Here is a 54102-nt window from a genome sequence, read left to right as displayed (position 1 = left end):
CCGTACCGGCTGCCGCGCTCGCCTGGCTGCGCGGCGGCGCCGGTGCCGTGCAGGCCGCGGCCAGGAGCAGCGCGAGCCCGGCGGCCGCGATCCTGACGGCGGTCATGGGCCCTCCTTCGCCGGCCTCGTGACCGGAGCGCGGTGTCTGCCGGTGACCTCGACAGGCCCGGTCATGTCAGCCGCCTCCTGATCCACCGGAAGCAGAACCACGTCAGGCCCAGAGCGAGCACGGCGTAGATGCCGGTCTCGATCCACTGCAGGGGCCAGAAGCGTTCGAGGGGCTGGTAGGTCGCCTTCTGCCGGTAGCCGAGCCGGTTGACCTCGGCCGGGCACCCGTCCGGTGATCCCGCCGCCGGCGCGCAGGGCCCCGACGTGGTGGGGACCCCCGTGATACGGCCGTCCGCGCCGCTGGCGGCGACCGTGCGTCCGGACGGATCGACCAGTTCGCTGGACAGGACCCAGGCGCCCGCGTGCCCAGGGATCGCCGAGTTCAGGCGGATGTCGAAGGTGCCGTCGCGGTTGATGCCGAAGCCGTCCACGTTCTCCCGGCCGATCTCGAAGGCCGAGGTGACCGGAGGGATCAGGTGGGGCCGGACCAGCAGCGGCATGGCGAGCTGGATCGCGAGGAAGGCGACCAGGGTGAGGGCCATGGCGGGCAGGGTGCGGCGCACCAGCATGCCCACGGTCACCCCCAGGGTGAAGGCGAAGGCCGCGTACCCCAGGGGAGCGATCCCTCGCGCGCTGAACACCAGGGGGGCCATGAGCGCGAAACCCTCCCGGGCGGACTGGTCAAGCGGGCCGGACCACCAGGTCACCGCCAGCCCGGTCACGCCTGCGGCGGCGACGGCGATCAGACCGGTGAAACCGAGTTTGACCGCCAGCCAGCGGGTCCTGGTGATGCTCTGGTTCCACACCAGCAGGTGCGTGCCCGCCTCCAGCTCCCGGGTGATCAGCGGCGCCCCCCAGAAGAGCCCGATCATGGCGGGCAGGATCAGTACGATGAGGATGCTGGCCAGGAAGGGGATCTCGTAGTCGTCGAACAACTGGTCGTAGAAGCCCAGGCAGTCATCGCCGCGCGTGCAGGCGGCGAGCCCGCCGGCGTAGTCGGCGGCCAGCTGTGAGCCGGTCGGGACCAGGACGGCGGCGAGTATCACGAGCAGGACCGCCGTCATCAGGGCGGCGCCGCGGAGCTGGCGCCAGGTCAGCCAGATCATCGCTGGACCTCCAGAAGTGCTCGCCGGTCGGCGGCGGCGGGCTTGTCCATGTAGGCCAGGACGAGGTCCTCCAGGCTGAGCCGGGTGACCGTCCAGGCGGGGTCGTGGACCGGGGCGTCGGTGCGGACCACGTAGGTGCTCTGCCGGTCGGTGTGGCGCGCGCAGACCACGTGCTGGCCGGCGGGGAGCCGGTCGGGGGCGCGGCGCGGACCGGTGAGCCGATGGTGGGTGGCCAGCAGCCTGTCGGTCTCTCCGGCGATCTGGACGCGCGATTCGACGAGGACGACCAGGTAGTCGCAGATGCGTTCCAGATCGGAGATCAGGTGGGAGGAGAGCACGACGCTGAGCTCGTGCTCGACGGTGGCTTCCATCAGACTCTGCAGGAACTCGCGGCGGGCCAGCGGGTCCAGCGAGGCCACGGGCTCGTCCAGGATCAGCAGCTCGGGCCGCTTGGCCAGGCCCAGGGTGAGGGCGAGCTGGGCGCGCTGGCCGCCCGACAGCTTGCCCGCCCGCTGGTTCGGAGCGAGACCGAGCCGCGCGATGCGCTCCCGTGCCATGGCGGCGTCCCAGCGGGGGTTGAGCCGGGCTCCCAGCCGCAGGTGCTCGGCGACGGTCAGTCCCGCGTAGGCGGGGGTGTCCTGGGCGACGAAACCGACCCTGGCGAGCTGCGCGGGACCGGCTGCGGGCCGGCCCCCCAGCACGGTGATGCCGCCGGACGTCGGTTCGAGCTGGCCGGCGGCCAGCTTCAGCAGCGTGGTCTTGCCGGCTCCGTTGGGGCCCACCAGCCCGACGACGTGTCCGGCCGGGATGTCGATGGTGCACTCGCGCAGCGCCCAGCGCTTGCCGTACCTCTTGCCCAGTTCATGGGCCTGTAAGACAGAAGTCACGCTATGTCCTCCTGAGCGGTGGTCCGAAAGGTGGTCATGAAGAGGGCCTCGATGCTCTCGTCGTCGAGCCCGGCCCGGCGGGCCTTGGACAGCCAGCGCTGCAGGTCCAGCCGGAGCGGGCCGTGCGCGGCCAGCGAGGTGTCGGTGAGCGTCTTCGTCACGAACGTCCCCACCCCCGGCCGGGCGGAGGCCAGGCCCTCGTGCTCGAGTTCCCGATAGGCCTTCAGGACGGTGTTGGGATTGATCGCCAGTTGCGCCACGACCTCCTTGACGGTCGGCAGCTGGTCACCCTCGCGCAGCAGGCCGAGCCGGAGCGCGTGCCGTACCTGCTGGACCAGCTGCAGGTACGGCGAGACGCCGGACTTCGCGTCCAGATGGAACTCGATCACCGGTCTCTCCATTTATCTAGTGTCCTAGTACTTTAGATACTTGCATATAAGGAAACGGTTAGGCAACGGGTACGCCCCGGGTCCGCGCAGCGGTGCCCGGGGCGTACCCGTTGCCGGTCACATGTCCTGACAGTGCCGATCCGCGCTCGCGATCACATCGCGGACGAACTCGCCGACCAAGCCGGGCAGCCTGCGTGGGCCGGTCGCGTACGCGTCGGCACCGACGGGCGCCGGCAGCCCGAGACGCCGGGCCAGCGCCAGACGGATCAGCGGGTGCCAGCGCGCCTCGAAGGTGTCCAGCGCGTACTGCGCCGCGGCCTCCTTCGAGATCACTTCAGTCGTCACGATCGTGTGATGCAGCCGGGGAGGGGACAGCACGGTGGACAACGCCACCCGGTGAGCCGGCAGCAGCGGCTTGCGCGGAGGTCTGCCCGACGACGCCTTGCCGGCCCAGGCGGCGAAGTGGCCGTGCAACTGCTGCAGGTTCCACTCGCGAAGCTTGTCCGGCTCCGGATCGAGGCCGAGTTCGTCCGGGGACGGGCCTCGCACCGTGACGCCCTTCTCCGCGAGCACTTTCCACACCACCGGATTCACCTCGAACCCCCGCCCCCGTTCGAGGGACGGGCCGCTGTGCGAGGCGACCGGGCGGATCTGCGTGACCGGCTCGCCCAGATCACTCGCCGCGACGAAAACACCGTTCAGCGTGCCGGGGATGGCAGGCCGGGCCCGGACCAGGGCCTGCCAGACTGCTGGCACGTTACCGGCCTTGTGCAGCAACGCCAACCGGCGCACATCCCGTTCGCCGAGGTCGCCATCCACTGCGGCGACGAAGTCGATGTCGCTGACCCCGGCTCGCCAGGCGCCCAGCGCGACCGAGCCGACGACGTAGAACCCGCGGATCCATCCCGGCAGCAACCGGTCGGCCATGGACAGATAATGGGAAATCGCGCGTGCCGCGCTGTTCGGAAGCATGGGGCAGAGGCTTCCGCAACCGACGTCACGCCGTGACGCGATCGGCTCAACCGGCTGGTCCGGAACCGGCTGACGGCGGATTCCCGGCGAAGGGCGCCGGTGGGGGATCGAGGACGCCTTCTCGGGGGCGAGGCCTTCGCCCCGCCCCCCGGATGGGGCGCTGCGCGCTCGTCCGCTGCCCAGCCCCCCGGCGGAACGTCCCGCTACGCCGGGGGTCATGGCGGAACCGGCCCGGCCCCGCCGGGCCGCCTGTGTGAACTGCCGCAGATGCCGGCGATCCTCACCCCAGCTCGTAATCGAGGTGGAAGGAGTGCCGGCCGTCGTCGTTGACGATCTGGCCGCCGCCCCGGATGCCGGTCAGCTCCCCGGTTCCGGAGGTGGGAAGGATCGTCCAGCTGAGAAAGGACTCCTCCGCGTGGGCGGTGGCCGTGTGATGGAGAACGAAGCTGCCCTTGCGGCCGTGGACGGTTCCGATGAAACGCTCAAAACCCACATAAGCCGCCGAGCTTTCCGTCTGGCCCGTCGCGGTGATGATGTCGGTGGTGCTGGTGCCCTCCAGGTCGCCCCGGAAGGTTTTGGCGAGGTGGACGCGGGTGAGCGTGGCGCCCTCACGCTCGTCGTAGGGCTCGGGCTGCCAGCTGTCGATGGTGAAGGTGCCGGTGGCGCGGGGCATGGGGGTTCCTTCCTCTCGTCGTGGAGGCTTCCAGCCTCCCCCTCATCCCTGTCACCTGATGTCAGGTACATGGGTGCAGGGTGCCGACGCCGGGCAGGCCGCCCGCCTTCAGGAGACCGGCGTCAGGAGCCCGTGAGGATGACGAGTTTCCGGGTCGCCCGGGTCATCGCGACATAGCGGTCGACCGCTCCCTCGATGCCGCCGCCGAACCTCTCCGGGTCGACGAGGACCACCAGGTCGAACTCGAGTCCCTTCGCCAGTTCCGGGGTCAGTGACCGGACGCGGGACGTCGGCCGGAACGCGGGATGACCGATGACGCAGGCGATTCCCTCGGCGTTCTCGGCGAGCCAGGCGTCGAGGACGGCGTCCAGGTCCGAAGCGGATCCGTGGACGACGGGCACGCCGCTGCTGCGGATGGAGGCCGGCACGTTGGCGTCCGGGAGCGCGGCCCGGATCACCGGTTCGGCCTCCGCCATGACCTCTTCCGGCGTCCGGTAGTTGATGCTCAGGGAGGCGAGGTCGATCCGGTCGAGTCCGATCCGTTCGAGCCGTTCCCGCCACGACTCGGTGAACCCGTGCCTGGCCTGGGCACGGTCCCCGACGATGGTGAAGCTCCGGGACGGGCAGCGCAGCAGCAGCATCTGCCACTCCGCGTCGGTGAGTTCCTGGGCCTCGTCCACGACGACGTGGGCGAACGGGCCGGCGAGCAGGTCCGGGTCGAGGGCGGGCAGCTCGGACTCGTCGACCAGATTGCGCCGCAGATCCTCCCGGCGCAGCTGCGTCACGAGGCCTTCGCCGTCGTCGTCCGCCTCGATCAGGTCGTCGACGACCTGGGCCATGCGTTCACGCTGAGCGTCGAGAGCGGCTTGCCGGCGGCGCCTGCGCCGTGCCGCCTCCGGGTCGCCGAGCCGCTGCCGTGCGGCGTCCAGGAGCGGCAGGTCGGACACCGTCCAGGCCTGGGCGTCCTCGCGCTGCAGTCTCCGTACCTCGTCGGGGCTGAGCCAGGGGGCGCACATCCGCAGGTAGGCGGGTACCGACCACAGGTCTCCGACGAGATCGGCCGCTTCGATCAGCGGCCACGCGCGGTTGAAGGCCGTGAGCAGTTCCCTGTTCCGCAGCAACGACCTGCGGAGCAGGTCGGCCGGGGCGTCGTCTTCCTGGCACTCGACAGGCTCGATCGGCCCGGAATCGAGAGCGAGCTCTCGCTCCTCTCGTTTCGACCGCCTGTGCTTGTCCACCAGAAGCGTGAGCAGCTCCTCCCAGATCTGGTCGCGCGCCTCGTTGTGCGGAGTACCGGGATCCGGTGCCTGGAACGCCTCGGCCCAGTCGTCGGCGCTCAGCCAGACGTCGTCCCAGGGGGTCGTCACCGTCATCCCCTTGGCGGGCGGGTTCTCGTAGAACCGGACGGCCGGCTCGACCGCCCGCACCAGGTCCGCGGACGCCTTCAGGCGGGCCACGTCCGGATCGGGCTCGACCGCCGCCGTAGCCCCCTCGGCGACGAGGTCCCGCAGGGTGCAGGTCTGCACGCCCTCCTCTCCGAGGCTGGGCAGGACGTCGGCGACGTAGGACAGGTAGGGCTGGTGCGGGCCGACGAACAGCACGCCGCCCCGGTGATGACCGAGGCGGGGGTCGGAGTAGAGGAGGTAGGCGGAGCGGTGCAGAGCGACGACGGTCTTGCCCGTACCCGGACCTCCGTCGACGACGAGGGCGCCGCGGGACCCCGCGCGGATGATGGCGTCCTGGTCGGCCTGGATGGTGCCGAGCACATCCCGCATCCGGGCCGACCGGTTGCCGCCCAGGCTGGCGATGAAGGCGGACTGGTCGTCGAGCGCGGCATGGCCTTCGAGCCCGTCCGGGATGAACACCTCGTCCCAGTAGTCGCTGATCCGGCCACGGGTCCAGCGGTACCGGCGACGGCTCGCCAGGCCCATCGGGCTGGCGTGGGTCGCACCGAAGAACGGCTCGGCCGCGGGGGAGCGCCAATCGAGCAGCAGGCGGCGGCCCGCGCTGTCCGTGAGGCCCAGTCGGCCCACGTACAGCGGCTCGGGGCCGTCCACACCGACCATGCGGCCCAGGCACAGGTCCAGGCCGAAACGGCGCAGAGTGCGCAGCCGGGCGGTCAGCCGGTGGATCTCCAGGTCCCGGTCCAGCGCGGCCCGGCCCGCGCCGCCCGGAGCCCTGCGCTCGGCATCCAGGCGGTCGGACAGATCGGTGATCGCCTGTTCGAGGCTCTCCGCGATGGCGGCGAAATGCTGCTCGTCACCGGCGATCAGCGCCGGGTCCGCCTTGGCGGCGAGCCGGTCGGGAAGGTCGAACACGTCGATGGTCAAAGGGCTCACGTCATCGGCTCCGATCTGAGGTGGTCGAGGCGCTCTCCCCGCTCGGCGGTCCCGCGTGGTCCACGCGGGCACCGGGGCCTTTCTCCGGGCGATCACGTCGGGCAGCGGCGTCACGGCCACCTCCGCGTCCCCCGTTTCCGCAGGCACTGGCCTCGGTTGACGATTCTGCGGCACGACCCGGGTCTTGCCGCAAGCCCCCCGGTGCGCTATAGGTTGAGAGTGGAGAGGAGTGGACGTCCTCCTTCCCGACGTGCTTCCTGACGTGCTTCCTGACGTGGTGGTTTTCGATGTCACGCCTCCGCTTCGGCGTCACACCTCCGTGAGGACCACCAGATGCGCTCGTCCGACAGGACTTCCAGCCCGCTCGTGGTCCTCTCCCTGAGCCCGGGTGCGCGGCCTCGCCGAGGATCTTCCACCATGGTCGATGCGGCGTGGTCGGTACGGCGTCTCCACACATCGCCGTCCCGTTCCCTTCCGGGCGTCGGGCACGGTCTCGGCGAGGGGGCGAAGTCGTCGTTCGTCCGGTCTGGCGTCGAACGCGCGGCATGGCACCGCTCTGACCAGCGGTGAGATCGGATGAGCCGCCTGTGGTCATCACGAAAGGAAACGGCAAACAATCCGGAAACGGGCTCCGCCATGCTGAAGCCACAGAAAACCGCAGGCCGGGCGAGACCCCTCACCGGCCTCAACGCCGGGCTGAAGGAGAGAAACCCATGCGCAAGCTCATCGAGTCGACCTTCGTGACGCTGGACGGAGTCATCGGGTCGCCGGAGAAGTGGGGCTCGCCCTACTGGGACGAGGAGCACTCCGGGTACGCCGACGCCCTGTTCTCCTCCTGCGACGCCCTTCTGCTGGGACGCGTGACGTATGAGGCGTTCGCAGGCGTGTGGCCGAAGATGGAGGCGGCCGGCGACGCGGACGCGGCCCGGATGAACGCCCTGCCCAAGTACGTCGCCTCCCGGACCCTGACGGAGACCACGTGGAACGCCACCCTCATCGAGGGCGACGTCGCCGAGGAGGTCGCCCGGATCAAGGAGCTGCCCGGCCGGAACATCCTGAAGTACGGCACCGGCGAGCTCGACCGGGTGCTGCTGGAGCACCAGCTGGTGGACGAGTACCACTTCTGGATGTTCCCCGTCGTCGCCGGGGGCGGGCAGCGCCTCTTCGACGGGATCGACACGACCCATCTGAAGCTGACGCGATCCACGCAGTTCGCCTCCGGCATCGTGGTGCTCGTCTACGAGCCGGGGCGGTAGGCCGGGCCCGCCGTTCGCATGGAGACCGCTGGGCGCACGGCGTGACGCGGTGTCTGCATTCCCGCGCCCGCGGGCGGGTTCACCGGTCGAACATGATCTCCAGGCCGGCGTCGTGGGGGAACAGCTCGATCAGCTGGGTCAGCCTCAGCAGGCGGTTCAGATAGCCGTGGACGTAGGCCAGGCGCAGAGACCCGCCGGCTGAGGCGGCCTGCCGCTGGCCGGCGATCAGGGCATGCAGGCCGCGCGAGTCGCAGAACCCCAGCCGGGCGACGTCGACGACCAGGTGGGTGCGGCCGCGGGCCAGAGCCTGGGCGATCGACTGCTGCAGGCGGTCGACTGTCAGGATGTCGAGCTCGCCGTCCAGGGTGAGCGTCGTGACAGCCGGATGATCGGTGGTGGTGATCGAAAGGAAGGTCATACGGGGGTTGCCCCCATCCCAGCGGTTATAGGCTGCGCCAACCGGCAGATCACCGGTCGGCGGTAACCGCTTCACCCCCTACGGTAGGCGCAGAGCGGCCCCCAAGGAGAATCCAACGGGATTTTGGCGGTGGAGAACCGTTCCCGGGCGCACCGTGATTCCGTCCCCGGCCCCACGCCGAAGACGTGTAGGTAGCTGATGAGCTGGTAGGAAAGGGGGATGCCTGTCCTGTTCCCCGCGCCCAGTCCGCGATGAGCGCGCGTATCGGCCCCGCCCACGGCCGCCCGTTCTCCGTCTCCCCGGTCCAGCACGGGGCCGTGACGGTCGCCCACCTCACCGGTGAGCTGGATCCCAGCACCGTGCCGACCCTGCGTGAGGCGGTGGAGCCGCTGTGGGAACGCGCGGATGTGGCCGCGGTGGTGCTGGACGCCGCCGGAGTCACCTTCTGCGACTCGACCGGCATCAGCGCCCTGATCGGCATCCGCAGGCAGAGCCAGGCCGCGGGCAAGCGGCTGGTGCTCAGCGGCGTGCACGGCACCCTGGCCCGGTTCTTGACGATCACCGGCCTGCGGCAGGCGTTCGAGATCCACGACAGCGTCCAGCAGGCGATCCGGGCCGCCTCCCCGGGCGCGTAGCCTCCCGCGAAGAGCCCGGGTGGATTCCGCCTGCAGTGCCGCCTGAGTCGTCCGGTCGAGCGGGCCGGGGACGGCGGACCGGTCGAGTGGGCCGGGGACGGCGGACCGGTCGCCGTCCCCGGGCCGGGTGGCGGTCAGTCCGCCGAGGACCGGTGTGGAGGTGCTGCCGGACCGTCCTCGTGGCGCCCACGCGGTCGCGGCGATCAGGCGGCCTCGCCGCGAGCGATGTAGACCCTCATGTCGGTGAAGTCGAGGGTGACGTTGTAGGGCTTGTAGAAGCTGTGGGAGAAGTGGGCCAGCACGTCGAATCCTTCGCGGGCCGGCGCGCCGGGCCCGCCCGCGTAGCAGTAGACGTCGTTGGCGGCGGCGTTGCCGAGCCGGACCTCCCTCGGGTAACAGGGGTAGGCGGTGAGGAACCGGCCTCCGGCCGAAGTCTCCACCGGGCGGTCGTAGTCGGTGCGGATCCGCAACCGCCTGGCCGTTTCCTCGGTCATGCCGGCGGCCATTTCGCCGGTCCCGCCGATGTTCAGTGCCACCACCCGTTCGCCGGAGCCGGCGACGCTGCCCCTGCTGAACAGCAGGTGCTCGTGGGCCAGCCACAGCGGCAGGGGCTCGGCGCCCGACCGTTCGGCGGCGGCGCGTGCCTTGCGGGCTGTTTCGGGGGTTCTGGGGCGCAGGATCAGCGACCGGCCCGCGTAGTCGATGGTGGTCAGGAAGTGGTACAGGATCCACGTACCGATCATGCCGTCCCCCGACCCCGGATCGTCCTGTGCGTCCGACCAGGCCACGGGGATGTTGCGCAGCTCGATGCCGCCGAGCTTGAAGGAGTCCAGGATCCCGGACCAGTACGTCATGGTTCTGCCCTGATATTCGAACTTGTCCACGGTCACGGCGACCAGCCCGGCTTGCTTGGCTGCTTTCTGTGACACGGCCAGCTGCCCGACGCGGGTGTAGAACGAGAGGCTGATCGGCGGTCCGCCGTTGAGTGAGGCCTCCAGCAGCGGCATCGGGTCCATCTGCTGCCATCGCACCCGCGCGATGTCGCCGTGGATCCGGTACGGCTCCCCGCGGAACGCCGCGAACAACTTGGCGTAGCTCTCCTCGCCGGCTGCCCGCCAGTGCGGTGCGGCGAGGGGGAATTCGTCCTGCCGGGTGTAGCAGTCGGCCAGCAACCCGTTGGCGTCCTTGTCGTCAGGCGCCAGCTTGAGGGCCGTCTTGAGGTACTTTTCGGCGTCGGGGAACCGGTTGGACAGCAGCCCGACGTAGCCGCGCCGGCGGGCCGCGTGCACGTTGTCAGGATCCTTTCTCAGGATCTCCTCGTACGCGCGACCGGCCTGCTCGAACTTCCCGGCCCTGAACAGCGCGTCCGCGTCACCGCTGCCGACGAGCGCCGTGGCCGCCTCGCCGCTGCCGGCCAGCGCCGTGGCCGCCTCGCCCAGCAGCGGCACGGTCGCGGCGGCCCCGGCCACCACGGCGGCGCCCCTCAGCAGCGAACGCCGGTTCCATCGCCTGTCATCAGCCACGCCATCTCCTTTTCGCGAGGACCTTCACCGCGACGGGCCGCGGCCGGGGCCGCCTGGACGGTCGGCCCGTTCGGCATCCACTGTCGGCGGGCCGCGTCCCCGCCTCGTCCGCGCCGTGTCATGGTTGCGTCACGGCCGCGCCGGCGGCGACCGCCGCCGGCTGCCCGGCCGGCGAACTCACGCCCGGAACGTCCGGCGGTAGGTGTCCGGCGGTACGCCGATCGTGCGGTGGAAGTGGCGGCGCAGGGTCGCCGCCGTGCCCATGCCCGCGGCCGAGGCGATGACGTCGATGCTGTCGTCGGTGGTCTCCAGCAGTTCCTGCGCGCGGCGGATCCGCTGCGTCAGCAGCCACTGCAGCGGGGTGGTGCCGGTCGCCGAACGGAAGTGGCGGGTCAGGTGGCGTGAGCTCATGTTCGCCTGGCGGGCCAGGTCCTCCACGGTGAGCGGCTGGTCCAGCCGCCGCATCACCCAGGGGAGCAGCCCGGCCAGGGGATGGTCGTCCTGGGCGGGCACCGGCGTGGTGACGAACTGCGCCTGGCCTCCGGCCCGGTGGGGCGGTACGACCAGGCGGCGGGCGACCACGTTGGCGACCGCCGAGCCGTGGTCGCGGCGGACCAGGTGCAGGCACAGGTCCATCGCCGCGGCCTTGCCCGCGGAGGTGAGCACGCTGCCGTTGTCGACGTAGAGCACGTCCGGGTCGACCTCCACCCGGGGATAGCGCGCGGCCAGTTCCCCCGTGTGGGCCCAGTGCGTGGTCGCGCGCAGCCCGTCCAGCAGGCCGGCGGCGGCGAGCACGAACACGCCCGTGCACAGGGAGACGATCCGCGCGCCCGACTCGTGGGCCGCGCGCACCGCCTCGACCAGGTCGGCCGGCGGGTCCTCGCCGACGTCCGCCAGGGCGGGGACGATCACGGTGTCGGCGTGCGCCAGCCCGTCGAGCCCGCAGTCCGGCTCCAGCAGGAACCGGCCGACCCGGACGGCGTGCGTGCCGCACACCAGGACGTCGTACCAGGGGCCCGGCAGGGCGGCCGGGACGGAGCCGAAGACCTCGCAGGCCAGCGCCAGCTCGAAGTGGAGCATTCCGTCGGTGGTGGCGACCGCCACAGAGCGGGGGAGAGGGCTCATGTCGGGAATTGTACGGGTCGTGTCGTTTCGGACACTGGGCACAGGCGGACCGGCGGGACAGGATCTACGCACCGGATCACTTCGAGCGAGTACGTGGCGGGAGCAGGCATGGGATCGGGTCGGATCGTGGCGGTGTACGGCGCCTATGGGCACACCGGGCGCTTCGTGGTCGCGGAGTTGCGCGAGCGCGGCCACGTCCCGCTGCTCCTGGGGCGCGACCGGGACAAGCTGCTGGCCCTGGCGCAGGCACACCCGGGGCTCGAGACGCGGCAGGCGTCGGCCGGCGATCCGGCCTCGCTCGACCGCGCGCTGGACGGCGCGGTCGCCGTGGTCAACTGCGCCGGGCCCTTCGCCTCGACCGCCGCCCCGCTGATCGAGGCGGCACTGCGCGCCGGCATCCCGTACGTCGACGTGGCGGCCGAGATCGAGGCGAACCTCGACACCTTCGCCCACTTCGCGGAGCGCGCCGGCGCCGCGGGCACCGTGGTGGTCCCGGCGATGGCCTTCTACGGCGGTCTCGGCGACCTGCTGGTCACCACCGCGATGGGCGACTGGACGGCGGCGGACGAGGCGCACATCGCCTACGGCCTGAGCAGCTGGCATCCCACCGCGGGAACGCTCGCCTCCGGCGTGGTCTCGGGACGGCGACGGGGCGGCCGCCGTGTCCGCTACACCGGCGGACGGCTGGAGTACCACGACGATGCTCTGCCGAGCCTGGAGTGGCCCTTCCCGGCCCCGCTCGGCTCCCAGAGCGTCATCGGGGAGTTCACCATGGCCGACGTCGTCACCGTTCCCAGCCACCTGGCCATCCCGGAGGTGCGCACCTACATGACCGCCAGGGCCGCCGCGGACCTGTCGGCCCCCGGCGCCCCGGCGCCGGCCGCCGTCGACGGGCGCGGCCGCTCCGCGCAGACCTTCGTCGTCGACGTCGTCGTCCGCTCCGGGGGCGCCGAACGCCGCGTGGCCGCGGCCGGTCAGGACATCTACGCCATCAGCGCGCCGCTCGCGGTGGAGGCCGTCGACCGCATCCTCACCGGCCGGACCAGGACCACCGGCGTCGCCTCCGCGGGCGCGGTCTTCGACGCCCCGGACTTCCTGCGCGCCCTGTCCCCGCGCCTCTCGCTGCACGTCCCGCTCGGCACACGCGGCTGACCGGCGGATCCGCCGTCAACGGGAGGCGGCCGTCAGTGGGAGGCGGCCGTCAGTGGGAGGCGGCCGCCAGGTCCAGCTCCGCCGGAGTGCGCCACCACACCAGCGCCGCCGCGACCACCATCAGCACCGCACCGTAACCGCTGGTCAGTACCAGCGAGTCGCTGAAGGCCCGCTGGGCCTGGAGCGCGAGTGCCGCGTCCTGCGCCGTGGCGGCGATCTCCAGCGCGGTCCCGAGCGACTCCGGCGTGCCCGGCGGCACCTCGCTGCGGTACAGCGCGGCGGCCAGGCTGCCCAGGACCGCGACACCCAGCGTGCCGCCCACCTCGTAGCTGGTCTCCTCGATCGCGGCGGCGCTGCCCGCCTTCTCCGCGGGCGAGCCCGACATGATCACGGCGGAGGCGATCGCCAGAGCGCCCATGCCCGCGCCGATGAGCAGCAGCGCCACCGCGACCGAGGGATAGTCCAGCGGCAGCAGGTACACCACGGCGAAGCCCGCACCGGACACGAGCAGCCCGCCCGACAACACCGGGCGCGCGCCGATCCGCGCCGCCAGCACGGGTGCCAGCGGCGAGCAGATGCCCGCGCCGACCGCCATCGGCAGCAGGCGCACTCCCGTCTCCAGCGGCGAGTAGCCCTGTACGAGCTGCATCCACTGGGCGAGCAGCAGCGCCATCGCGGCCATCGCGATCGACGTGGCCAGCGCCGCGATCGTGCCGGAGGTGAAGGCACCGTTGCGAAACAGCCGCAGATCCAGCAGCGGATCGCTCCGGCGCAGGCAGCGCCGTACGAACCAGGTGAGCGCCAGCGCGGCGACCGCCGCCGTGAGGACCGTCCAGACGTCCAGGCCCTCCTTGGCCCCATGCTTGATCGCGTACGCCAGGGAGGTCATCCCCACCGCCGACAGCACCGCGCCCGCGGCGTCTCAGCGTCCCGGGCGGGGGTTGCGGGACTCGGGCAGCAGGACCAGCCCGGCCGCGACGGCGATCACCATGACCGGGACGTTGACCAGGAAGGCCGCGTGCCAGCTGAAGTTCTCCAGCAGCAGGCCGCCGACGATCGGCCCGAGCGCGCCGCCGAGTGAGGCCATCGCCGCCCAGATGCCGAGCGCGGTGGCCCGCTCCCGGGCGTCGGTGAACAGAGTACGGATCATCGACAGGGTGGAGGGCATGATCATCGCGCCGCCGACGCCCAGCAGCGCTCTGACGGCGATCACGTCGGCGGCGCTGTCGGCCCCCGCCACGGCGGCCGAGGCCAGGCCGAACAGCGCGAATCCGGTGAGCAGCATCTTTTTGCGGCCCCACCGGTCGCCCAGCGCGCTGACCGTGACCAGCAGGCCTGCCACGATCAGGGAGTAGACGTCGACCATCCACAGCAGTTCGACCGAGCCGGGCCGCAGTTGGGCGGAGATCTCGGGCAGGGCCACGTTGAGGATGGTCATGTCCATGACGACCAGCAGCAGGCTGGCCGACAGGACCGCCAGGCCGGCCCAGCGCCTGGTGTGCGGCCCGGTCGTCGTCGCCGTCATGCGACCCCCCTGAGGAAGGTGTCGAGGAACAGGCGCGGCACGTCCCGCTGGGCCACATCGCCTCGGCGCACGCTCTCAGTGACCGCCACGAGCAGGCCGAAGACGACACTGCTGACCCATCGCGGCGGCAGGTCGGCGCGGATCAGCCCGGCCCGCTGGCAGGCGGACAGGAACTCCACCTCGTGCTCCTCGATCTCGTCGGAGCGGCGCAACAGGTCGGCCGGGAGCGCGCGCTCGGTGAGGAGGAAGCCGTGCTCGTGGCAGATGGCGACACCGCCGTGCAGCAGGGCCTGGAGGGCCTCCCGCAGCAGGGCACGGTCCCCGGAGGCGACCGCCTCGGCGATGCCCGCCTCCCGCTGGACGCGTTGCCAGTCCTCCAGCGCCCGCCAGCCCAGCACGGTCACGAGCTCGTCCCGGCTGGCGAAGTGCCGGTGCAGGGTGGCCCGGCTGATGCCCGCGGCTGCGGCGATCTCCGCCATCGAGGCGGTCGGCGCCGCGTTGAGATGCCGGATCGCCGCCGTGATGATCTGTTCACGACTCACTGCCATAAGACACTTCCGTCTTGATTGAGACATTTTTGTCTCATTGTACGGCGACGCCGGACGGCCGCGCACGACACGGGCAGGTCCCCTACGGGAATCAGCGCGCGGGATCGACCGGACGACCGGCCGCGGCGCCGGCGAAGCGGCGGGCCAGGCGCGCGAAGGCGTCCTTGAGCTCCGCCGGGCCGACGACCTCGATGTCGGCGTCGAACCTGCCGACGGCGGCGGCCAGCCCGGTCCACGACCACGAGCCCAGGACGAGCCGGCAACGGTCCGCGCCGAGTTCCTCGACGACTCCGTCGCGGACATAGGGGGACACGTCGGCCGCGGGCAGGCCGAGGACCACCTCGCCGCGGCAGGGCCGGTCGCCGGAACCGCCGGAACCGCCGGAGCCCAGGAACCTGCCGGCCACGAAGGAGGCCACCGTTCCTCCGGGCAGCTCGCGCGGGGTGAAGCGCGGCCCGGACGGGAGGCGCGGGACGACCCGGTCGGCGCGGAAGGTACGCCAGTCCTCGCGGTCGAGGTCCCAGGCGATGAGGTACCAGCGCCCGCCCCAGGTGACGAGGTGGTGGGGCTCCGCCCGCCGTGGCGGGAACCGCCCGTCGTAGTCGAAGCGCAGCACCTCGCGGGCGTGGACGGCGGCGCCGAGCGCCACGATCACCTCGCTGCCGACCCGCGGTGCCGGCCGCGACGCGGGCCGCTCGACGGCGGTGACCTGGAGGGCGTCGATCCGGTGGCGCAGCCGTGCGGGCATGACCTGCCGTACGGTGTTCAGCGCGCGGGCCGCGGCCTCCTCGATGCCGGCACCGCCGACGGCGGCGGTCTGGAGCGCGACGGCCAGGGCGACGGCCTGCTCGTCGTCGAACAGCAGCGGCGGCAGCCGCGTGCCGGCGTCCAGCCGGTACCCGCCGTCGGGTCCCTTGAAGGTCGCGATGGGGTAGCCGAGCTCGCGCAGCCGCCCGACGTCACGCCGCACGGTACGCGGGCTGACCTCCAGCCGCTCGGCCAGCAGCGCCCCCGGCCAGTCACGGCGCGTCTGAAGCAGTGAGAGCAGTGCCAGCAGTCGTGCTGAGGTCTTCGGCATGTTTTCCATCCTGCCCGCAGTAGCGGCCACATCCTGACCGCTACCCCTGCGACTGTTGCCCCACATCAGGAACTGCACGGCATCCAGAACAACGACAGGAGCAACATGTCCGTCAAGTCCGTCACTCATCTGAACTTCCGGGGCGACGCCCGCGCCGCACTGGAGTTCTACCGCTCCGTCTTCGGCGGTCACCTCGCCGTCGTCACCTACGAGGACGCCGGGAACCCGCAGGACCCCACCGAGGCGGACCGGGTGATGTGGGGCCAGGTGGTCGCCGACAACGGCTTCCACGTGATGGCCTACGACGTGCCCTCGCGGCTGCCGTGGAGCCGGGGCGAGAACGCGTTCTTCCTCTCTCTGCGCGGCGAGACCGCGGAGGAGATCACCGCGTACTGGGAGAAGCTCTCCGACGGAGCGACCATCGCGCAGCCGCTGGGCCCCGCGCAGTGGGCTCCGCTCTACGGAATGCTGACCGACCGCTTCGGCGTCGTCTGGGTCGTGGACGTCGCGAGCGGGTACGAGGGCTGACTTGCACGATGGTCGCCTGACGGTGACGGCGTCGGCGACGGCCCGGCCCCTGCCGGATCCGCTGACAGGAGCGAGGACGATGAGCGGGCCTGCTCACCGGCTCGTCGGCGCCTCACCGGGTGCGGTCCCCGGCCCGTGCATTCGGGGGATGCTCTGAATCTACTTTGTAAAGCCGTTAGTTATCTGAATTCAACTCCGGAACCGGAAGAACCACATCAGGGACGACGGCCGGTGAAGCACAGGAACGCCGTCTGCGGGCCGGCACCCGGCGGGGGAGCGACCTGCGCCCCGAATGCCTCGGTCGCCTGGAGGGCGGCGTAGTGGGGGCGCAGCCTCTCATGGGTTCTGATGACGGCCTCGCGATCCAAGGTCTCGTCTCCGCCGACGGCGCGGGCGAGGTCCCAGGTGTGGACGAGCAGTTCCAGGGCCCCTACGACGTCAGCGGCCTGCTCGACCGGGACGGGGCCGATCGGGGTGAAGGGCAGGGGAGTGGCGGCCAGGTGCGGATCGGTGAGGATGTCGCGCAGTCCCGCCCGGGCTTCGGCGTAGGCGGCGGCGAGGTCGGCGTCCGGTCCGGCTGCCGGGGCACCGGCCATGTCGGATAAGCCCACACCGTACGAGGGCCGGGGAGCGATGCCGTGTACGGCGGCGATGATGCCGCGGTGCCCGTTGATGACGTGCGTCACGACGTCACGGGCGGTCCAGCCCGCGCACGGGCTCGGGCGGTCCCAGCGGTCGGCCGGTACGGCGTGGACGCGGGCCAGGAAGTCGCCCGCGAGGCGGTCGAACCGGTCGGCGATTCCGTACATGTGATGATCCGATCTTTGGTGAAGGAGGGGAGGGGTGATCGATGCTTCCGGATGTGCGGTCCGGCTTCAGGGGCTAGGATTCAGGGACTGGTGAGAACGGCTTCCAGGCTGCGCAGCACGGTCGAGCGCCAGCCGCCGTCCATGATCGATCGGGCTCTTCGCTGCAGCGGGTCGTCCGGGTCGAAGCCCTCGTGCAGGAGGAACAGCCGGGTGCCGGTGCCCTCGGGTTCCAGGGTCCAGGTGATGGTCCAGTCGGCGTCGTTGCCGGGAGCGGCGTCACGCCAGCCGATCTTGAGCATCCTGCCGGTCTCGTAGGCGAGCACCTCGGCCCGGATGGTGCCGGAGAACCCGGTGGCGGGCATGGGGATCGCCCGCATGGTGTAGCGGTGCCCGACCTCCAGCCGGAAGTCGCCGGGCATCAGCCACTGGGCGAGCAGGTCCGGTTCGGTCAGCGCCCGCCACACCTTGGCGGGCGGGTGCGCGAGGAACTGGTCGAGGTGCAGGGTGGTCAGGTCGTCGTCGCTCATGACTCGTCGTCCATCTGGTCGAGCAGGTCACGCAGTCCGGTGAGCCTGTCGCGCCAGAACCGCTCGAACGGGCGCAGCCACTGCTGCACCTCGTTCAGCGGCAGCGCCTCCAGCCGATACAGCCGCTGCCGTCCCACCTTGTTCTCGGTGACCAGCCCGGTCTCGCGCAACACCCGCAGATGTTCGGAGAAGCTCGGGCGGGTCATCGCGAAGTGCTCTGCCAGTCGCTGCACGGGCTGCGGTCCTTCCTCGCGGAGCAGCCGCAGCACCTCCCGGCGCACCGGGCTGGCCAGGGCCGCGAAAATCCGGTCTTCGGAGACTCGCTCGGTGTTCATGCCGTTTCTTCAGAAATCCGCGACGAAGACGAAGCGCGCATGTGTGATGTTCATGCACCCACTATACGTAGGAAATTTCCTACCTGTCATGCCGGTCCCGTTCATGTCCACCGGGATGAGTCGTGACCTGCGCCACCGGGCCGGCCGACTGACGGGGGACTATGCGGCGCAGGACGTCAGGGGGTCAGCAGAGCCTTGACGGCGCGGCGCTCGTCCACTGCCCGGTAGCCCTCGGCGGCCTCTTCCAGGGGCGGGGTCAGGTCGAAGACCTTGCCCGGGTCGATGGCGCGGTTGCAGATCAGGTCGATCAGGTCGGGCTCGGGCGCGGCGGGGGTGGCGACCAGGGTGCCGTCGGCCAGCGGGATGCGGGCGTACTGCGCCTGGGTGCCGATGGTGCCGATCGGTACGGCGTGCACGCAGCGGGACTGGTAGCCGGCCCGGCAGATCTCGCAGGTGTTCTCGCATCTCATGTACTCCTTGGTGGGTGTTGCCCGGTGGCCTGCCCGCAGGCCGGCGGCCGGTCGGCCTGATGTCGCGGTAGGCGACTGCCTCCGCGCTGATCGCGGTGGTTCGTCTTCCGCTGATGCCGGAGGGTCCTGGCCCCATCGGTGCCCGTTGAGCGGACACTTAGCCACTGTCCGGTAAACGTGCTGGTCAGATGAGGGTCGCCGTAGCCGGCTCCGTGGCCGCGGCCGCGGCTCATCTGACCCGGGGACCGAGTGCGGCCTGGAGGACCATCGATCGCGCGGGCTCGTCCGGAGTCGTGATCACGCGGCTGGAAAAGGGATGGACGACAGGATGCCCGGCCTCGTATCGTGCGGTTGGCCGTGACGCCGTCCGAGGAGGTGAGACCCATGAACGCTGTATCGATATGGGTGCTCCCCCTTTTGTCACGGCCGGGCGATTGAGGTAGGCGTCGCCGGGAGCGCCTCGCTGACAAGGGCACTCCCGAAAGGCAACACCTATGCATTCTCAGCAGGTCACCGCCGAGCCGCCGTCGGACGACAGGGCGGGGCGTGACTCCACGGTGGGCGGCGTCCCCGAGGTTCTCCGGTCGCCGGTCTCCGGCGCCGATCGCGCGCCCCTCGTCTCCGATGTGATCATCGCCGGGTGCGGGCCGACCGGTGCGATGCTGGCCGCCGAACTGCGGCTGCACGATGTGCGGGTCCTCGTTCTGGAGAAGGAGACCGAGCCTGCCTCGTTCGTCCGCATAGTCGGCCTGCATATTCGCAGCCTCGAGCTGATGGCGATGCGCGGACTGCTGGAGCGCGTCGTCCGGTACGGAAGACGGCGTCCGGCCGGCGGCCTCTTCGCCGCCATTCCCAAACCCGTGCCCAAGGGCCTGGATTCCGCGTACGCCTACCTGCTGGGTATCCCTCAGCCCGTCATCGAGCGTCTGCTCGAAGAGCATGCGATCGAACGGGGTGCGCAGGTCCGGCGTGGTTGCGCGGTCGTCGGTTTCAAGCAGGACGAGGAGGGTGTGACCGTCGAACTGGCCGACGGGGAACAGTTGCGTTCGCGCTATCTCGTCGGTTGCGACGGCGGGCGCAGTACGGTGCGCAAACTGCTCGGCGTCGGCTTCCCCGGCGAGCCCTCGCGGACCGAGACGCTGATGGGCGAGATGGAGGTGGGGGTGCCGCAGGAGGAGATCGCCGCCAAGATGACCGAGATCGGCCAGATCCATCAGCCGTTCTGGTTGCGGCCCTTCGGCGGGGGGATCTACAGCGTCGTGGTGCCCGCCGCGGGAGTCGGTGACCGCGGGAAGCCTCCCACCCTTGAGGATTTCCGGCAGCGGTTGCGCGCCGTCGCCGGAACCGATTTCGGCGTGCATTCCCCGCGCTGGTTGTCCCGCTTCGGGGACGCCACCCGGCTGGCCGAACGTTATCGGGTCGGGCGGGTGCTGCTGGCCGGCGACGCGGCACACATCCATCCGCCCATCGGCGGGCAGGGCCTCAACCTGGGCGTTCAGGACGCGTTCAATCTCGGCTGGAAACTGGCCGCGCAGATCCGCGGCTGGGCGCCGGAGACACTGCTGGACACCTACCAGGCCGAACGTCATCCGGTCGCCGGGGATGTGCTGGACAACACCCGCGCCCAGACGGAACTGCTGTCCGCCGGACCGGGTCCGCAGGCCGTACGCAGGCTGCTCACCGAACTGATGGACCTCGACGAGGTGAACCGCTATCTGATCGAGAAGATCACCGCGATCGGCGTCCGCTACGACTTCGGCGAAGGCCCCGACCTGCTCGGCCGCCGGCTGCGCGACATCGACGTGGAACAGGGCCACCTCTACGGTCTGCTGCACCGCGGCCGCGGCCTGCTGCTGGACCGCACCGGACGCCTGACCGCCGGCGGCTGGTCGGATCGGGTCGATTACCTCGCGGATCCGACTGCGGAACTGGATGTTCCGTGCGTCCTGCTACGCCCCGACGGCCACGTCGCCTGGATCGGTGACGATCAGCAGGACCTGGACGGCCACCTCTCCCGCTGGTTCGGCGAGCCCGCGGACTGATCTCGTCTGAGCGGCCGGGAGAGGCCCGGCCGGAACGGCGTGCCGGAAAATTCTTCGAAGAGATTCGGGAATCGGTGTCGGATCGGGGTCGTGGTGTTCGTAGCAGGGGTGAGGCCCCGTACGGGGGCGCCGAGGCAGAGGAATCCCGATAATGAAGCTGACGACCATGACCCAGGTCACCGTCGATGGGGTGATGCAGGGAAACGGCGGTGTGTCGGATGAGGACCGCAGGAGCGGATTCGAGCGCGGCGGATGGGCCCGGGGGAAGGGCGACGACGAGACCAGGACGTTCATCACGCAGACCTACCAACGCGCCGAGGCGTTCCTGTTCGGCCGGCGCACCTACGAGTTGTTCGCCGACTCCTGGGGATCGACGCGCGCACATCCCATCGGCGCGGCCTTGAACGAGGCTCCCAAGTACGTTGCCTCGACCACGCTCACCGCGCCTCGATGGAAGGACACGACCGTTCTCCGCGGTGACCTCGCGGCGGCCATCGGTGAGCTGAAGGCCAAGCCCGGGGGAGAGCTGCAGGTGCACGGCAGCGGTGCCCTGATCCGGTGGTTGCTGGCGAACGCCCTGGTCGACGAGATGGTTCTGATCGTGGTCCCGGTGATCCTCGGTCAGGGCGCGAGGCTGTTCCCGGACAGCGGCCCGGATCTTGCGCTCGACCTGGTCGAGTCACGGGTCGACTCGAAGGGGGTGTCGATCCAGGTCTACCGGCCGGCCGGGCGCCCGCAGTATGCAAGGGCCTGAAGTCCCCGTCACCGGATCACGCTGTCCTCACACCACAGGAGATGATTCTCAGATGCGGTACCTGGTTTCCGTGATCGACGACAAGAGCAATCCCGGCAGCACGGACAGGCGGCCTGCCATCAGCGCGTTCAACGAACGGCTGATCGCCGGGGGGTACTGGGTTTTCTCGGGCGGACTCGCGGACACCGACGCGGCCACGGTCGTCGACAACCGGGGCGAGCAGGCGGTGTTCAGCGACGGGCCTTTCGTGGAGTCGAAGGAGTACCTCGCCGGCGTCTGGGTGTGGGAGGCCCCCGACCTGGATGTGGTGCTCAAGCTCGCCGCGGAGGCGTCGAAGGTCTGCGATCGGAAGATCGAGGTGCGGCCGTTCCTGTGAGCGACGCCGAGGAGGCGGTCACCCGCGCCCACCACGACGAGTGGGCGCGAGTGGTGGCCGCCCTGACCAGGCGTTTCGGTGACCTCGACATCGCCGAGGAGGCCGCCGCCGAGGCGTTCGCGACCGCCGTGGAGCGGTGGCCGGCCGGCGGCGTGCCGCCCAATCCCGGTGCCTGGCTGACCACGACCGCCAGCCGCAAGGCCATCGACCGGATCCGGCGTGAGAACAGGCGCGACGACAAGCACAGGGAGGCTCAGATGACGCGCGACGACCCGCCCGAGCCTGTCGGCGCCGTCGATGACGACCGGCTACGGCTGATCTTCACCTGCTGTCATCCGGCGCTGGCGATGGAGGCCCGCGTGGCGCTGACCCTGCGCATGGTCGGAGGTCTGACCGTGCCCGAGATCGCCCGTGCCTTCCTGGTCCAGGGGGCCACCATGGAGCAGCGCATCACCCGCGCGAAGGCCAAGATCAAGGCGGCTCGCATCCCCTATCGGATGCCGTCCGCCGACGATCTGCCGGTTCGTGTCTCCGGCGTCCTGGCCGTCCTGTTCCTCGTCTTCAACGAGGGCTACCTGGCCAGCGGCCCCGATACCGATCCCGTACGCCATGACCTGACCACCGAGGCGATCCGGCTCACCCGGCTGATCCGCGCGCTCCTGCCGCAGGACGGGGAGGTGACCGGGCTGCTGGCGCTGATGCTGCTCATCGAGGCCCGCCGCCCCGCCCGGGTCTCGGCCGACGGCGAACTGGTCCCCCTGGCCGAGCAGGACCGGGGGGCCTGGGACACGGAACTGGTCGCCGAAGGCCATCGGCTGGTACGCGAGCGCCTGGCCGCCGCCGCTGCCGGGGTGGCTCCGGGTCGCTACCAGATCCTCGCCGCGATCAACGCGGTGCACACCTCCGCCCGCGACATCCGCGACACCGACTGGTCGCAGGTCCTCGCCCTCTACGACCAGCTCGTCCGCCTCGACCCCTCGCCGATCATCGCCCTCAACCGGGCCATCGCCGTGGCCGAGCTCGACGGGCCGGAGGTGGCGCTGGCCATCGTCGACCGCCTCGCCGGGGCGTTGGCCGGCTATCACGCCTACCACGCCACCCGCGCCGACCTGCTGCGCCGGCTGGGCCGGAGTCGGCAGTCACGCGCGGCCTACGACCGGGCCATCGAGCTGGCCGGCAACACCGGCGAGACCGCCTACCTCACCCGCCGCCGCGACCAACTGCAGTAGCGCCCGCGCTGGGGGAGGGCACTCGATCATGCCCGGGATGAGATGTCCGGGGACGCCTCCGCCCACGTGTGATGAGATTACCGATGATGATCAGACATCTCGTGATCGCCGGACTGCTGTCCCTCAACATGCCCGCGCCGGCCCCCGCGCTTCACGTGATGACGTGGAACGTCTGCGCGGGGACCAACCCCGGCTGCCCCCTCTTCCGCCGCCCCGCCGCCGAGCTGGCCTGGCACGTCGCCGTGCTGGCCGCCAAGGCGGACGTGATCTTCCTTCAGGAGTTCTGCACGGGTGCGGACGCCGACCTGGAGCGCGAACTGGAGGCACGCACCGGCCGGGCGTGGAGCGTCAGGTCGGCCGGGTTGGCCCACCCGGACGGCTCGCCGTACCAGTGCTTTCCGGACCGGAACGGCAGAGCGCGCGGGGTGCAGAGCGTCACGCTGGCCGTGGCCGAGCAGGGCGCCCGCTTCGAGGTGCACGCGCTGACCTCGCCGCCGTGGGGCGCCCGCAGGTACGCGGTTTGCACGGCCGGCCGGGCGTTCTGCACGGCGCACTTCTCGTCCGGCTCGGCCTACGATGACAGGCAGCAGGGGGCTCCCTACCGGCACAGACAGCTTCGCGAGCTGTTCAAGCTCGGCCGGGGCGTCATCGGCGGTGACCTCAACCTGGTGCCGCGCGCTGCGGCTGCCGCCTACGCGGATCGCGACGAATGCGATCCGCGCAACCGCTGGACCTACGTCACCCGCAAGCGGAAGATCGATTATGTGTTCGCCGGTGACGGCCGTATGCGGGGTTGCTTCGTCGACTACGCCAGGAAGGGATGGTCGGACCACGTACCGGTGCACGCGTGGGTGGCGCGGTAGAAGGGGACCGCGGCCTGAGAGGGCTCTTTGCGAGTCGGGCGGCGGCGTCTGGGGCGGTGGCGTCATGCCGGGTGGATGAGGCGGTTTTCGTAGGCGAAGATCACGGCCTGTATCCGGTCGCGGAGTTCGAGCTTCTGCAGGATCCGCCCCAGATGGGACTTCACGGTCGCTTCCGCGAGGTACAGGGTGGCCGCGATCTCGGTGTTGGACAGGCCGCGGCCCACCTGGATGAGCACCTCGCGCTCACGGGCGCTGAGCCGGCTCAGCCGCTCGTCGCGCCCGGGGCTGCCGCCGGGGATGTGCGGGCGGAAGTTCTCCAGCAGGAGGCGGGTGATCCGCGGGGAGAGCACCGCGTCGCCTGCGGCCACGCTGCGTATCGCGGTGAGCAACTCCTCGGGCCTGGCGTTTTTCAGCAGGAAGCCCGAGGCTCCGGCGTTGAGTCCGGCGAAGGCGTATTCGTCCAGGTCGAAGGTGGTGAGGATCAGCACCCTGCTCTGCGGGGAGACCCGGATGAGCTGCCGGGTCGCCTCGATCCCGTCGGTCCCGGGCATCCGGACGTCCATGAGGACGACATCGGGGCGCAGTTCCCGGGCGAGGCGTACGGCTTGGGCGCCGTCCGCGGCTTCGCCGACCGGCGCCATGTCGGGCTGGGCCTCCAGGACCGTGCTGAAGGCCATACGGAGCAGCGCTTCGTCGTCGGCGATCAGGATGCGGATCGTCATGCGGACGCCGCTCCGCTGCTGCCGAGGAAGAGCCGGGTGTGAACTCCCCAGCCGCCGCCCGGCAGGGGCCCGGCCTGCAACGCCCCCCCGTAGGCGGCCGAGCGCTCGCGCATGCCGGGGATGCCGTGACCGGACGGTGTGGCGCCGGCGGGTGGCGGGCAGGGGCCGCTGTCGGTGACGTCCACTGTGACGGTCTCAGCTGAGCACTGTATCCGTACCTCGGCGTGCGTGCCGGCGGGTGTGTGCTTGAGGGTGTTGGTCAAGGCTTCCTGTACCAGGCGGTAGACGGTCAGTTGTGCGGTGGCGGGTATGTGGGTGTGGCCGCCCCGGACCTCGACGCGGGTCGGCAGCCCGGCGGCGCGCATCTGGTCGGCGAGGGTCTCCAGTTGTGCGATGCCCGGCAACGGGTGGCGCTCGGCGTCCGGTTCGTCGGTCCGCAGGATGCCCAACGAGCGCCGCATGTCGGTCAGGGCCTGCCGGCCCGTCTCGGAGATCTGGAGCATCGCGGTGGTGGCCTTGTCGGGCGAGCGGTGCTGCGCGTAGAGGGCGGCGTCGGTGAGCGCGACCATGACGGACAGGTTGTGGGTGACGATGTCGTGCATATCCCGGGTGATACGTGTCCTCTCCTCGGCGACGGCCAGGCGCGCCTGCTGGTCCTGTTGCTGCTCCAGGCGCGCGGCCCGTTCCTCCAGGGCCGCGAGATAGGCGCGTGTGGTCCGCACGTTCACCCCCAGGACGGCTGCGGCGACGACCATCGCGGTCACCGCGACGAACGGGGTCAGGAACGCGCCTTCCGTCGTCCAGCGCAGGCAGGCCAGCAGGGCCCCGCCCTCCACGACGGCACCGGAGACGAGCGTGCCGCGCCAACCCGCGTTCGCGGCCACCGTGTAGAGAGCCACCAGCAAGGCGACATCCGCCGGCAGCTGGACGTCCATCAGCCACTGGACGAAGGCCGCGGCCGCCACGGCGCCGAACACCGTGAGCGGGGCCCGGCGCCGCCATACCAGGGGCAGTGCCAGGGCGGCGGTGAGGGCCACGGCCACCGGAAGCTCGTGCGGCGCGCGCGTGGTCATGATGTTGAGCAGGAGCAGCGCCGGCAACAGCGAGTCCCACACCGTGGGCGGCAGCCGGAGACCCCGGCGCCGGGCGGCTCTCACCAGTCGCGCCGCTCGCACGGAGGCCAGGCCGGGGTAGCCCGTCGGCCGTGCGGCCGTCCTCGTCCGCCGCACGCGGTCCCGGTAGTGCACCGGGTGGGCATCGCCGGGCTCTGCGGCCGCCTCGGTCATCACACGTCCCTGTCGATTCAGCACATCATGGTGGCCCTGTCACAGTAGGCCACGGGCCCGTGAGGCACATGAGTCCACCGTCTGACGGCATCGCGCCGGGGTACGACCGCAGGAGGAGTCCCGCTACCGTCCGCAGTGGCAATGCGGCCGTTCGCCCCGCGTGCTCGGTTGCGACTCCGGTCGCACCGGGGACGTGCCTCGGACTGCGACTCCGGTCGTACACGATGCAGACCCGGGATCGATGCGGCATCGCGTGCCCCGCCCTGAGGATGGCCGGGTGACTGAGATCATCGCGGGACTGCACATGTCCCCCCTGGAGTTTCTCGCCGTGCTGGGCGCCGTCGCGCTGGCGGTGGCGCGCTGGCTTCCCCCCGCTGCCCGCCCACGCGTCACGGTCGCGGCGGGAGCGCTTGTCGTGCTGTCCGCGATCGTGCTGAGCGTGGTGGGGATCCGCTGGCAGATGCTGCCGGTACTGGCAGGCGCTGCCGTCGCGCTGCCGTTCGCACTCGTTGCCCTGCTGCGGCGCCGTGCCGGCCAGCCGGTGCGGCGGGCCCGATGGTGGCTGGCGTTGCCGGGATCGATGGCCTGCGTCGGCCTGATCGCCACCGGTCCGGTGGCCGCCTGGGCCTTCCCCGTACCCGTCTTCCCCGAGCCGTCGGGCCGTTTCGCGGTCGGCACCCACGTGGTGCAGTGGACCGACCCGCGCCGTCCCGAGAGCTTCACCCCCGACCCGCACGACCGGCGCACGGTCGTGGCCCAGCTCTGGTATCCCGCGCGAGAAAGCTCCGCGGGCGCGCAGCGGGCCCAGTACCTCGGACAAACCGAGCACGAGGCGCGCACCGTCTCCGAGGCCCTCGCCCGCCAGGTCGGCTTGCCCGGCTTCCTGGTCGACGGCATTCCGCGTGCCCGCACCCATTCGGTCGTCGACGCCCCGGTGGCCGGTGGAGGCGAACGCTTCCCGGTCGTGCTGTTTTCTCCCGGGTCGGGCGGAGTGCGCACCCAGAACACCGCCTGGGCGGAGGAGGTGGCCAGCCACGGCTATGTGGTCGCCGCCCTCGACCACCCTTATGACTCCGCCGCCGTCGTCCTGGCCGACGGCCGAACGATTCACACCGCGACCGCCTCCACCGGAGACCGGGACGAGGACGCCAGGCTGTCGGCTGACTGGACGGCTGTCCGGGCCGCCGACCTCAGCTTCATCCTCACCCGGCTGGACCGGCTGGACCGAGGTGAGATCACCGGCCCGCTGACCGGGCGCCTGGACACCGGCCGGGTCGCGGTCGCCGGCCACTCCATGGGGGGTGCCGCCGCTTTGCAGGCCGCCCGGCAGGACCACCGCTTCGACGCCGCCATCGATCTGGACGGCTACCCCCACGGCCCCGCCACTCCCGCCCTCGGCCGGCCGACGCTCGCGCTCACGCAGGCCATCACCCCCGGAACCGACCCGCGCTACCTCCCCCGCCTCACCGAGGTCCTCAAGCTCAGCACCGCGACGAGCTACCGGCTCACCATCCCCGGCGCCGCACACCTCACCTTCATGGACGGCCCCCTGTACCTGCCGCCGGTGCCCTCGATAACCGGCTCCCTGGGCCGTACCGAGAGCCCGCACGTCGTCGCCGCAACCACCCTCGCCTTCCTGGACACCACCCTGCGGCGCAAACCCGGTGACCTGGCCGGCGTCCTGTCGGCCCACGGCGACCTCAGCGTCTACCACCCGGACGACAGCCGCTGACCGGCTGTGCCGCGGCAGCCGACGGCACGGCCGTCCCCCTTTCCCGGCCGGAGATCCCGCAGGCGGTCGTCGACCACGTACGGCGCCGCCTGGACCTGGCCGACGACGTGGCCCTCCCTACGCCTCGGGCGCCAGTGGGGATGACATGGTCTCCTGGCGGGCCGATCGCGGCCGGGAATGTCTCGCCCAGCTCAGCTCGGGCACAGCGGTCTCGAGGATGAGGAACGGAATTCCCACCAGTGCGATCAGCAGCATGAGGACCGAGGACACAGCGGACAGCTTCCTGGGGATCCTGCCCCTCCACGAAGAGCTCTCCGCCAGTGCCTGCGCCTGCGCCCGGTCGTCGGTGGAGCGGCGGGCGGCGGAGCTCATTCGCCGGTGTCGGCGAACAACATCGTCATGCTCTGCTGCAAGGAGATGAGGTCGGTCACCGTGTAGAGCCCCTCACCCGGCCGGGGCGGGGCGCTCAGCGGCTTGTCGGAATGCCGGGAGGTCACGAGCCTGACCTGGCGGGCCGGATCGGGCAGGTAGGTCAGGCCCGACACGCTGAAGCGGGCGTGGCGAACCCGCGCGCCGCCGGCCGCGGGACGGCCGGCCAACTGCCGCACCGTCGGCGGAGCGGCGAAACGACCGGCGTAGAACTCGATGACGGGGCACTGCCCGCCCTTGTCCTCGTGCAGGTGCAGGACGAAGGCCGCGTGGAAGGCTCCGTCGAGTTCGATGGAGACGACATCGGCGGGCCGCAGGAAAGTCACCGCCCGGCGCCGCGGTGGCCGGCGCACCGGCGGCACCGGCGGCGACTGCAGCAGGGCCCTGATCGCCGGGGAGCGCCGCGTGAACGCCGCCGACAGCACGGCGGCCTCATCGAGGTCGTCGATGGCCCTCAGGGCGGCGGCGGTGACGTCGTCGGCGCGCATGCCGTACTTGTGCACCAGCGTGGCCAGGGCCACCCAGGCGATGTCGCGGGTCGTGGTGTCGACCTCGGTGGCTTGGAGCAGGCACCGCCAACGCCGCAGGATCGGCTCGACCACCAGCCGCCGGACCTCGGCGCGGGTCCCGCCCATGTCCCGCAGCCGCCGCCCCACCCAGCCGGCCAGATCCTCATCCATCGACCGGATCAGCGCGGGGGCGGCGAGTTCGTCCAGGACCTGTTTGTGCCGCATGGTGCCAGCATGACAGGCGATCGCGGCGGTGAAACCGAGGAGTCGCGTCCCGGTCCGGCGAGTGTGATGCCCTGGCGCGGCTACTCGCCGGTCGGGCGCGTGGTCACTCCGCTTTGCCGGCGACGCCGTCGAGCAGGACGCGCAGGTAGGCGTCGACGCGGGCGGCCGGGGTGGGGCCGAGGCCGAGCGCGAAGGCCGTGCCGCAGACCAGATGATGGAGGTCTTCGTCGGTGAGTCCCGGACGCAGGGCGCCGCTCTGGCGGGCGCGGGCGAGGACCGTCCTGGCCAGAGTGTTGAACTCGTTGCGCTGGGCGGTGGTCTGCGGGGTCGCGTCGTCGGTGGAGGGTGAGGCGATCACCGCGGCGAAAGCGGGGTCGGCCAGTTGCTGCAGGAGCAGGGCCCGCAGCAGGATCTCGACTCCCGTCCGCGGATCGTCATGCAGGGACGCGGTCTGGGCGCCGTCCAGGACGGCGGCGAAGGCGGGCTCGGCCAGGGACTCCAGCAGCACCCGGCGGGTGGGGAAGTGCCGGTATACGGTGCCCACGCCCACGCCCGCGCGACGGGCCAGCTCGTTGAGCTGCAGCGACAGGTCACCCGAGGCGACCGCCTGACGTGCCGTCGCCAGCAGGAGCGCGCGGTTGCGGGCGGCATCGGCACGCAGCGAGGTCATGGCCCGAGTCTACCTAACCGGATTGACAATCCGTTTCCCGTCGCCTTGAATCGGATGAGTTATCCGTTTATTTCTGGGAGGGACCATGGGCAGCGCCGTGGACTGGAGTGTCGCCGATCTCGGCGACCAGACCGGCCGCACCTTCGTCGTCACCGGCGCCAGCAGCGGCCTCGGGGCGGCGATCACCCGCCACCTCGCCGCGCGCGGCGGCCGGGTGATCATGGCTGTACGGGACACCGCCAAGGGCGACCGGGTGCGGGACCGGTTACGCGCCGAAACCCCCGAGGCCGATCTCGACGTCCGCCACCTCGACCTGCTCGACCTGCGCGCCGTCCGGCGCTTCGCCGACAGCCTGCGCGCCGACGGCGTGATCGTCGATTCGCTGGTGAACAACGGCGGCATCGGCACGGTAGCGCGCCGGCTGAGCCCCGAGGGAGTGGAGAGCCAACTGGCGACCAACCACCTCGGCCACTACGCGCTGACCGGCCTTCTTCTCGACCGGATGGACCAGGGCGGCGCCGTGGTGACCGTCGCCTCCGGCCTTTATCGGATGGGCCGCCTCGACCTCGACGACCTGTCCGCCGAACGCCGCTACTCACCTGGGGGCGCCTACGCCACCTCCAAGCTCGCCAACGTCCTGTTCGGCCTGGAGCTCGACCGCCGTCTCCGCGCCGCCGGATCGCCGGTCCGCAGCCTGCTCGCCCACCCCGGCATGGCCAAGACCGACCTGGACCGGGAGGCGGCGCTTTTGCCGCGCATGGTCCAATCCGTGCTGGGTGTCTTCTTGCGGCTGCCGATCGATGCAGCCGTCGCGCCGATCCTTTATGCGGCCACCGAGGCCGCCGCCCCCACCGGCAGGCACATCGGCCCGGGCCACCCCCGCCATCCCCGCCCGACCTTCGAGACCTTCACCGGCGCCGCCGCCGACACCGCCCTCGCGGCCCGCCTCTGGGACCGCTCCCGCCGGCTCACCGGCGTCGACCTGACATAGGACCGTGGTGCAAGCCGGCTACGACGAGCTCGCCGCCGACGCTTTCCTCGGCCGCCTGAGGACGCTGGGCCGCGTGCCCGTGTTCTGACGGGCCGTACGGGCGTCCGCGCCGCCGACTTCTCCCGGGGGAGACGGCCCCGCGTTAAGCCGCGACCGAGGCCGAGACCAGGAACGTCCCGCTCACCGTCTGCCGCGCCTGGCGGTGGCCCTCCCGCAGTGACCGGGGGAGGAGGTGCCAGTGGATCCACATCGACGCCGCGCACGCTTGCACGCGCCGAATCGGCGCGATCGGTTTCCGTGTGGGCGGTGGTATATGCTGCAATCCGACAATTAATCTACAAAGTAAAGGGTATTTCTTTTTCATTCCATACACCGACAATAATGACCCCCCAAAGCAGCAAGAGGAGAGCCGGACTGGACGGCATATCCCACCAATCCGCTGCGCGGGGGCTGTTGATGTCCGCAGGAGTCGTTTTGGGGCTGGTGTGAGCGCTCTGGCCCCTCACGGCGCTGTTTCGCCGGTGCCGACGGTGCGCGCGCCCTGCCGTTCGCCTGCCTCGGTCCTGAAGGTGCGAAAACCTCGGCGGTGATAGTTGGGCAGGGCATGGGGGTGGTCCAACGTGGATGTGTGCAGCCAGACCCTGTTCACCGAGGAAGTCAGTTCCCACGCCCGCTGGATGCCGAGTGTCAATGCGAATCCTCCCAGGCCCCTGCCGACGAACTCCGGCAGAAGACCGAAGGTCTCGATCTCCACCTCGCCGCCCGGATGAAGATCGTAGGAGATGATGCCCGCCGGTTCGCCCTCGAAGGACGGCAGCCAGAACGTGCGGTCCGGGGCTTCGGCGAACCAGGCCAGCCATTCCTCCGAGGTCCGGCTCGCGCTCCTCCAACCGTAGGGGGCGCCGATCCTGGCCTGGATGTCCACGACCAGCGGCGAGTTCCGGTGCAAGGGTTTCAGGACCAGGCCTGGCACGGGGGCGGCCGGCTTGAGCTGATCAGGGGCGGTCATCTCCACGTATGTCACGATCTCCTGCACCACCGAAGGATACGTGGTCTCTCTTCGGTGGGTCTGCACTCCAGTGTCGTGGGTCGTCAATCGATCCGTGACCCGTTGTCCGCCGAAAAGTCCCCGCCGAAAAGTCCACGACGTGGTCGGCCCTGGTGTCCGGAGCGTGCCCCCCTGACCGCGAGGCTGCTCAGCCAGTTGCTCCATGCTGTGATCATTCAGGCGGTGGTTCCGGCAACGTATCTGTCGGCGTGTGCGGCGATTCGGGTGGCGAAGGCCGCGAACATCGCGTCGGTGGTGGCGAGCAGTTCGGGTTCGGCGGCGTCGGCATCGGCGCGTAGCCGGTGGGCGGCCGTCGGGCCGTGGACCTGCTCGGCCTCGGCGGCCATGCTCGGCTCGGCGAGCCATTCGTCGAGCAGTTCGCGGTCGGCTTCGGGGTGGAAGAGCATTCCCCAGGCGTTGCCGACCCGAAACGCCTGGCACGCGGTCTGGGCGGAGCGGGCGAGCACGGCGGAGCCGGGCGGCGGGTCGAGGATTTCGCCGTGCCAGTGCAGGACGGTGCGCCGCGGTGCGAGAGCACCCAGCAGCGGGTCGGTGTCGTCGAGGATGTCGATGGGGGCCCAGCCCAGTTCCTTGGTCGCGGCTGGATAGACGCGGGCGCCCAGCGCCCGGGCGATGAGCTGCGCGCCCAGGCAGATGCCCAGGACCGGTACGTCGGCGGCGACGGCCTGCCGTAGCCAGGTGATCTCGGCGGCGAGTTGGGGAAGGCGGTCGGTGTCGTTGGCGCTCATCGGCCCGCCCATGAACACCGCTCCGGCGACCGTATCGACCGGCGGCAGTGCTGCACCGGCGGGGAGTGTGTCGACCAGGTGGACCGGGCGGTCGTCGAAGGCGCGCAGGATTCGGTGCGGGCCTTCCCACGTCACGTGGCGGACGACAAGGACGGGTAGGTGTCCGGTGGGGGTCATGCTGGTCCTTCCTGGACAGTGTCGGATAGCGGCCCGTAGCGGCGGCGGGTCTGGTCTTCGGCAGCGCCGGTCTCGACGCGGCGCGACAGGGTGCGCCGCCATGCGGCGCCGAGCTGCGGGACGGTGAGCAGGCGTCGGATGGTCGGCCAGTCGCCCCGGTCGCGGTGCATGACTCGGTTGGCCTCGGCGACGGCGGCGTCAGGACGGGGCCGGTGGATCAGCTCGATTCGGCAGCCGGCGGTGACCTGGCCGGTGTGCAGCACTCGCAGGTAGCAGCCGGTCAGGCCGCTGTGCTCCATCCACAGCACGAACTCAGTCGCGCCGTGGCGGGCGCCGATACGGAAGCACGGGTTACGGGGCACGCTGACTTCGCACAGGGCGGTGCCGATCCTCAGCACGTCACCGATGCAGAGGTTGTCCTCCAGCAGCCCGCAGGTGGTCAGGTTCTCTCCGAACGCCGGCCGCTCCAGGCGGCGTCCGAGGCGGGACTCGTAGTGCGGGTAGTGCTCGGCGGGGAACAGGCACACTGCCTTGTCCGGGCCGCCGTGCTTGGTGCGGTCGCCCTGTTCGTCACCGCGCAACCCCAGTGTGGTGACCGTCACCGGTCCGCTGGTTTCCCGCTTGACGAAGGCGCTGCGGATCGTACGGTCGCGGTAGGGCAGCTCGGCGACCGTGCCGATGTGCACGGCCAGCACCCGGGCGTCGGTGCCTGGTTCGAGTGCCGTCACGTGGTCTCGCGCAGGCAGGGGGTGAGCATCTGCGTTGCAGGGCGTGCGGCAACAAGCAGCAGTTCGACGTCGCGCCGGTCGGCGGCGTCCAGACGGTGTGGAGTGGTGGCGTCGAAGTGGGCGGCCATGCCGGGGCGCAGGATTTGCGTGCTGTCGGCGAGAGTCAGTCGTAGTCGGCCGTGCAGGACGTATAGCCATTCGTCGCCGGGGTGCTGCTGTGTCTGGCTGCCGCCCCGATTGGCCGGCACGGTGACCTGGATGGCCGACAGCGCCGCGCCGGGGCCGCCCCGGTCGACGACGCGAAAGCGCAGGCCGTTGCCTACGCGCTCGACACACTCGGCCGGGTCGATGACAGCGGTGGCGCGGCCCGGTGCTTCGCCGAGCAACTCGCCAACCGTCACGCCGTACACGTCGGCCAGTGTCAGCAACTGCGCCAGCGACGGCTGGCGCAGCTCCGACTCCATACGCGACAACGTCGGCTGCGAAATCCCCGTGCGCTCAGCCACCTGCTCCATGGTCAAGTCACCGGCACGACGGATACGACGCAACCGAGCGCCAAGAGCCTGCAAGGCGGCGGGAACCTGGTCAGTCATATGTGTCACCACGGTCGCCCGCCTGTCCTAGCGGGTGCGCCGACACCTGCGGGCCAAGGTGGCAGTTCAACAACATGGATCGGACCCTAGCAGAGTATATGCCTCAGGGGAATATTTTATGCTTTATCTTCCGGATCGGCAGCCGGTCCGCTGTGCTGCTTCCCCGGGCATGGAACGGTCCGCGTGTCCCACCACCGGCCGGCGCGGAGATAGCCGGGAACAGACCAAGTACGCCGGGACGGGGCCACGGCCGGTGCGACGCGGCTCGTTGCGCCCTTCGGCGACAGCGACCGGGAGGGGAGAGTCAGTTCCCGGGGGCGGTGAGGGGCAGGCCCGCGTCGGCGGCGTCGGCGTAGGCGTCGTCGATGTGCACCGCCTCTCGTCCGGCCCGGTTCAGCAGGCTGGTGGCCGCCGCGGCCCGGTAGCCGGAGCCGCAGTGCACCCACACCGTTCCGGCCGGTACCTCGGCCAGGCGCGCGGGCAGCTCGGGCAGCGGGATGTGGGTCGCGCCGTCGATGTGCCCGTCCCGCCACTCGTTGCCCATGCGCACGTCCAGCACGGCATCCGGGGCGGGCAGATCACCGGCGCTGCGGCCGGCGCGGGCGGCGGCCAGGTCGGCGAACGTGGCCGTCGTCAGCGTGTCCAGCCGGGTCCCGTCGCCGCCGGCCCACTCTTCGGGACCGCCGGTCGCGGCGGCGGCGGGGCGGTCGATGCCGATGCGGGCCAGTTCGCGCTGGGCGACGGCGATCTGCTCGGCACTTTCGCCCAGCAGGGTGATGGGCGTCCCCCATGGGGACAACCATGCCAGCCAGGTCGCCATCGGCCCGTCCAGCCCGAAGCTCAGGGTGCCGGTCAGGTGGCGCCGGGCGAAGGCCTTGCGTGAGCGCAGGTCCACCACCCATTCACCGGCCGCGATCCGCTCGTGCAGCCGGGTGGCGTCGGCGGTCTCGACCGGGGTGAGGTCGATCAGGCCGGCGCCGGCGCTGTTGCGCGCGCCCATGTGGGCGTAGTAGGCCGGATAGGCGTCCAGCCCGGCCAGGGTCTGGGTGACGAAGTCGTCGGCCTCCAGCCGCAGCGCCGGGTTGACCCGCTTCTCGCGGCCGATGGTGGAGTCCGGGGCGTCGGACTGCGTCGCGGAGCAGAAGCTGCCGAAGCCGTGCGTGGGCCAGATGTGCGCGCCGTCGGGGAGCAGGTCGGCCAGACGGCGCACCGAGGCGTGCTGGTGGCGGGCCAGGGCGCGGGCGTGCTGCTCGCCCAGCAGGTCGGTGCGGCCGGTGGTGCCGAACAGCAGCGAGCCGCCGGTGAAGACCCCTTCCGCGCCGTCGGGGCCGGACAGGATGTAGGACAGGTGGTGGAAGGTGTGGCCCGGGGTGCCCACCACCGCCACGCGCATTGTGTCGGAGACGGTGATCTCCTCGCCGTCGGCCACCGGCGTCCGGTCGAAGTCCACCTCGTCGGCCCCGGCCACCAGGTAGGCCGCGCCGGTGACCTTGGCCAGGGCCAGGCCGCCGGAGATGTAGTCGTTGTGCAGGTGGGTCTCGGCCACGTGTGTGATGCGCACCCCCAGTCGGCCGGCCAGGGCCAGGATCCGGTCGATGTCGCGCTGAGGGTCGACCACCAGCGCCACCCGCCCGTCGTGGGCCAGGTAGCTGCGGTCACCCAGAGAGGAGGTCTCCACCACCTCGATGTGAATCGTGCTCATCGTCGTTGCCGCTTTCGCGTCGTCGGAATCAGGGTCAGGTCGTCGGTGCCGTCGGCCGGGGAGCGCACCCGGGCTCCGGCGCGCTCTGCAGGGCCTGCGCGGCCAGGGCACTGCGGTCTCCGGACCGGCCGGAGGCGAATTCCGGGCGGGTGTGCCTATCCAGCACGACAGTGCCGGTCAGGTCGCCGCGCCGCAGCGCGGCGTGATCATCGCGCGGGTCGTCATGCGACTCCTTGGCGGATGTACCCAGGGGGGTATGTGACGGGCCGAGAAAATCCATGCTCGCGGCATGGTTCCCGCCCGGCGGCCCGGTAAGCGGGGATAGCGTGCGCGTCCGGTCAGGACAGGACCAAGAACGGTTTCTGTCGCCCCCTGGCCGTGTTCCAGTGCTGCTCGACCCCCGACGGCTTGACGGCGCGCCGCGGTGACCGCTCCCGGCGGGATCAGCGGGATCAGGAGAAGATGGCGTGGAGGCGGTCGATGGTTTCGGGGTCGTAGCCGACCGCGCTGACGGGGATTCGGTCGCCGATCTGCTCGGTCACCCGGGCCGTCCAGACCGGTCCGAACGCGCCGCAGAGTTCGATGAGCTGCGCGCCGTCGGCACCCGGGCGCGCCGCGACGGCCGGTGCCTGGTCGGGACGTTCCACCCCGACCAGGACCGTACGGCAGCGGCCGGTGTCGACGACGGTGACGTCGCGGTCGGGATCGCAGCCCGCCGCGGTGTAGACGAACCCCCACTGGGTCAGTGCCATGTTCGTGCCTCCGTTTCGTTCGGCCTTCAGCCAAGCGGCGGCAGGTCAGTCTGCTGCGCTGTCGTGTCAGGGCCGCGTCAGCACGGCAACGGCCCGGTATCAGAGCGGTCGGCGACTGTGGATGCCATGAACGTGAACGGTTCAGCGATTGCGGTCCCGGGCCTGCGAGAGGCACCCGGAGACGAGATCGTGCTCAACGGCTGACCAGAGGAATGACCATGGAACACACCGTCACCACGCTGCCGGCCGCGCGTCGGCCCGGCTGTCCCTTCGACCCGCCCAAGGAACTGATCCAGGCCCGCGAGCACAGCCCGATCAGCCGCTTCCCCTTCCCCGACGGGCACCAGGGCTGGCTGATCACCGGATACGACCTGGCCAGATCGGTCCTGGCCGACTCGCGGTTCAGCTCACGCAGGGAACTCATGCGCCACCACCCGCTGATCGACTACGGCGACATCGAGGTCCCCCCGGCGCCGCCCGGCGAGTTCCTCCTCATGGACGAGCCGCAGCACGGCCGCTACCGCAAACCGCTGGTGGGCAAGTTCACCGCACGGCGGATGCGCCTGCTCACCGAGCGCGTCGAGCAGATCACCACCGACCACCTGGACGCCATGGAGAAGACCGGCCCGCCGGCCGACCTGGTGACCGCATTCGCCAAGCCCATCCCCGTCATCGTCATCTGCGAGCTGCTCGGCGTGCCGTACGAGGACCGGGGCTCCTTCCAGGAGCAGATCGACAAGTTCCTCGGCGGGGAGACCAGTGACGAAGATCTGTTCGTCGCCTACACCGAGGTTCAGAACTACCTCGCCGAACTGGTGGCCGCCAAGCGCGCCAACCCCACCGACGACGTGCTCAGCGACCTCACCGACAGCGATCTGACCGACGAGGAGCTGCGGGGCATGGCCCTGATCCTGCTGTCGGCCGGGTTCGACACCACCGCCAACATGTTGGCGCTGGGCACCTTCGCACTGCTGCAGAACCCGGACCAGTTGGCCGCGCTACGCGCCGACCCCACACTCACCGACCGGGCCGTGGAGGAGCTTCTGCGGTATCTGAGCGTCGCCAAGATGTTCATGAGGACGGCGCTGGAGGACGTCGAGCTGGGCGGCCGGACCATCAAGGCCGGTACGGCGGTCCTCGTGTCGTACAGCACCGCCAACCGTGATCCCGAGCGCTTCGCCGATCCCCACGTGCTCGACCTGAGCAGGCAGGACGGCGGGCACCTGGCCTTCGGTCACGGCATCCACCAGTGCCTGGGTCAGCAGCTGGCCCGCGTCGAGATGCGGGTCGCCCTCCCCGCGCTGATCAACCGCTTCCCCACGCTGCGCCTGGCCGTACCGGCCGAGGAGGTCGTCCTGCGTCCGGAGACCGCAGACATCTACGGGGTGAAGAGCCTGCCGGTCACCTGGGACGTGTGACCGGCAGGCCGGTGGCAGGCTCATGACATATCGCAATTCCGCACGCCGTGTCTGACCGTGACCGACTATCCCGCCCCGCGGGCCTCGGACGCCGACCGCGACCGCGTCGCGACGGTGAAGGTCGCCTTGCTGCCGTCGTTGCGGGCGATGGTGATCACATCACCAGCCTGCCGCCGGACCGCATCGCCCACGCCCGCCCCGCTGCGCCGCGCCGATCCGCGGTCGCTGGAGCATCGAGGCCCTGCACCATGTCCGTGACGTCACCTACCGCGAGGGCGCATCCTCCGACAACCCGGTGAACGTCCGTGGTCACTCACTAAAGAGGGCGATGCGGCCTGTCCGCATCCGGCCGAGCGTATTCGCCCAGCCCAGGGCGGTGATCACTCATCGTGATCATCCGAAGGAATGGAACGTTCTGGCGAGGTGACCAACACTGGCCTTCGGGCTGCGATCCGGCCGCCCGGATGCCCGGACTCACGTTCGATCCGGAAACCGACCTGGGAGAGGCTGATGGAGACACGGGAAGGGCAGCGGGCCATCTGGGCCGCGGGAGACTACCGGACGGTGGGGGCGCAGTTTCTCCTCGCCAGCGAACTGCTCACCGAGGCGCTTGACCTGCGGGCGAACGAACGGCTGCTCGACGTGGCCACCGGGACCGGCAACCTGGCGCTCGCCGCCGCCCGCCGGGCCGCCGCCGTGACCGCCCTTGACCTCGTCCCGGACCTGCTCGGCCACGCGCGGCGCCGGGCCGACGCGGAAGGGCTCGCCGTCGCCTTCCACGAGGGTGACGCCGAAGCCCTGCCCTTCCCCGACTCCTCCTTCGACGTGGTGACCTCCGCTTTCGGTGTGATGTTCGCCCGAAACCAGGAACGGGCCGCCGCCGAGCTGATGCGCGTCTGCCGTCCCGGAGGCCGGATCGGCCTGGCGACCTGGACCCCCGACAGCTACATGGGTCGCATGCTGGAGCTGAACACCCGGTACGTCCCCGTCCCGGAGGGCACCCACCCGCCCACCCGGTGGGGCACCCGGGAAGGGCTGACGGAGTTGTTCGGCTCCGGGACCGGGATCCACGTCACCCCTCGCACCCTGCGCTGGCGGTTTCCTTCCCCCGCCGAGCACGCCCAGGTCTGGGCGGAGGTGTACGGCCCGACCGCGACGACCATGGACGCCCTCGGCGAGGAAGGACGGGCCGCGCTGGTCGGCGACCTGCTGGCGCTGGCCGAGGAGCTCAATGCCGATACCACCGGCGCCCTGCTGCTGCCTTTGGAGTATCTGGAGGTCGTGGTCTCTCTGTAGTGCGGTGACCACGAACGTTCACCGGGTTTGCTGATCACGTGGCTCGGGTCCGGGGGCGACCCCATCGGCAGTGTTTCTCGCTGCGGGCCCGGGTGCGTTCCCGCCGCTGGGCGGCCAGCGCGAAAAGGCGGCAATCGCTGAATGCCGGTTCCGGTGAAGCCGAGCCCGATCCTGGGCAGCGGTGAGCAGAGCGGGCCTCAGCCGGACGGCCGGTGGGTGGATGGCGGTCTGACGACCGCCATCCACCCACCGGCCGTTTCGTTGTCGCGCGGGCCCGGGTGCTGCAGGCTCAGTACCGGTAGTGTCCGATCACCGACTGCAGCTCCCCGCCCATCCGGGCCAGTTCGGCCGTAGCGCGTTTGGCTTCGTCGATACCGTCGGCCGCGTTCTGTGCGGCCTCGGCCACTCCGGCGATGTTGGCCGCGATGTCGCTGGTGCCGGCTGCGGCATCGGTGACGCTGCGGTTGATCTCGTTGGTGGTGGCGGTCTGCTCCTCGACCGCGCTGGCGATGGTGGTCTGGTAATCGTTGATCTTGCTGATCACCTCGGTGATCTGCGCGATCGCCTCGACGGAACCCTGGCTGTCGCTTTGCAGGGCTGCGATCCGGCTGGCGATGTTCTCGGTGGCCTTGGCGGTCTCCTGGGCCAGATCCTTGACCTCGCTGGCGACGACGGCGAATCCCTTGCCTGCGTCTCCGGCGCGGGCGGCCTCGATGGTGGCATTCAGCGCCAGCAGGTTGGTCTGCTCGGCGATCGAGGTGATGACCTTGATGACTTCGCCGATCTCCTGTGACGACTCGCCCAGCTTGGTCATGGTCAGGTTGGTCTGCTCGGCGATCGCGACGGCGTCGCCGACGACCCGGGCGGCCTCGTTGGCGTTCTGGGAGATCTCCCGGATCGACATGCCCATCTGCTCAGCTGCTGCGGCCACGGTCTGCACGTTGTGCGCCACCTGCTCAGCGGTACTGCTGACGACGACGGCCTGGCCGCTCGCCCGGTCGGCGCTGCCGGCCACCAGCTCGCTGGTGGTCGACAGCTCCTGCGAGGAGGAGGCCAGCGTGTCGGCGCTGCCGGCGATCGCCCGGACCAGGTCGAGTTTGCGTGCCAGCTCGTCGTTGAACGTCTCGGCCAGCGCGGCCAGCTCCTGGGTGCCTGCGGGAGTGAGCTGGAAGGTCAGATCACTGTGGTCCCGCATGCGCAAGGAGGCGGTGTAGGCGACGATGACGCCGCCGACCTTCGTCTGCAGCAGGAACAACACCGCGCCCATCGCCATGGGCAGCAGTACGGTAAGACCGATCAGCAGCTGGATCGAGGTGTCGGTTGTGCTGTTGGCGTCGTGGACGGCCTGGGCCGAGCGGTCGTTCAGCAGCTTCTGGAACTCGTCCATCGGGCCGGTGATGATCGCCTTGTCGGCGGCGTAGGTGGCGTCGAACATGATGGTGCGCGCGACTTCGAGCTTGCGTGCCGGGCTGAGCGCTGCGTCGGCCGCATCCAGCTCGGTCTGCGCGATGGCCGGGGGCATGTCGGCCGCCGCCGCCCCGGACGCCTCCAGGACCAGGCGCTGGGATCGGGACTCGGTCTTGACCAGCGCGTCGGAATTGGCTTTGGCCTGGTCGACGAGCGCGAGCTCCTCCTGGCTCGCGCCGAGCTGCTTGAGCCGGGCGAGAGCCTTGTCGCGGGTCTTGGTGACGTCGATCTCGTTCCAGTAGTTGTCCAGGTGCACGCGGTCGGTGGTGACCGCGTACATGCGTGCCTGGTTGGTGAGATAGTCCGAGGCGGACTGCAGCTGCAGACCCAGGCTCCTGAACTGGGCCTGTCGGTCATAGGCGTGCTTTTCCGCCGTCACCGCGGAGCTGACGAGCACCACCGCAAGCACCAGCAGGCCGGTCAGCAGGACGAGGGTTCCGATGGCCGCTTTGTTGATGGTCGACTGCCGCAGTCGTCGGCCTTGAGTAGTGGACATGCTGGCGCTCCTTTCTCGTAACCATGCGCACCCGGACTCGGATGTCTCTTTGGATATCGGCCAAAAGCAGCGAAGTCGAAGGTATTCGGCGGCAGAGACGCTGAAGGGCGGGCACTCGCGCTGTGGTTCACGGGTGCCGGTAGGCGCTGCCGCGCGGAGGAGGCTCCGGCCTCACGGCTGCGGATCGTGACATCTGGTCGACTGCATGGTGGCGGCGGTGGTCAGCACTTGCAATCCGGCGGCGCCGTCGGGCAGGCCGGCGGAGGTGACCAGGACGGCGAGCAGCAGACCGAGGATGTCGATGACGATGTTGCGCTTGCGGCCGACGATCTTCTTGCCGGTCGGGGTGCCTGGATGAACCCTCCAGGCCGATGGCGCGTCTCTTTGGTGTGAAGAGATCGCGTTTGACCGTCATCGCGCTGCTTGCGTCGTTGTGCGGCTGCGGCCAGTCTGGTGCCGGCCCGGTACCCACTGCGGCCGGGACCGAGACGATCGTGTTGCCGCGGGCCGATCAGCCCAAAGCGCATCGGCCCACCCTGGAGCGGCTCAAGCGAGAGGCGGCGTCCTCGGGCCGATCCCTGGAGGAGGTCGTCAAGCGGTACGCGGCCCGGGTGGCTGCTACCTCGTCACCCAGGCCGACGGACTTCGAAGGGTACGACCCTGCGGTGACCGACCCGGACGTGGTGATCGACGGCATTCCCTACGCGGAGCTGGTCGACCTCGGGGCCATCGCCAAATCGGAGGGCATCTCCTACGAGGAGGCCATCGACCGCTTCGGCTCACAGTCGTCCAACAGCCGGGTGATCGACAAACTTAATGAGGAGTTCCCTGACGAGATCTCCGGTGTCAGATACGTCGACGACGACCAGCGGGGGCTGCGCGTCGGCTTCAAGGGTCCCGTCCCGACTCGTGCGATCGAGCTGGCCAGGACCCTCCCCATGGAGGTCACCCTGATCGGCGGCAAGGGATTTTCGGCCTTGGAGCTCCGGAGGGCCCAGGACACGGTCGTCTCCTGGCTCCGATCCCGTCCTGAGGTGGTCACGATGATGGCGCACTCAGATGAGGAGACCGGCCAAGTCAAGGTCACAGTTCAGCCGAAGGTGATGCCGGACGATGCCGAGAAGTTCAAGCGTGGGCTTCAGCTCCCGCAGTTGGACAATCCGCACATCACCGTCGAGGTCACGCTCTCCGCCGATTCGGTCGCCGTTCGGCCGCAGTGAGAGCCACCGAAGCCCCCGACGCGCACACGGCCCGGACCCAAGCTTGATCCTCCACTCTGCTACCTGGCGGCTGGGGCATGTTCGGTTGCTGCTGAAGCCCCTTCCATGTGGTAGATGGCGACGATGTCTGGTGACACTCCGTGACGTCGGTCAGATCTCCCTGACGCGATCGACGCACTCTCGTGCCGATGTGCGCATGCTGCCGGTGCTAGACCTGGTCGAGGTACATCGGTGCCGGCTCTCCGTAGCGCACCCGCCGAACAGCACCGGGCAGGGCTCTGGCCAGAGCCTGGGACGCCTCGACGGAACATCCGACGGTGAACTCGATCTCCTCGTCGACCTCGCAGGCCAGGCACCAGGCTTGATCTTCGGGCCACACGAGGTGGGGGTCTTGATAGCCCAGCGCAGCGCCGTACCAGGCGAGGGCGGGCGCGTCGCTCAGTACGTCGACAGGGCCGGTGAACAGCAGCATCTCCCGATTCGGAATGTCCACCCGCGGCGCTTCAGGAGCCGGCGGGTCCCCGCCCCACCCCTCCCAGATCGCCGCGTATCCGCTGGAGGGCGTGGCCGTGCATGTCGCGAGAGTCGCCAGTGCCACGCGAACGGCACGATCTTCTCCCTGCGAGTCGACGCCCTCCACCCCATGGCCAAAGGCGATCCGCACGTACACCTCGAAGCCCGGTGGGCCGTAGCGAACAAGATCCCACCACTCGACATCGGCCCGGAGCAACCATCGGGCCGCGTCGGCATTCGGAGCGGGTCGCACCTGGGTCATGTCCTCAGTTTGCCGCAACCGCAGGCGGGAACCGAGACCGGGGTTGAGCAGCATCGGAACGGCCAGTGACGTCAAGGAGCCCGGCGAGCCCGGCTTAGCGCCACTGGCCGTTCGGTTGCTGCTCAAGCCCCGCGTACATGGCGGTGTGCCAGGGGTTGGAGGCCGCCGTCCTCCCGCCCCAGCACGATCATGTGGGCGCCGTCCTCGTCCCAGCGACTCGGCCGCCCTGGTGAGGTTCTGCTCGGCGACCACGGCGCAGAAGTACCGCAGCTGCCGGAGTTCCATGCGCACGAGCATAGAGCGGCGTCGGCGACTGGGTAGCGGGCCCCCGGTTCGTTAACTTGCGGGAATTGTCATTCTCGGTAGTTGATAGGGATTCGATCGAGCGCAACCGATCGCTTTTTCTGACTTGTAATTTCTAGAAAATGGAAATGCTAGGGTGGCCTGATGGGAGAGACGCCGGGCGGGGTGACGCCGTGCCAGCACTGCGGGGCGCCGATCGAGCAGCGGGCCGGGCGGGGACGGCCGCGGGCCTACTGCCCGCAGAGCGACTGCCAGGCGGCGGCGAAACGGGAGCGGGAACTGCGGCGCGCGACACCGGGACTGGAGGGGGCGCTGGCCCGGGCCGAGGAGCTCTACGAGCGCATGGAGAAGGGGATGGCCGCGGTCATCGCCCCGCTGGCCCAGGTGCTCGCCGACGAGCTGAGCCCCGCGGGGGTGGAGGCGAAGCTGAGCGCGGTGCAGGCCGAGGCCCACACCCGGGTGGCGATCGCGCGCGCCGAGCGGGAGCAGGCGTTCGAGCAGGTACGGCTGGCACGCGAGGCCACCGAGCACGCCCGCCGTGAGCGCGATGCGATGGCGCGGCGGGCCCAGGAGGCCAACGCCGAGCGTGACACCGCGCTGGCCGATGCCGAGACCGCGCGTGAGCAGGCCCTGGCCGCGCTGCGGGAGGCGGCCAGCACCGAACGGATGGCCAGGAACGCCGAGGCCGAGGCCCTGCGCCGGGCCGAACAGGCCGAGGCTGCACGGGACGCGGCGGTGCGGGAACTGGCCGAGCGCGTGGAGGCCGCCCAGGCGCAGGCGCAGCAGTCCCAGGCGCAGGCCGTACAGGACAGGCAGGCGGCCGAGCGGGCGCGGGCCGAGCGTGACACCGCACAGCAGGAGGCGGCCGCGGCGCGCAAGGGCAGGGCCAGGGCCGAGCAGGCCGCCGCGGCGGCGGCCGCCCGCGCCGAGGCCGCCGCCGCCGAACGGGACAGGGCCGTGGCCCGTGCCGAGGCCGACGCCCAGGCGCGCGCCCAGGCGGTGGCGGAGACCGCCCAGGTACGGGCGGCGGCCGCCCGCGCCGAGGCCGCCGCCGCCGAGGCCGAGACGGCGGCGCTCGCACGTGTCCAGGAGGCGCAGGAACAGGCGGCGCAGCTGCTGAAGGAGGCAGAGCGCCGCGCCGGCCGCTCCCGGGAGCAGGCCGAGCAGGCGCGGGCGGAACGGGACCAGGCGAGGATGGAGCTGGCCCTGGAGCGTGCCCGCATGGCTGACCTGCGCGAGCAGCTGGAGGCGCTTCGCCGGGAGGCCGCCGGACTGCGCGAGCGGGCGGTCGCAGCGGAGCTGCGGGCCGCGGAGGCGCCGCAGCGGCGGGCGGGGGAGACCGGCGGGCATTCCCGCGGCGGGTGAGGGCCGGTTTTCCGGGCGACCGGCTCACGGCAGCCCGCTCGTACCGGCGGTGCCGACCGGGGTCCCGACCCCCGGACCACGTGAGAACCACCCAGCGCTATCACTCGACGTATGCATATGAATACTTCGGGTAACGGAGGATATGACCCCCGGGACACGGCGACGCGATCTTCGCAGAGACGGAGTAGAGCATGACCAACATCGGGATCGTCCTGGGCAGCACCCGGCCGGGCCGCATCGGGCAGGCGGTGGCCCAATGGGTGTACGACTTCGCCGCCAAACGGACCGACGCGGCCTTCCAGCTGGTCGACATCGCCGACTACGGCCTGCCCCTGCTGGATGAGCCGGTACCGCCGTCGATGGGCCAGTACAGCAAGGAGCACACCCAGCGGTGGGCCGCCAGGATCGCGGAGTTCGACGGGTATGTGTTCGTCACGCCGGAGTACAACCACGGCCCGTCCGCAGCGCTGAAGAACGCCCTGGACTACCTGTACGCCGAGTGGAACAACAAGGCCGCCGGGTTCGTCGGCTACGGCAGCGCCGGGGGCACCCGCGCGGTCGAGCAGCTGCGACTGATCGCCGCCGAGCTGCAGATGGCCACCGTGCGCTCCCAGGTGGCGCTGTCGCTGTTCACCGATTTCGAGAACTTCTCGGCCTTCAAACCGGCCGCCCACCACGAGCAGCCGCTGACCACGATGCTCGATCAGCTCGTCGCCTGGAGCCAGGCGATGAAGATGATGCGCGAACAGCACCACATGGAGACGTACCGTTCCTAGAGCCGTGTCGCGCCCTCACGCCGCCCGCGCTCACCCAGTTGCTCGGCCAGCCGCTCCAGGCCGCCCTTGATGAGCTGCCCGTATCCGTCGTCGCCCAGCGCGCCGATCCCGGCCCGCGCCTGCCGGAGGTGTTCACGGGCACGGTCGAAGTCGCCCAGCCTGCGGTAGCACTCGCTCACGTTCAGGTGCAACGACGGATACAGGCCGGCCACCGAGAGCGGCACCCCGGCCTGGGCGACCCGCTCGTCGGTGACGAGATCGGCGGCGGCGAGCGCCCGCAGGTCCCACATCAGTTCCTGGCGCACGTCGTCCTGCACGTCGGCCATCGAGTGGGCAAGGACGCAGACGTGCAGCGGGTCGCCTCGCTCACCGCCGATGTCGTCCCAGATCCGCGCGAACAGGTCACGAGCGGCTTCCCGCCGACCTTGGTGGTGATGCAGCTCCACTCCCTGGCCGATCCTGGTCATCGTCGGGTCGGTCGTCATCGGCGGCTCCCTCACCGTTGCAGGTGATCACGGTCAGCGTAGAGGAACCCGGTGCGGCTTGAGAGCACCCGCGCTTCACCGGCCTTTTGTGTTCCTTGGCGGGGCGCTCGGACGTCCCTGGCCCGCGGCTGAAGCATGTCTGCCGGGCCGGAGGCGGCGACCGGGTTAGGTTGGCCCCGCACGCGAGCCGCAAGGGGGGCCGACATGGGCAGTGACGGTGCGCCGGCCCTGATGCCGGCGGCGTTCCTCGGGCACGGCAGCCCGATGAACGCGCTGGAGGACAACCGCTACACCCGGGCCTGGCGCGCCCTGGGGCGGGCGGTGCCCCGGCCGCGGGCCATCCTGGTGATCTCGGCGCACTGGTACATCAACGCCACCGCCGTCACCGCCATGGAGCGTCCCCGCACCATCCACGACTTCTACGGCTTTCCCCGGCCGCTGTTCGAGGTGCAGTATCCCGCCCCCGGCCTGCCGGAGCTGGTCGCCGAGGTGGCCGACGCGGTCCACCCCACCTGGGTGGGCGCCGACCTCGACAGCTGGGGCATCGACCACGGCACCTGGTCGGTGCTGGTGCACGCCTTCCCCACCGCCGACATCCCGGTCGTGCAGCTGAGCATCAACGCCGACAAGGACTTCGACTACCATCTCAGGCTCGGCGCCGCGCTCGCGCCGCTGCGCGAGCGCGGCGTGCTCGTCGTCGGCAGCGGCAACGTCGTGCACAACCTGCGCGGCATGAACGGCGCGCTGCCCGATGCCGGTTACGACTGGGCTCGGCGTTTCGACGAGCACGCCAAGGAGACGATGCTCACCGACCCCGCCGGTGCCGCCGCCCTGGACGGCCACCGCGACTTCACCCGGGCCGTGCCCACCCCCGACCACTTCCTGCCGCTGCTGTACCTGGCCGGTCTGGCCGGCGCCGACGGCGGTGCCACCGGGGTGCTCATCGACGGTTACGCCTACGGCTCGCTGTCCATGACCGCCTACACCCTCGACCTGGCCTGTCCCGGCGCCGACGGCGGCACTGCGCCGGCGCCGCCCCTGCCCGGTGACGTGCCGCCCGACGCCTCCAACATGTGACCGGCGGGCCGGCCGACTCCGCCGGCGGGCCCCGCCCGTGGTCGGTTTCCCGCCGGACGGGCCCCGCAGGTCGGATCGTTTCCCATCCGTCGCTCTCCATCGCCGCGAAAGTCCCGACAGCCGCCGCACAACCGCCAAGGATCTCTTTGGCGATCGACTGAAGGACCCCTGAAGATCACGTTGCGGGCGCGGTACCGGCGGTGCCGCGCCCGTTCTTCCCATATCACGCTGATTGTTATAGAACTCTGCTGAGAGTTATAGAACGATCGGAGGATGGCATGCGAAACGTGTCGCCGTGGCGTGAGCCGGTCCCGCCGGACGGGACGATGGGGGAGCCCCGGGCGCGCGGCCGGTTCGGCCAGTACGGCGGACGGTACACGCCGGAGTCCCTGGCACAGGCGTGCCGCGAGGTGGACGAGGCGTTCCGGCGGGCCTGGGCGGATCCCGGCTTCCGCGGCGCCCTGGCGCGGCTGCTCGCCGTGCACGCCGGGCGGCCGACCCCCCTCACGCCGGCCCACCGGCTGTCGGAGGCACTGGGCGTGCGGCTGTACCTCAAGCGCGAGGACCTCACCCACACCGGATCCCACAAGATCAACAATGTGCTGGGGCAGGCCCTGCTGGCCACCCGGATGGGACGGCGCAGACTGATCGCCGAGACGGGGGCGGGACAGCACGGCGTGGCCACCGCGACCGCCGCCGCGCTGCTCGGGCTGGAGGCCACGGTGTTCATGGGCGAGCGCGACATCGAGCGGCAGGCGCTGAACGTCTTCCGGATGCGCATGCTGGGCGCCGAGGTGGTCCCGGTGACCGCGGGCAGCCGCACCCTCAAGGACGCGACCAGCGAGGCCATGCGGCACTGGGTGGGCGCGACCGGCGACTCCCACTACTGCGTCGGCTCGGTTGTCGGGCCGGATCCGTACCCGTGGATGGTCAGGGAGCTCCAGCGGGTCATCGGCGAGGAGGCCCGCGGGCAGTGCGCCGCCGAGCTGCGGACCGGCGTGCCGGACCACGTGGTCGCGTGCGTCGGCGGCGGCTCCAACGCCGCCGGCACGTTCGCCGGGTTCGCCGACACCACCGCACGACTGGTCGGCGTCGAGGCGCAGGGCGGGGCGGGGGCGTCCCGCGGCCGGCCCGGCGTCATGCACGGCTGCCGCTCGTTGTTCCTGCAGGACGACGACGGGCAGATCACCCCGGCGCACTCCGCCGCCGCCGGACTCGACTACCCGGGGGTCGGCCCGGAGCACGCCCACCTGCGCGACCTCGGCCGGGCCCGCTACGTCACGGTGACCGACGAGGAGGCGATCGCCGCTGCGGTACGGCTGGCGCGCACCGAGGGCATCGTCCCGGCGCTCGAATCGGCGCACGCCCTCGCCTGGGTGATCCGCGCGGCGGGCGACGGCGACCTGCCCGCGGGATCGACGGTGCTGATGACGCTGTCCGGCCGGGGCGACAAGGACCTCTCGACCCTGAAGGAGCTGCTGTGACGACCCCCGCCCCAGATCCCGCCCCCGTCCCCGGCCCCGTCCTGGACCTCGGCTTGGAGGCGGCCGCAGACGCGGGCGCGGTCGAACGCCGCCTGCGGTCCCGCCGGGACACCGGCCGCGGCCTGCTCATGCCGTACCTCACCGGGGGGATCGCAACCGGCTGGACGGACTACCTGCGGGCCTTCGCCGCCGCCGGGGCGGACGCGATCGAGATCGGCCTGCCCTTCTCCGACCCCACGCTGGACGGCGTCACCATCCAGCGGGCCAGTGACCTGGCCCTGGCCCGGGGGGCCAGTACCCGCCGGATCCTCACCGAGCTGTCCGGCATGCCGGACCCGGGCGTGCCGCTGGTCGCCAGCACCTACTACAACCTGGTGCTGCACGACGGACCCGAGGCGTTCTGCGCCGCGCTGCGCCGGGCCGGCGTCGGCGGCCTGATCGTGCCCGACCTGCCGGTGCACGAGGCCGACGAGCTGACGGACGTTGCCGCCGCCGCCGGGATCGAGCTGGCCCTGCTCGCCTCGCCGGCGACGCCGCAGCCGCGGCTGGCGGAGATCTCCCGCCGCAGCCGCGGATTCGTCTACGCGGTGTCGCTGATGGGCACCACCGGCGAGCGGGCCGCCCTGGCCGCTTCGGCGGCCGGGCTCACCGGGCGGATCAGGCGCGTCACCGACCGGCCGGTCTTGCTAGGATTTGGCATTTCCACCCCGGACCAGGCCCGCGAAGCCCGCCGGCACGCCGACGGCGTGGTGGTCGGCGCCGCGGTCATGCGGCGGGTGCTCGACGGGGCCGGACCGGACGACCTGCGGGACTTCCTGACGTCCCTGCGGCAAGCCCTCGACGCAAGCCCTCGACCAGGAGTGTGACCGACCGCGATGACCCCCGACGCCGGGCACGAGGCGAGATACCGCGCCATCGCCGCCGACCTCGCCGCGAAGATCCGGTCGGGACACTACGCCCCCGGGCAGGCCCTGCCGCCGCAACGGGAGCTGAGCGCCTCCTACGGGGTCACCCTCATGACGCTGCGCCAGGCGTTGCGGGAACTCAGCGACGAGCGGCTGATCGTGCAGCAGCCCGGCAGGGGCACGTTCGTCGCCCCGCCCCACCTGGCGTACCAGCTCGACTCGCTCCGCAGCCTGGTCGACGACCTGCGCAAACAGGGCCACGACGTGCGCACTGCGGTGACCGGGCAGGCGGTGCGCCGGGCCCCCGCCCACATCGCCGCGCAGCTGCGGCTGCGCCCCGGCGACAGCGCCCTGCGCCTGGAGCGGGTCCGCGAGTTCGCCGGACGCCCCGCCGTCCACCAGGTGTCCTGGGTCCGACGGCCGGTGGCCGACCGGATCCGTGACCGCGACTTCACCGCCGTCTCCCTCTATGCGGCCCTCGCCGACGCGGGGGTGACGGTCGCCCGGGCGACCGAGGCGGTCCGGCCCGATCTGCTCGGCCCCGCCGCCGCCCGCCACCTCCACGAGCCGCAGGGCAGCCCGGTGCTCGTCAGCATCCGGATCACCTACACGCTCGACGCCACACCCGTGGTGTCCGACCACGCCACCATCCTCGGCAGCATGATGGAGATCCGCACCGAACGCGCCGCCACCGGCCTGTCCCTCACCTGGGGCGCCACCAGCTGAGGCCGCGATCACCGCCCGGGCGATGCGGTACGGGCCGGCCGGTACCCTCGCACGTAGTCGACGGTGAACCGCTTGGGATAGGGATGCTCCGGCGCGGGCGGGCCGTCGCGCTCCGGCGCCCGGGGGAACTCGTAGATGTTCAGCATGAGCTGCATGGGATAGCGCGGAGACTGGCGCACCGTCCTGACGTGCCGCCCGTCGACGAGGAAGGAGACGCGCTCGGGCGTCCACTCGGCGGCGTAGACGTGGAACTCGCGGGCGTCGATCGGCAGCGTCTCCACCGTGAAGTCATCGGTGATCTCCGGGTCGCCGAAGGGGTGCAGGCCCATGCCGACCCGCGCCGAGTCCGGCCCGACGTCGCGGCCGAAGATCTCGCAGACGCAGATCTCCGCCGACCGCTCGGGGGCGTCCTCATAGCCGATCATCCACAGCGCCACCATGGACCGCGGGTCGTCGATCGCCTTGGCCCGCAGCTCGACCAGGCCGTAGCGCGGAGTGTAGAGCCGCACGTTGCGCTGCTGCTCGCGCACGACCGCGCCGGAGCCGCGCCCGTGCTGCCCGACGGTGCTGCCCACCGGCCCGGCGAACAGGCCGGTCTGCAGGGACGACACGCGCAGCGGCCCCTCCAGCTCCGGGCACCAGGGCGGCTGGTCCTCCTCGATCAGCAGGTGCAGGCGGCCGCCGCCGATCTCGTAGCGGGCCGCGGCGCTGGTCCGCCCGCTCCACTGGGGCAGGTAGTACGGCACCCAGCGGCCCTCGTCGAGGCGGTCCTGCTCGAAGGTGTCCTCGAACTCCAGCTCGTACCCGGCCTTCGTCACCGGGTCGAGCCCCTCCGGCCACCCCTGCGCCGTATCCGCCACTGCATCCGCCACTGCGCGCCTCCTCCCGCGACCGCCCGGCCGTCGTCCCTTCCGGGCACGCCCGCGCCTGCCCGTGCCGCTCGATGAAGCCGCGACCGCAGCACAGTACCGCCGGACCGGACCCGGGACATTCGTCCAAGACACCGGCGCGCACCGACGGCGAGGGTGGACCCATGAAAGGGCCCATGAAAGATTCCACGAAAGGTTCCATGAGAGTCTCCATGAGAGTCTCCACGGGAGGCTCCGCCAGGCTCAGGGAACGGATCCGGGCGGCGGAAAGGCGCGTCGCCGCCGCCTACGGGCTGACGATGACCGAGCACACCGTCGTGCTCGGCGATCCGCCGGTCCGGGTGCGCGTCCTGGCCGCGGGCTCGGGCGAACCGGTGGTCTACGTGAACGCCGTCTCGGCCCCGGCCATGGGGCTGGCCCCGCTCGCCGCCCAGCTGCCCGGGTACCGTCATCTCCTGCTCGACCTGCCCGGCCACAGCCTCGCCGAACCCTACCGGTGGCGGGACCGTCCCGTCCGCGACCTGGCGGTCGGTGTGCTGACGGGGACGCTGGAGGCGCTCGGACTGCGGCGGGCGGCGATCGTCGGCAGCTCCCTGGGCGGCCTGTTCGCGCTGTGGGCGGCGATCGACGCGCCGGCGCGCCTGTCCCGGGCCGCGATCGTCGGCGCGCCCGCGACGGCGCTGCCGGGCACCCGCGGGACCGCCGCGATGGCGGCGATGACCTCCGCGGTGCGCGGACCGGCCGCGCAGTGGTCGATGCGGCTGCCCTGGCCGAGGTCCGTGGCGCGCGCCGCCCTCGCGGAGGCCGTCGGGACCGGCGCGGCGCACGGCATGTCCGACGATCTGCTCGATCTGTACCACCTTCCGCTGCGCCTGCCGGGGCAGGCCGCCTCCTACCGCGCGCTGCTGGGCCGCCTGATGCGCGGGCGCGCCCCGCGCCCGGAGAACGTCCTCACCGACACCGAACTGGCGGGGATCACGACGCCGCTGCTGTTCGTCTGGGGGGAGCAGGACGTGTTCTGCCCACCGCGGGCGGGGAGTGCGAGCGTGGCGAAGATCCCGCGGGCGCGCCTGACGGCCGTGCCCGGCGGCCACAGTCCCTGGCTCGACGACGCGGGCCGTTGCGCGGCGCCGATCCGCTCCCTGCTGGCCGGGCGGCGGGTCACGCATTCGCGTAGCGGGCGGCCAGGTCGTGCAGGAGGTCACGCAGTTCCGGGGGGTCCAGGACGGTGAAGGGCACCCCGAGACTGCCCAGGAAGGCGGCCAGGTCGTGCAGGGAGTCGCCGCCGGTCTCCAGCACCCCGTCCTCGTGCAGCAGGCCCGCGGCCGGGGTCAGGAGTTCCGACAGCCGCTCCAGCGGGGCGTGCAGGCGGATGCGGGCCGGATGCCTCCAGGCCGTGGAGCCGATGCCGCGCACGACATGGGCGGCGGCGTCGTCCGGCGGCTGCCGGGGGGTGAAGCGGGGGCCGTTGGGCGTGCGCAGGCCGATGCGGTCGGCGCGGAAGGTGCGCCAGTCGGCGCGGGCGGTGTCCCAGGCCAGCAGGTACCAGCGGCGGCCGGTGTAGACGAGGCGATGGGGTTCGGCCGTGCGCAGGCCGGCCGTGCCGTCGCGTCCCCGGTAGTCGAAGCGCAGCTGCTCGCGGTCGCGGATGGCGGCGGCGATGCCGGTGAGCGTGCCGGCGTCGACCGTGGGCCCGCGGCCGGCGACCGACACGGTGGCCGCCCCCACGGCGGCGATGCGGTGCCGCAGCCGCGGGGGGAGCATCTGCTGGAGCTTGGTGAGGGCGCGCAGCGAAGTCTCCTCGATGCCGGTCACCGTGCCGCCGGCCGCCGCGTGCAGGCTGACGGCCACGGCCACCGCCTCCTCGTCGTCCAGCAGCAGCGGGGGCAGGGCCGCGCCCGCGCCGAGCCGGTAGCCGCCGGCCGTACCGGTGGCGGAATGGATCTGGTAGCCGAGGATGCGCAGCCGCTCGATGTCGTTGCGCACGGTCCTGGTGGTCACCCCGAGCCGTTCGGCCAGCTCACGGCCCGGCCAGTCGGGGCGCGACTGCAGCAGCGACAGCAGGCGCAGGAGCCGGACCGAGGTTTCCAACATTGCGCCAGTCTGCCAGGACTTGAGGAAACGCACGTTCCTCAACGGCGTCTACCGTCTGAGGAGAGCGAAAGCTAAGCCAACGAAAAAGGAGCGGCGCATGTTGCGAGGACCGGCCACCGTCAACTTCTGGGCCGACGACCTGGAGGCGGCCAGGAAGTGGTACGCCGAGCTGCTGGGTGTCGAGCCGTACTTCGAGCGCCCGGGCGGCGGGCAGCCTGCCGCCTACTACGAGTTCAGGATCGGCGACTACCAGGCCGAGCTCGGTCTCATCGACCGCAGGTACGCCCCGCCGAACGCCTCGGCCGCTCCCGGCGGCGTGGTCCTCCACTGGCACGTCGACGACGTGCAGGCGGCCCTGGAGCGGCTGCTGGCCATGGGGGCCACGCCGTACATGCCGCTCACCGAGCGCGGCGCGGGGTTCGTCACCGCGTCCGTGGTCGACCCGTTCGGCAACGTGCTGGGCGTCATGTACAACCCGCACTACCTGGAGGTCCTGGGCCGATGATGCACTTTCCGGACGCCGCCCGGTGGGAGGCGTGGCTGGCCGAGCACCACGGGGACGACGGCGGCGTCTGGCTGAAGATCGCCAAGAAGGGGTCGCCCGTCGCCGCGGTCACGATCGGGCAGGCGCTGGACGTCGCGCTGTGCTACGGCTGGATCGACAGCCAGCGCAAGTCCTGCGACGAGCACTGTTTCCTGCAGCGGTACTCGCGCCGCCGCAAGGGCAGTCCCTGGTCCCGGGAGAACGTCGAGCGCGTGGAGGCGCTGACCGCCGCCGGGCGCATGCGCCCGCCCGGCCTGGCGGAGGTCGCCGCCGCCCGCGCCGACGGCCGCTGGGAGGCGGCCTACGTCGCCCAGCGGGACGCCACCGTCCCGCCCGACCTGGCAAAGGCGCTGGCGGAGCACCCGCGGGCCGCCGCCCGCTTCGAGGCGCTCGGCAAGACCGGCCGTTACCAGGTGATCCTGTCGCTGCTGAAGGCCAGGACCCCGGCCGGACGCGCGGCACGCCTGAACAGGGCGATCTCCGGCCTGCTGGAGTGAGGAGCCGCCCGCCCGCACGGGTGGGCGGGCCGACGGGGATCCCCTCGCCGATCCCTCGTTGCGGCGCCGGACCACCACGTGAGGTCCACCCGCCCTCATGCGCCGCCCTCACCCGCCACCGCCGGTGCCAGGGAAGCATTCCAGAAGTCGGCGTAGCGGCCGCCGCGGCGCAGCAGTTCGTCGTGGCGTCCTTCTTCCACGATCCGGCCGCCCTGGAGAAAGGCGATGCGGTCGGCGCGTTGGACCGTCCGCATGCGATGGGCGACCATCACGACCGTCCGGCCGGCCATCAGGCGTTCGATACCCGCCTGGACGGCCGCCTCGT

The 54102-nt window shown here is 71.2% G+C and carries 56 protein-coding genes and 1 pseudogene (1 of these 57 only partly in view); 23 read left to right on the top strand and 34 right to left on the bottom strand.

Going from position 1 to position 54102, the window contains the following annotated elements; translation table 11 throughout:
- From IEZ08_RS32495 to helR, 7 genes are all read right to left on the bottom strand, one after another.
- Window positions 1-106 carry the 5' end (the start) of a S41 family peptidase gene (locus IEZ08_RS32495; RefSeq protein WP_189243638.1) on the bottom strand. Its footprint begins 1292 nt before the window's first position, so 106 of the gene's 1398 nt are visible here — the first part of the coding sequence; the start codon lies at window positions 104-106; its stop codon lies beyond the left edge, outside the window.
- A 64-nt stretch (window positions 107-170) separates the two neighbouring features.
- A complete protein-coding gene (locus IEZ08_RS32490; protein ID WP_068923604.1) occupies window positions 171-1214 on the bottom strand; it encodes an ABC-2 membrane transporter-related protein in 1044 nt (347 codons plus the stop codon).
- Complete coding sequence (locus IEZ08_RS32485; protein ID WP_068923605.1) at window positions 1211-2101, bottom strand: ABC transporter ATP-binding protein; 891 nt, start codon at window positions 2099-2101, stop codon at window positions 1211-1213. Before IEZ08_RS32485 ends, IEZ08_RS32490 begins: the two co-directional genes overlap by 4 nt.
- Window positions 2098-2490 (bottom strand): GntR family transcriptional regulator, encoded by a 393-nt coding sequence (locus IEZ08_RS32480; RefSeq protein WP_084780106.1) that lies wholly within the window; start codon window positions 2488-2490, stop codon window positions 2098-2100. The genes IEZ08_RS32485 and IEZ08_RS32480 overlap by 4 nt, the downstream gene beginning before the upstream one ends.
- Before the next feature lie 117 nt (window positions 2491-2607).
- Entirely contained in the window at window positions 2608-3462 is an 855-nt protein-coding gene (locus IEZ08_RS32475) for an aminoglycoside adenylyltransferase domain-containing protein (RefSeq protein ID WP_189243637.1), read from the bottom strand.
- A gap of 280 nt (window positions 3463-3742) precedes the next feature.
- Window positions 3743-4135 carry a DUF3224 domain-containing protein gene (locus IEZ08_RS32470; protein WP_068923608.1) on the bottom strand — a complete coding sequence of 131 codons (393 nt, stop codon included), beginning with the start codon at window positions 4133-4135 and terminating at the stop codon, window positions 3743-3745.
- 122 nt (window positions 4136-4257) lie between these two features.
- The gene (gene helR, locus IEZ08_RS32465; protein ID WP_189243636.1) at window positions 4258-6474 is read right to left on the bottom strand and encodes an RNA polymerase recycling motor ATPase HelR; all 2217 of its coding nucleotides are present in this window, start codon (window positions 6472-6474) and stop codon (window positions 4258-4260) included.
- A 713-nt stretch (window positions 6475-7187) separates the two neighbouring features.
- Between helR and IEZ08_RS32460 the strand changes: the two genes are divergently transcribed.
- Window positions 7188-7730: a dihydrofolate reductase family protein gene (locus IEZ08_RS32460; protein ID WP_068923610.1), complete on the top strand. Its 543-nt coding sequence runs from the start codon at window positions 7188-7190 to the stop codon at window positions 7728-7730.
- A gap of 79 nt (window positions 7731-7809) precedes the next feature.
- Here the strand turns inward: IEZ08_RS32460 and IEZ08_RS32455 are convergent, their stop codons facing one another.
- Window positions 7810-8148 carry an STAS domain-containing protein gene (locus IEZ08_RS32455; RefSeq protein WP_068923611.1) on the bottom strand — a complete coding sequence of 113 codons (339 nt, stop codon included), beginning with the start codon at window positions 8146-8148 and terminating at the stop codon, window positions 7810-7812.
- A gap of 251 nt (window positions 8149-8399) precedes the next feature.
- Here IEZ08_RS32455 and IEZ08_RS32450 point away from each other — a divergent pair, with 251 nt between their 5' ends.
- A complete protein-coding gene (locus IEZ08_RS32450; RefSeq protein ID WP_068923612.1) occupies window positions 8400-8783 on the top strand; it encodes an STAS domain-containing protein in 384 nt (127 codons plus the stop codon).
- Between the two features lie 203 nt (window positions 8784-8986).
- On the opposite strand, the gene IEZ08_RS32445 is transcribed toward IEZ08_RS32450, so the two are convergent.
- On the bottom strand, window positions 8987-10306 hold the full coding sequence (locus IEZ08_RS32445; protein ID WP_068923613.1) for a tetratricopeptide repeat protein: 1320 nt from the start codon (window positions 10304-10306) through the stop codon (window positions 8987-8989).
- Window positions 10307-10483: 177 nt separating this feature from the next.
- On the bottom strand, window positions 10484-11431 hold the full coding sequence (locus tag IEZ08_RS32440) for a helix-turn-helix domain-containing protein (protein ID WP_068923614.1): 948 nt from the start codon (window positions 11429-11431) through the stop codon (window positions 10484-10486).
- Between the two features lie 108 nt (window positions 11432-11539).
- On the opposite strand from IEZ08_RS32440, the gene IEZ08_RS32435 reads away from it, so the two are divergent.
- Window positions 11540-12583: a saccharopine dehydrogenase family protein gene (locus IEZ08_RS32435; RefSeq protein WP_189243635.1), complete on the top strand. Its 1044-nt coding sequence runs from the start codon at window positions 11540-11542 to the stop codon at window positions 12581-12583.
- A 49-nt stretch (window positions 12584-12632) separates the two neighbouring features.
- Here the strand turns inward: IEZ08_RS32435 and IEZ08_RS39955 are convergent, their stop codons facing one another.
- The 4 genes from IEZ08_RS39955 to IEZ08_RS32420 form a co-directional block, all read right to left on the bottom strand.
- Window positions 12633-13472, bottom strand: a complete 840-nt coding sequence (locus IEZ08_RS39955) for an MFS transporter (RefSeq protein WP_229803757.1) — start codon at window positions 13470-13472, stop codon at window positions 12633-12635.
- Window positions 13473-13505: 33 nt separating this feature from the next.
- The gene (locus tag IEZ08_RS39950) at window positions 13506-14108 is read right to left on the bottom strand and encodes an MFS transporter (protein WP_229803755.1); all 603 of its coding nucleotides are present in this window, start codon (window positions 14106-14108) and stop codon (window positions 13506-13508) included.
- The gene (locus tag IEZ08_RS32425) at window positions 14105-14656 is read right to left on the bottom strand and encodes a TetR/AcrR family transcriptional regulator (protein WP_189243634.1); all 552 of its coding nucleotides are present in this window, start codon (window positions 14654-14656) and stop codon (window positions 14105-14107) included. Before IEZ08_RS32425 ends, IEZ08_RS39950 begins: the two co-directional genes overlap by 4 nt.
- Before the next feature lie 91 nt (window positions 14657-14747).
- Window positions 14748-15734 (bottom strand): helix-turn-helix transcriptional regulator, encoded by a 987-nt coding sequence (locus tag IEZ08_RS32420; RefSeq protein WP_068923618.1) that lies wholly within the window; start codon window positions 15732-15734, stop codon window positions 14748-14750.
- Window positions 15735-15839: 105 nt separating this feature from the next.
- On the opposite strand from IEZ08_RS32420, the gene IEZ08_RS32415 reads away from it, so the two are divergent.
- Complete coding sequence (locus IEZ08_RS32415; RefSeq protein ID WP_068923619.1) at window positions 15840-16262, top strand: VOC family protein; 423 nt, start codon at window positions 15840-15842, stop codon at window positions 16260-16262.
- Between the two features lie 215 nt (window positions 16263-16477).
- Here the strand turns inward: IEZ08_RS32415 and IEZ08_RS32410 are convergent, their stop codons facing one another.
- The 4 genes from IEZ08_RS32410 to IEZ08_RS32395 all read right to left on the bottom strand — a co-directional run bounded on the left by IEZ08_RS32410 (window position 16478) and on the right by IEZ08_RS32395 (window position 18403).
- On the bottom strand, window positions 16478-17071 hold the full coding sequence (locus IEZ08_RS32410) for a TIGR03086 family metal-binding protein (protein WP_068923620.1): 594 nt from the start codon (window positions 17069-17071) through the stop codon (window positions 16478-16480).
- Window positions 17072-17151: 80 nt separating this feature from the next.
- Window positions 17152-17598, bottom strand: coding sequence for an SRPBCC family protein (locus IEZ08_RS32405; protein WP_068923621.1), 447 nt, complete (start codon window positions 17596-17598; stop codon window positions 17152-17154).
- Window positions 17595-17933, bottom strand: coding sequence for an ArsR/SmtB family transcription factor (locus IEZ08_RS32400; RefSeq protein ID WP_068923622.1), 339 nt, complete (start codon window positions 17931-17933; stop codon window positions 17595-17597). The genes IEZ08_RS32405 and IEZ08_RS32400 overlap by 4 nt, the downstream gene beginning before the upstream one ends.
- 176 nt (window positions 17934-18109) lie before the next feature.
- Window positions 18110-18403, bottom strand: a complete 294-nt coding sequence (locus IEZ08_RS32395) for an MDR/zinc-dependent alcohol dehydrogenase-like family protein (protein WP_068923623.1) — start codon at window positions 18401-18403, stop codon at window positions 18110-18112.
- 494 nt (window positions 18404-18897) lie between these two features.
- Between IEZ08_RS32395 and rox the strand changes: the two genes are divergently transcribed.
- From rox to IEZ08_RS32370, 5 genes are all read left to right on the top strand, one after another.
- Window positions 18898-20445 carry a rifampin monooxygenase gene (gene rox, locus IEZ08_RS32390; RefSeq protein ID WP_189243633.1) on the top strand — a complete coding sequence of 516 codons (1548 nt, stop codon included), beginning with the start codon at window positions 18898-18900 and terminating at the stop codon, window positions 20443-20445.
- Between the two features lie 151 nt (window positions 20446-20596).
- Entirely contained in the window at window positions 20597-21199 is a 603-nt protein-coding gene (locus IEZ08_RS32385; RefSeq protein ID WP_068923625.1) for a dihydrofolate reductase family protein, read from the top strand.
- Window positions 21200-21251: 52 nt separating this feature from the next.
- Window positions 21252-21575 carry a YciI family protein gene (locus IEZ08_RS32380; protein ID WP_068923626.1) on the top strand — a complete coding sequence of 108 codons (324 nt, stop codon included), beginning with the start codon at window positions 21252-21254 and terminating at the stop codon, window positions 21573-21575.
- Entirely contained in the window at window positions 21572-22804 is a 1233-nt protein-coding gene (locus IEZ08_RS32375) for an RNA polymerase sigma factor (RefSeq protein ID WP_068923627.1), read from the top strand. The genes IEZ08_RS32380 and IEZ08_RS32375 overlap by 4 nt, the downstream gene beginning before the upstream one ends.
- Window positions 22805-22887: 83 nt before the next feature.
- Window positions 22888-23667 carry an endonuclease/exonuclease/phosphatase family protein gene (locus IEZ08_RS32370; RefSeq protein ID WP_068923628.1) on the top strand — a complete coding sequence of 260 codons (780 nt, stop codon included), beginning with the start codon at window positions 22888-22890 and terminating at the stop codon, window positions 23665-23667.
- Window positions 23668-23729: 62 nt separating this feature from the next.
- Here IEZ08_RS32370 and IEZ08_RS32365 read toward each other — a convergent pair whose 3' ends face one another.
- On the bottom strand, window positions 23730-24389 hold the full coding sequence (locus IEZ08_RS32365; RefSeq protein ID WP_068923629.1) for a response regulator: 660 nt from the start codon (window positions 24387-24389) through the stop codon (window positions 23730-23732).
- Window positions 24386-25675 (bottom strand): sensor histidine kinase, encoded by a 1290-nt coding sequence (locus tag IEZ08_RS32360; protein WP_203863585.1) that lies wholly within the window; start codon window positions 25673-25675, stop codon window positions 24386-24388. Before IEZ08_RS32360 ends, IEZ08_RS32365 begins: the two co-directional genes overlap by 4 nt.
- Window positions 25676-25952: 277 nt before the next feature.
- Here IEZ08_RS32360 and IEZ08_RS32355 point away from each other — a divergent pair, with 277 nt between their 5' ends.
- On the top strand, window positions 25953-27407 hold the full coding sequence (locus IEZ08_RS32355) for an alpha/beta hydrolase family protein (RefSeq protein WP_229803753.1): 1455 nt from the start codon (window positions 25953-25955) through the stop codon (window positions 27405-27407).
- A gap of 368 nt (window positions 27408-27775) precedes the next feature.
- Here IEZ08_RS32355 and IEZ08_RS32350 read toward each other — a convergent pair whose 3' ends face one another.
- Complete coding sequence (locus IEZ08_RS32350; protein WP_189243631.1) at window positions 27776-28570, bottom strand: hypothetical protein; 795 nt, start codon at window positions 28568-28570, stop codon at window positions 27776-27778.
- 103 nt (window positions 28571-28673) lie between these two features.
- The gene (locus tag IEZ08_RS32345; RefSeq protein ID WP_189243630.1) at window positions 28674-29240 is read right to left on the bottom strand and encodes a TetR/AcrR family transcriptional regulator; all 567 of its coding nucleotides are present in this window, start codon (window positions 29238-29240) and stop codon (window positions 28674-28676) included.
- An 85-nt stretch (window positions 29241-29325) separates the two neighbouring features.
- Between IEZ08_RS32345 and IEZ08_RS32340 the strand changes: the two genes are divergently transcribed.
- Entirely contained in the window at window positions 29326-30231 is a 906-nt protein-coding gene (locus tag IEZ08_RS32340; RefSeq protein ID WP_189243629.1) for an SDR family NAD(P)-dependent oxidoreductase, read from the top strand.
- Window positions 30232-30733: 502 nt separating this feature from the next.
- Here IEZ08_RS32340 and IEZ08_RS32335 read toward each other — a convergent pair.
- The 6 genes from IEZ08_RS32335 to IEZ08_RS32310 all read right to left on the bottom strand — a co-directional run bounded on the left by IEZ08_RS32335 (window position 30734) and on the right by IEZ08_RS32310 (window position 35980).
- Window positions 30734-31267 carry a GNAT family N-acetyltransferase gene (locus tag IEZ08_RS32335; RefSeq protein WP_189243628.1) on the bottom strand — a complete coding sequence of 178 codons (534 nt, stop codon included), beginning with the start codon at window positions 31265-31267 and terminating at the stop codon, window positions 30734-30736.
- Between the two features lie 188 nt (window positions 31268-31455).
- Window positions 31456-32205: a type 1 glutamine amidotransferase gene (locus IEZ08_RS32330; protein ID WP_189243627.1), complete on the bottom strand. Its 750-nt coding sequence runs from the start codon at window positions 32203-32205 to the stop codon at window positions 31456-31458.
- Complete coding sequence (locus tag IEZ08_RS32325) at window positions 32202-32933, bottom strand: MOSC domain-containing protein (RefSeq protein WP_068923636.1); 732 nt, start codon at window positions 32931-32933, stop codon at window positions 32202-32204. Before IEZ08_RS32325 ends, IEZ08_RS32330 begins: the two co-directional genes overlap by 4 nt.
- Entirely contained in the window at window positions 32930-33526 is a 597-nt protein-coding gene (locus IEZ08_RS32320; RefSeq protein ID WP_189243626.1) for a helix-turn-helix domain-containing protein, read from the bottom strand. The genes IEZ08_RS32325 and IEZ08_RS32320 overlap by 4 nt, the downstream gene beginning before the upstream one ends.
- A gap of 304 nt (window positions 33527-33830) precedes the next feature.
- A complete protein-coding gene (locus tag IEZ08_RS32315; protein ID WP_189243625.1) occupies window positions 33831-35228 on the bottom strand; it encodes an MBL fold metallo-hydrolase in 1398 nt (465 codons plus the stop codon).
- A 452-nt stretch (window positions 35229-35680) separates the two neighbouring features.
- The gene (locus IEZ08_RS32310; protein ID WP_203863587.1) at window positions 35681-35980 is read right to left on the bottom strand and encodes a DUF6506 family protein; all 300 of its coding nucleotides are present in this window, start codon (window positions 35978-35980) and stop codon (window positions 35681-35683) included.
- 218 nt (window positions 35981-36198) lie between these two features.
- Between IEZ08_RS32310 and IEZ08_RS32305 the strand changes: the two genes are divergently transcribed.
- Both IEZ08_RS32305 and IEZ08_RS32300 read left to right on the top strand, forming a co-directional pair.
- The gene (locus IEZ08_RS32305) at window positions 36199-37398 is read left to right on the top strand and encodes a cytochrome P450 (RefSeq protein ID WP_141703979.1); all 1200 of its coding nucleotides are present in this window, start codon (window positions 36199-36201) and stop codon (window positions 37396-37398) included.
- A 510-nt stretch (window positions 37399-37908) separates the two neighbouring features.
- A complete protein-coding gene (locus IEZ08_RS32300; protein ID WP_068923640.1) occupies window positions 37909-38694 on the top strand; it encodes a class I SAM-dependent methyltransferase in 786 nt (261 codons plus the stop codon).
- 289 nt (window positions 38695-38983) lie between these two features.
- On the opposite strand, the gene IEZ08_RS32295 is transcribed toward IEZ08_RS32300, so the two are convergent.
- Window positions 38984-40657, bottom strand: a complete 1674-nt coding sequence (locus IEZ08_RS32295; RefSeq protein WP_203863588.1) for a methyl-accepting chemotaxis protein — start codon at window positions 40655-40657, stop codon at window positions 38984-38986.
- A 404-nt stretch (window positions 40658-41061) separates the two neighbouring features.
- On the opposite strand from IEZ08_RS32295, the gene IEZ08_RS32290 reads away from it, so the two are divergent.
- Window positions 41062-41877, top strand: coding sequence for a hypothetical protein (locus IEZ08_RS32290; protein ID WP_141703981.1), 816 nt, complete (start codon window positions 41062-41064; stop codon window positions 41875-41877).
- A 208-nt stretch (window positions 41878-42085) separates the two neighbouring features.
- On the opposite strand, the gene IEZ08_RS32285 is transcribed toward IEZ08_RS32290, so the two are convergent.
- The gene (locus IEZ08_RS32285) at window positions 42086-42652 is read right to left on the bottom strand and encodes a hypothetical protein (RefSeq protein WP_141703983.1); all 567 of its coding nucleotides are present in this window, start codon (window positions 42650-42652) and stop codon (window positions 42086-42088) included.
- Window positions 42653-43099: 447 nt separating this feature from the next.
- Here IEZ08_RS32285 and IEZ08_RS32280 point away from each other — a divergent pair, with 447 nt between their 5' ends.
- Both IEZ08_RS32280 and IEZ08_RS32275 read left to right on the top strand, forming a co-directional pair.
- Window positions 43100-44320, top strand: coding sequence for a coiled-coil domain-containing protein (locus IEZ08_RS32280; RefSeq protein WP_189243624.1), 1221 nt, complete (start codon window positions 43100-43102; stop codon window positions 44318-44320).
- 191 nt (window positions 44321-44511) lie between these two features.
- Complete coding sequence (locus IEZ08_RS32275) at window positions 44512-45096, top strand: NADPH-dependent FMN reductase (RefSeq protein ID WP_068923646.1); 585 nt, start codon at window positions 44512-44514, stop codon at window positions 45094-45096.
- On the opposite strand, the gene IEZ08_RS32270 is transcribed toward IEZ08_RS32275, so the two are convergent.
- Entirely contained in the window at window positions 45093-45581 is a 489-nt protein-coding gene (locus IEZ08_RS32270) for a hypothetical protein (protein ID WP_068923647.1), read from the bottom strand. The two genes, IEZ08_RS32275 and IEZ08_RS32270, sit on opposite strands and share 4 nt — an antisense overlap.
- A 204-nt stretch (window positions 45582-45785) precedes the next feature.
- Here IEZ08_RS32270 and ygiD point away from each other — a divergent pair, with 204 nt between their 5' ends.
- The 4 genes from ygiD (at window position 45786) to IEZ08_RS32250 (ending at window position 49773) form a co-directional block, all read left to right on the top strand.
- Window positions 45786-46658 carry a 4,5-DOPA-extradiol-dioxygenase gene (gene ygiD / locus IEZ08_RS32265; protein WP_218061715.1) on the top strand — a complete coding sequence of 291 codons (873 nt, stop codon included), beginning with the start codon at window positions 45786-45788 and terminating at the stop codon, window positions 46656-46658.
- 278 nt (window positions 46659-46936) lie between these two features.
- Window positions 46937-48142, top strand: a complete 1206-nt coding sequence (trpB, locus tag IEZ08_RS32260) for a tryptophan synthase subunit beta (protein WP_203863589.1) — start codon at window positions 46937-46939, stop codon at window positions 48140-48142.
- Window positions 48139-49008, top strand: a complete 870-nt coding sequence (gene trpA / locus IEZ08_RS32255) for a tryptophan synthase subunit alpha (RefSeq protein WP_229803751.1) — start codon at window positions 48139-48141, stop codon at window positions 49006-49008. The genes trpB and trpA overlap by 4 nt, the downstream gene beginning before the upstream one ends.
- 9 nt (window positions 49009-49017) lie before the next feature.
- Window positions 49018-49773, top strand: coding sequence for a GntR family transcriptional regulator (locus IEZ08_RS32250; protein ID WP_068923649.1), 756 nt, complete (start codon window positions 49018-49020; stop codon window positions 49771-49773).
- Between the two features lie 8 nt (window positions 49774-49781).
- On the opposite strand, the gene IEZ08_RS32245 is transcribed toward IEZ08_RS32250, so the two are convergent.
- Window positions 49782-50645, bottom strand: coding sequence for a glycoside hydrolase family 16 protein (locus tag IEZ08_RS32245; RefSeq protein WP_229803750.1), 864 nt, complete (start codon window positions 50643-50645; stop codon window positions 49782-49784).
- Between the two features lie 209 nt (window positions 50646-50854).
- Here IEZ08_RS32245 and IEZ08_RS32240 point away from each other — a divergent pair, with 209 nt between their 5' ends.
- Window positions 50855-51874 carry an alpha/beta fold hydrolase gene (locus IEZ08_RS32240; protein ID WP_068923650.1) on the top strand — a complete coding sequence of 340 codons (1020 nt, stop codon included), beginning with the start codon at window positions 50855-50857 and terminating at the stop codon, window positions 51872-51874.
- On the opposite strand, the gene IEZ08_RS32235 is transcribed toward IEZ08_RS32240, so the two are convergent.
- A complete protein-coding gene (locus tag IEZ08_RS32235) occupies window positions 51804-52736 on the bottom strand; it encodes a helix-turn-helix transcriptional regulator (RefSeq protein WP_068923651.1) in 933 nt (310 codons plus the stop codon). The two genes, IEZ08_RS32240 and IEZ08_RS32235, sit on opposite strands and share 71 nt — an antisense overlap.
- Before the next feature lie 97 nt (window positions 52737-52833).
- Between IEZ08_RS32235 and IEZ08_RS32230 the strand changes: the two genes are divergently transcribed.
- Together IEZ08_RS32230 and IEZ08_RS32225 are read left to right on the top strand one after the other, a co-directional pair.
- The gene (locus IEZ08_RS32230) at window positions 52834-53241 is read left to right on the top strand and encodes a VOC family protein (RefSeq protein ID WP_068923652.1); all 408 of its coding nucleotides are present in this window, start codon (window positions 52834-52836) and stop codon (window positions 53239-53241) included.
- Window positions 53238-53777 (top strand): YdeI/OmpD-associated family protein, encoded by a 540-nt coding sequence (locus IEZ08_RS32225; RefSeq protein WP_068923653.1) that lies wholly within the window; start codon window positions 53238-53240, stop codon window positions 53775-53777. The genes IEZ08_RS32230 and IEZ08_RS32225 overlap by 4 nt, the downstream gene beginning before the upstream one ends.
- A 95-nt stretch (window positions 53778-53872) precedes the next feature.
- Here the strand turns inward: IEZ08_RS32225 and IEZ08_RS32220 are convergent.
- Window positions 53873-54102 (bottom strand): annotated as a pseudogene (locus IEZ08_RS32220) (ABC transporter ATP-binding protein); the annotation flags it as partial.

The organism is Planobispora rosea, assembly GCF_014648175.1.
Lineage (GTDB): Bacteria > Actinomycetota > Actinomycetes > Streptosporangiales > Streptosporangiaceae > Planobispora > Planobispora rosea.
The sequence above is the reverse complement of the archived record's forward strand: the minus strand, read 5'-3'. Positions and strand labels throughout refer to the sequence as shown.

What these genes read in the sequence shown, in the direction of transcription:
- IEZ08_RS32490 (WP_068923604.1), bottom strand. Translation starts at nt 1,214, where the DNA reads ATGATCTGGCTGACCTGGCGCCAGCTCCGCGGCGCCGCCCTGATGACG.
- IEZ08_RS32475 (WP_189243637.1), bottom strand. Translation starts at nt 3,462, where the DNA reads ATGCTTCCGAACAGCGCGGCACGCGCGATTTCCCATTATCTGTCCATG.
- IEZ08_RS32470 (WP_068923608.1), bottom strand. Translation starts at nt 4,135, where the DNA reads ATGCCCCGCGCCACCGGCACCTTCACCATCGACAGCTGGCAGCCCGAG.
- IEZ08_RS32460 (WP_068923610.1), top strand. Translation starts at nt 7,188, where the DNA reads ATGCGCAAGCTCATCGAGTCGACCTTCGTGACGCTGGACGGAGTCATC.
- IEZ08_RS32455 (WP_068923611.1), bottom strand. Translation starts at nt 8,148, where the DNA reads ATGACCTTCCTTTCGATCACCACCACCGATCATCCGGCTGTCACGACG.
- IEZ08_RS32450 (WP_068923612.1), top strand. Translation starts at nt 8,400, where the DNA reads ATGAGCGCGCGTATCGGCCCCGCCCACGGCCGCCCGTTCTCCGTCTCC.
- IEZ08_RS32440 (WP_068923614.1), bottom strand. Translation starts at nt 11,431, where the DNA reads ATGAGCCCTCTCCCCCGCTCTGTGGCGGTCGCCACCACCGACGGAATG.
- IEZ08_RS32435 (WP_189243635.1), top strand. Translation starts at nt 11,540, where the DNA reads ATGGGATCGGGTCGGATCGTGGCGGTGTACGGCGCCTATGGGCACACC.
- IEZ08_RS39955 (WP_229803757.1), bottom strand. Translation starts at nt 13,472, where the DNA reads ATGACCTCCCTGGCGTACGCGATCAAGCATGGGGCCAAGGAGGGCCTG.
- IEZ08_RS39950 (WP_229803755.1), bottom strand. Translation starts at nt 14,108, where the DNA reads ATGACGGCGACGACGACCGGGCCGCACACCAGGCGCTGGGCCGGCCTG.
- IEZ08_RS32425 (WP_189243634.1), bottom strand. Translation starts at nt 14,656, where the DNA reads ATGGCAGTGAGTCGTGAACAGATCATCACGGCGGCGATCCGGCATCTC.
- IEZ08_RS32420 (WP_068923618.1), bottom strand. Translation starts at nt 15,734, where the DNA reads ATGCCGAAGACCTCAGCACGACTGCTGGCACTGCTCTCACTGCTTCAG.
- IEZ08_RS32415 (WP_068923619.1), top strand. Translation starts at nt 15,840, where the DNA reads ATGTCCGTCAAGTCCGTCACTCATCTGAACTTCCGGGGCGACGCCCGC.
- IEZ08_RS32410 (WP_068923620.1), bottom strand. Translation starts at nt 17,071, where the DNA reads ATGTACGGAATCGCCGACCGGTTCGACCGCCTCGCGGGCGACTTCCTG.
- IEZ08_RS32405 (WP_068923621.1), bottom strand. Translation starts at nt 17,598, where the DNA reads ATGAGCGACGACGACCTGACCACCCTGCACCTCGACCAGTTCCTCGCG.
- IEZ08_RS32400 (WP_068923622.1), bottom strand. Translation starts at nt 17,933, where the DNA reads ATGAACACCGAGCGAGTCTCCGAAGACCGGATTTTCGCGGCCCTGGCC.
- IEZ08_RS32395 (WP_068923623.1), bottom strand. Translation starts at nt 18,403, where the DNA reads ATGAGATGCGAGAACACCTGCGAGATCTGCCGGGCCGGCTACCAGTCC.
- rox (WP_189243633.1), top strand. Translation starts at nt 18,898, where the DNA reads ATGCATTCTCAGCAGGTCACCGCCGAGCCGCCGTCGGACGACAGGGCG.
- IEZ08_RS32385 (WP_068923625.1), top strand. Translation starts at nt 20,597, where the DNA reads ATGAAGCTGACGACCATGACCCAGGTCACCGTCGATGGGGTGATGCAG.
- IEZ08_RS32380 (WP_068923626.1), top strand. Translation starts at nt 21,252, where the DNA reads ATGCGGTACCTGGTTTCCGTGATCGACGACAAGAGCAATCCCGGCAGC.
- IEZ08_RS32370 (WP_068923628.1), top strand. Translation starts at nt 22,888, where the DNA reads ATGATGATCAGACATCTCGTGATCGCCGGACTGCTGTCCCTCAACATG.
- IEZ08_RS32365 (WP_068923629.1), bottom strand. Translation starts at nt 24,389, where the DNA reads ATGACGATCCGCATCCTGATCGCCGACGACGAAGCGCTGCTCCGTATG.
- IEZ08_RS32360 (WP_203863585.1), bottom strand. Translation starts at nt 25,675, where the DNA reads ATGACCGAGGCGGCCGCAGAGCCCGGCGATGCCCACCCGGTGCACTAC.
- IEZ08_RS32350 (WP_189243631.1), bottom strand. Translation starts at nt 28,570, where the DNA reads ATGCGGCACAAACAGGTCCTGGACGAACTCGCCGCCCCCGCGCTGATC.
- IEZ08_RS32345 (WP_189243630.1), bottom strand. Translation starts at nt 29,240, where the DNA reads ATGACCTCGCTGCGTGCCGATGCCGCCCGCAACCGCGCGCTCCTGCTG.
- IEZ08_RS32340 (WP_189243629.1), top strand. Translation starts at nt 29,326, where the DNA reads ATGGGCAGCGCCGTGGACTGGAGTGTCGCCGATCTCGGCGACCAGACC.
- IEZ08_RS32330 (WP_189243627.1), bottom strand. Translation starts at nt 32,205, where the DNA reads ATGACCCCCACCGGACACCTACCCGTCCTTGTCGTCCGCCACGTGACG.
- IEZ08_RS32320 (WP_189243626.1), bottom strand. Translation starts at nt 33,526, where the DNA reads ATGACTGACCAGGTTCCCGCCGCCTTGCAGGCTCTTGGCGCTCGGTTG.
- IEZ08_RS32315 (WP_189243625.1), bottom strand. Translation starts at nt 35,228, where the DNA reads ATGAGCACGATTCACATCGAGGTGGTGGAGACCTCCTCTCTGGGTGAC.
- IEZ08_RS32310 (WP_203863587.1), bottom strand. Translation starts at nt 35,980, where the DNA reads ATGGCACTGACCCAGTGGGGGTTCGTCTACACCGCGGCGGGCTGCGAT.
- IEZ08_RS32305 (WP_141703979.1), top strand. Translation starts at nt 36,199, where the DNA reads ATGGAACACACCGTCACCACGCTGCCGGCCGCGCGTCGGCCCGGCTGT.
- IEZ08_RS32300 (WP_068923640.1), top strand. Translation starts at nt 37,909, where the DNA reads ATGGAGACACGGGAAGGGCAGCGGGCCATCTGGGCCGCGGGAGACTAC.
- IEZ08_RS32295 (WP_203863588.1), bottom strand. Translation starts at nt 40,657, where the DNA reads ATGTCCACTACTCAAGGCCGACGACTGCGGCAGTCGACCATCAACAAA.
- IEZ08_RS32285 (WP_141703983.1), bottom strand. Translation starts at nt 42,652, where the DNA reads ATGACCCAGGTGCGACCCGCTCCGAATGCCGACGCGGCCCGATGGTTG.
- IEZ08_RS32280 (WP_189243624.1), top strand. Translation starts at nt 43,100, where the DNA reads ATGGGAGAGACGCCGGGCGGGGTGACGCCGTGCCAGCACTGCGGGGCG.
- IEZ08_RS32275 (WP_068923646.1), top strand. Translation starts at nt 44,512, where the DNA reads ATGACCAACATCGGGATCGTCCTGGGCAGCACCCGGCCGGGCCGCATC.
- IEZ08_RS32270 (WP_068923647.1), bottom strand. Translation starts at nt 45,581, where the DNA reads ATGACGACCGACCCGACGATGACCAGGATCGGCCAGGGAGTGGAGCTG.
- ygiD (WP_218061715.1), top strand. Translation starts at nt 45,786, where the DNA reads ATGGGCAGTGACGGTGCGCCGGCCCTGATGCCGGCGGCGTTCCTCGGG.
- trpB (WP_203863589.1), top strand. Translation starts at nt 46,937, where the DNA reads ATGCGAAACGTGTCGCCGTGGCGTGAGCCGGTCCCGCCGGACGGGACG.
- IEZ08_RS32250 (WP_068923649.1), top strand. Translation starts at nt 49,018, where the DNA reads ATGACCCCCGACGCCGGGCACGAGGCGAGATACCGCGCCATCGCCGCC.
- IEZ08_RS32240 (WP_068923650.1), top strand. Translation starts at nt 50,855, where the DNA reads ATGAGAGTCTCCACGGGAGGCTCCGCCAGGCTCAGGGAACGGATCCGG.
- IEZ08_RS32235 (WP_068923651.1), bottom strand. Translation starts at nt 52,736, where the DNA reads ATGTTGGAAACCTCGGTCCGGCTCCTGCGCCTGCTGTCGCTGCTGCAG.
- IEZ08_RS32230 (WP_068923652.1), top strand. Translation starts at nt 52,834, where the DNA reads ATGTTGCGAGGACCGGCCACCGTCAACTTCTGGGCCGACGACCTGGAG.
- IEZ08_RS32225 (WP_068923653.1), top strand. Translation starts at nt 53,238, where the DNA reads ATGATGCACTTTCCGGACGCCGCCCGGTGGGAGGCGTGGCTGGCCGAG.